The sequence below is a fragment of the Streptomyces poriticola genome (genome assembly GCF_036689765.1).
Classification (GTDB): domain Bacteria; phylum Actinomycetota; class Actinomycetes; order Streptomycetales; family Streptomycetaceae; genus Streptomyces; species Streptomyces poriticola.
In genome coordinates, this window is sequence record NZ_JBAGKH010000006.1 from 168,964 (window position 1) to 224,569 (window position 55,606).

53 protein-coding genes, 1 tRNA gene and 2 pseudogenes (2 of these 56 running past the window's edge) are annotated in these 55,606 nt (G+C 70.7%); 26 read left to right on the forward strand and 30 right to left on the reverse strand.

What is annotated here, in order from left to right; all coding sequences use genetic code 11:
* The 6 genes from V5O46_RS12570 to V5O46_RS12595 all read left to right on the forward strand — a co-directional run.
* Positions 1 to 354 carry the 3' end of a bifunctional SulP family inorganic anion transporter/carbonic anhydrase gene (locus tag V5O46_RS12570; protein ID WP_332884639.1) on the forward strand. Its footprint begins 2,124 nt before the window's first position, so the window shows 354 of its 2,478 coding nt (coding positions 2,125–2,478); the start codon falls outside the window, past its left edge; it ends in the stop codon at positions 352 to 354.
* 572 nt (positions 355 to 926) lie between these two features.
* Positions 927 to 2,882, forward strand: coding sequence for an acetate--CoA ligase (gene acs, locus V5O46_RS12575; protein ID WP_332884640.1), 1,956 nt, complete (start codon positions 927 to 929; stop codon positions 2,880 to 2,882).
* A gap of 373 nt (positions 2,883 to 3,255) precedes the next feature.
* Positions 3,256 to 4,686, forward strand: coding sequence for a Na+/H+ antiporter NhaA (nhaA, locus tag V5O46_RS12580; protein WP_332884641.1), 1,431 nt, complete (start codon positions 3,256 to 3,258; stop codon positions 4,684 to 4,686).
* Between the two features lie 110 nt (positions 4,687 to 4,796).
* Entirely contained in the window at positions 4,797 to 5,303 is a 507-nt protein-coding gene (locus V5O46_RS12585) for a phage holin family protein (RefSeq protein WP_332884642.1), read from the forward strand.
* Positions 5,300 to 6,310, forward strand: coding sequence for an alpha/beta fold hydrolase (locus tag V5O46_RS12590; RefSeq protein ID WP_332884643.1), 1,011 nt, complete (start codon positions 5,300 to 5,302; stop codon positions 6,308 to 6,310). The genes V5O46_RS12585 and V5O46_RS12590 overlap by 4 nt, the downstream gene beginning before the upstream one ends.
* 116 nt (positions 6,311 to 6,426) lie before the next feature.
* Positions 6,427 to 6,609 (forward strand): hypothetical protein, encoded by a 183-nt coding sequence (locus V5O46_RS12595; protein WP_332884644.1) that lies wholly within the window; start codon positions 6,427 to 6,429, stop codon positions 6,607 to 6,609.
* A 181-nt stretch (positions 6,610 to 6,790) separates the two neighbouring features.
* Here the strand turns inward: V5O46_RS12595 and V5O46_RS12600 are convergent, their stop codons facing one another.
* From V5O46_RS12600 to nth, 3 genes are all read right to left on the reverse strand, one after another.
* On the reverse strand, positions 6,791 to 7,990 hold the full coding sequence (locus V5O46_RS12600; RefSeq protein WP_332884645.1) for a MarP family serine protease: 1,200 nt from the start codon (positions 7,988 to 7,990) through the stop codon (positions 6,791 to 6,793).
* Between the two features lie 96 nt (positions 7,991 to 8,086).
* On the reverse strand, positions 8,087 to 8,860 hold the full coding sequence (locus V5O46_RS12605) for an NUDIX hydrolase (protein WP_332884646.1): 774 nt from the start codon (positions 8,858 to 8,860) through the stop codon (positions 8,087 to 8,089).
* Positions 8,861 to 8,912: 52 nt separating this feature from the next.
* A complete protein-coding gene (nth, locus tag V5O46_RS12610; RefSeq protein WP_332884647.1) occupies positions 8,913 to 10,016 on the reverse strand; it encodes an endonuclease III in 1,104 nt (367 codons plus the stop codon).
* A gap of 317 nt (positions 10,017 to 10,333) precedes the next feature.
* On the opposite strand from nth, the gene V5O46_RS12615 reads away from it, so the two are divergent.
* Entirely contained in the window at positions 10,334 to 11,008 is a 675-nt protein-coding gene (locus V5O46_RS12615) for a Crp/Fnr family transcriptional regulator (protein ID WP_332884648.1), read from the forward strand.
* A 79-nt stretch (positions 11,009 to 11,087) separates the two neighbouring features.
* Here V5O46_RS12615 and V5O46_RS12620 read toward each other — a convergent pair whose 3' ends face one another.
* From V5O46_RS12620 to V5O46_RS12645, 6 genes are all read right to left on the reverse strand, one after another.
* Positions 11,088 to 11,828 carry a hypothetical protein gene (locus V5O46_RS12620; protein WP_332884649.1) on the reverse strand — a complete coding sequence of 247 codons (741 nt, stop codon included), beginning with the start codon at positions 11,826 to 11,828 and terminating at the stop codon, positions 11,088 to 11,090.
* 134 nt (positions 11,829 to 11,962) lie between these two features.
* Complete coding sequence (locus V5O46_RS12625) at positions 11,963 to 12,793, reverse strand: MBL fold metallo-hydrolase (RefSeq protein WP_332884650.1); 831 nt, start codon at positions 12,791 to 12,793, stop codon at positions 11,963 to 11,965.
* Entirely contained in the window at positions 12,790 to 13,689 is a 900-nt protein-coding gene (locus tag V5O46_RS12630; protein WP_332884651.1) for an NUDIX hydrolase, read from the reverse strand. The genes V5O46_RS12625 and V5O46_RS12630 overlap by 4 nt, the downstream gene beginning before the upstream one ends.
* A gap of 207 nt (positions 13,690 to 13,896) precedes the next feature.
* A complete protein-coding gene (locus tag V5O46_RS12635; protein ID WP_332884652.1) occupies positions 13,897 to 14,037 on the reverse strand; it encodes a hypothetical protein in 141 nt (46 codons plus the stop codon).
* 145 nt (positions 14,038 to 14,182) lie between these two features.
* The gene (locus tag V5O46_RS12640; RefSeq protein ID WP_332884653.1) at positions 14,183 to 14,650 is read right to left on the reverse strand and encodes a RidA family protein; all 468 of its coding nucleotides are present in this window, start codon (positions 14,648 to 14,650) and stop codon (positions 14,183 to 14,185) included.
* The gene (locus tag V5O46_RS12645; protein WP_010986011.1) at positions 14,647 to 14,808 is read right to left on the reverse strand and encodes a DUF4177 domain-containing protein; all 162 of its coding nucleotides are present in this window, start codon (positions 14,806 to 14,808) and stop codon (positions 14,647 to 14,649) included. Before V5O46_RS12645 ends, V5O46_RS12640 begins: the two co-directional genes overlap by 4 nt.
* Positions 14,809 to 14,995: 187 nt before the next feature.
* On the opposite strand from V5O46_RS12645, the gene V5O46_RS12650 reads away from it, so the two are divergent.
* Complete coding sequence (locus tag V5O46_RS12650) at positions 14,996 to 15,973, forward strand: ArsA family ATPase (RefSeq protein WP_332884654.1); 978 nt, start codon at positions 14,996 to 14,998, stop codon at positions 15,971 to 15,973.
* Positions 15,970 to 17,493 carry an ArsA family ATPase gene (locus V5O46_RS12655; RefSeq protein ID WP_332884655.1) on the forward strand — a complete coding sequence of 508 codons (1,524 nt, stop codon included), beginning with the start codon at positions 15,970 to 15,972 and terminating at the stop codon, positions 17,491 to 17,493. Before V5O46_RS12650 ends, V5O46_RS12655 begins: the two co-directional genes overlap by 4 nt.
* Positions 17,494 to 17,577: 84 nt before the next feature.
* Here the strand turns inward: V5O46_RS12655 and wblA are convergent, their stop codons facing one another.
* On the reverse strand, positions 17,578 to 17,916 hold the full coding sequence (gene wblA, locus V5O46_RS12660; RefSeq protein ID WP_332884656.1) for a transcriptional regulator WblA: 339 nt from the start codon (positions 17,914 to 17,916) through the stop codon (positions 17,578 to 17,580).
* 461 nt (positions 17,917 to 18,377) lie between these two features.
* Here wblA and V5O46_RS12665 point away from each other — a divergent pair, with 461 nt between their 5' ends.
* The 3 genes from V5O46_RS12665 to V5O46_RS12675 all read left to right on the forward strand — a co-directional run bounded on the left by V5O46_RS12665 (position 18,378) and on the right by V5O46_RS12675 (position 21,916).
* On the forward strand, positions 18,378 to 20,765 hold the full coding sequence (locus V5O46_RS12665; protein WP_332884657.1) for a transglycosylase domain-containing protein: 2,388 nt from the start codon (positions 18,378 to 18,380) through the stop codon (positions 20,763 to 20,765).
* A gap of 208 nt (positions 20,766 to 20,973) precedes the next feature.
* On the forward strand, positions 20,974 to 21,474 hold the full coding sequence (locus V5O46_RS12670; protein WP_332884658.1) for a hypothetical protein: 501 nt from the start codon (positions 20,974 to 20,976) through the stop codon (positions 21,472 to 21,474).
* A gap of 175 nt (positions 21,475 to 21,649) precedes the next feature.
* Positions 21,650 to 21,916 (forward strand): LuxR C-terminal-related transcriptional regulator, encoded by a 267-nt coding sequence (locus V5O46_RS12675; protein ID WP_332884659.1) that lies wholly within the window; start codon positions 21,650 to 21,652, stop codon positions 21,914 to 21,916.
* Positions 21,917 to 21,980: 64 nt separating this feature from the next.
* On the opposite strand, the gene V5O46_RS12680 is transcribed toward V5O46_RS12675, so the two are convergent.
* The 4 genes from V5O46_RS12680 to V5O46_RS12695 form a co-directional block, all read right to left on the reverse strand.
* Positions 21,981 to 22,730, reverse strand: coding sequence for a hypothetical protein (locus V5O46_RS12680; protein ID WP_332884660.1), 750 nt, complete (start codon positions 22,728 to 22,730; stop codon positions 21,981 to 21,983).
* A 4-nt stretch (positions 22,731 to 22,734) separates the two neighbouring features.
* Complete coding sequence (locus V5O46_RS12685; protein WP_332884661.1) at positions 22,735 to 23,211, reverse strand: hypothetical protein; 477 nt, start codon at positions 23,209 to 23,211, stop codon at positions 22,735 to 22,737.
* A gap of 11 nt (positions 23,212 to 23,222) precedes the next feature.
* On the reverse strand, positions 23,223 to 25,463 hold the full coding sequence (locus V5O46_RS12690) for a glycoside hydrolase domain-containing protein (protein ID WP_332884662.1): 2,241 nt from the start codon (positions 25,461 to 25,463) through the stop codon (positions 23,223 to 23,225).
* A 1,030-nt stretch (positions 25,464 to 26,493) separates the two neighbouring features.
* The gene (locus tag V5O46_RS12695) at positions 26,494 to 26,958 is read right to left on the reverse strand and encodes a GatB/YqeY domain-containing protein (RefSeq protein WP_332884663.1); all 465 of its coding nucleotides are present in this window, start codon (positions 26,956 to 26,958) and stop codon (positions 26,494 to 26,496) included.
* A 139-nt stretch (positions 26,959 to 27,097) separates the two neighbouring features.
* Here V5O46_RS12695 and V5O46_RS12700 point away from each other — a divergent pair, with 139 nt between their 5' ends.
* The 3 genes from V5O46_RS12700 to V5O46_RS12710 all read left to right on the forward strand — a co-directional run bounded on the left by V5O46_RS12700 (position 27,098) and on the right by V5O46_RS12710 (position 29,075).
* Positions 27,098 to 28,024, forward strand: coding sequence for a metallophosphoesterase (locus V5O46_RS12700; RefSeq protein WP_332884664.1), 927 nt, complete (start codon positions 27,098 to 27,100; stop codon positions 28,022 to 28,024).
* 152 nt (positions 28,025 to 28,176) lie between these two features.
* Positions 28,177 to 28,935, forward strand: coding sequence for a Pr6Pr family membrane protein (locus V5O46_RS12705; RefSeq protein WP_332884665.1), 759 nt, complete (start codon positions 28,177 to 28,179; stop codon positions 28,933 to 28,935).
* 66 nt (positions 28,936 to 29,001) lie between these two features.
* Positions 29,002 to 29,075, forward strand: a tRNA-Pro gene (locus V5O46_RS12710).
* A gap of 406 nt (positions 29,076 to 29,481) precedes the next feature.
* Here V5O46_RS12710 and V5O46_RS12715 read toward each other — a convergent pair.
* Positions 29,482 to 29,655 (reverse strand): annotated as a pseudogene (locus V5O46_RS12715) (IS3-like element IS1206 family transposase); the annotation flags it as partial.
* Between V5O46_RS12715 and V5O46_RS12720 the strand changes: the two are divergent.
* Both V5O46_RS12720 and V5O46_RS12725 read left to right on the forward strand, forming a co-directional pair.
* The gene (locus V5O46_RS12720) at positions 29,596 to 29,868 is read left to right on the forward strand and encodes a hypothetical protein (RefSeq protein WP_332884666.1); all 273 of its coding nucleotides are present in this window, start codon (positions 29,596 to 29,598) and stop codon (positions 29,866 to 29,868) included. The pseudogene V5O46_RS12715 and the gene V5O46_RS12720 sit on opposite strands and share 60 nt — an antisense overlap.
* Positions 29,853 to 30,311 (forward strand): choice-of-anchor P family protein, encoded by a 459-nt coding sequence (locus V5O46_RS12725; RefSeq protein WP_332884667.1) that lies wholly within the window; start codon positions 29,853 to 29,855, stop codon positions 30,309 to 30,311. Before V5O46_RS12720 ends, V5O46_RS12725 begins: the two co-directional genes overlap by 16 nt.
* Here the strand turns inward: V5O46_RS12725 and V5O46_RS12730 are convergent.
* The 6 genes and pseudogenes from V5O46_RS12730 to V5O46_RS12755 all read right to left on the reverse strand — a co-directional run.
* A pseudogene (locus V5O46_RS12730) lies at positions 30,244 to 30,551 on the reverse strand (hypothetical protein); the annotation flags it as partial. The gene V5O46_RS12725 and the pseudogene V5O46_RS12730 sit on opposite strands and share 68 nt — an antisense overlap.
* Positions 30,552 to 31,041: 490 nt before the next feature.
* Entirely contained in the window at positions 31,042 to 32,040 is a 999-nt protein-coding gene (locus V5O46_RS12735; RefSeq protein WP_332884668.1) for a GNAT family N-acetyltransferase, read from the reverse strand.
* A 260-nt stretch (positions 32,041 to 32,300) separates the two neighbouring features.
* On the reverse strand, positions 32,301 to 33,851 hold the full coding sequence (locus V5O46_RS12740) for a flotillin family protein (protein WP_332884669.1): 1,551 nt from the start codon (positions 33,849 to 33,851) through the stop codon (positions 32,301 to 32,303).
* Positions 33,852 to 33,944: 93 nt separating this feature from the next.
* Positions 33,945 to 34,454 (reverse strand): hypothetical protein, encoded by a 510-nt coding sequence (locus tag V5O46_RS12745; protein WP_332884670.1) that lies wholly within the window; start codon positions 34,452 to 34,454, stop codon positions 33,945 to 33,947.
* 148 nt (positions 34,455 to 34,602) lie between these two features.
* Complete coding sequence (locus tag V5O46_RS12750) at positions 34,603 to 35,430, reverse strand: TIGR03943 family putative permease subunit (protein WP_332884671.1); 828 nt, start codon at positions 35,428 to 35,430, stop codon at positions 34,603 to 34,605.
* Positions 35,427 to 36,413, reverse strand: a complete 987-nt coding sequence (locus V5O46_RS12755) for a permease (RefSeq protein WP_332884672.1) — start codon at positions 36,411 to 36,413, stop codon at positions 35,427 to 35,429. Before V5O46_RS12755 ends, V5O46_RS12750 begins: the two co-directional genes overlap by 4 nt.
* Before the next feature lie 352 nt (positions 36,414 to 36,765).
* Between V5O46_RS12755 and V5O46_RS12760 the strand changes: the two genes are divergently transcribed.
* Entirely contained in the window at positions 36,766 to 38,664 is a 1,899-nt protein-coding gene (locus V5O46_RS12760) for an NAD-binding protein (protein ID WP_332884673.1), read from the forward strand.
* 264 nt (positions 38,665 to 38,928) lie between these two features.
* Here V5O46_RS12760 and V5O46_RS12765 read toward each other — a convergent pair whose 3' ends face one another.
* Positions 38,929 to 40,719 (reverse strand): S9 family peptidase, encoded by a 1,791-nt coding sequence (locus V5O46_RS12765; protein WP_332884674.1) that lies wholly within the window; start codon positions 40,717 to 40,719, stop codon positions 38,929 to 38,931.
* A 634-nt stretch (positions 40,720 to 41,353) separates the two neighbouring features.
* Between V5O46_RS12765 and V5O46_RS12770 the strand changes: the two genes are divergently transcribed.
* The 6 genes from V5O46_RS12770 to V5O46_RS12795 all read left to right on the forward strand — a co-directional run bounded on the left by V5O46_RS12770 (position 41,354) and on the right by V5O46_RS12795 (position 46,283).
* Positions 41,354 to 41,977 (forward strand): hypothetical protein, encoded by a 624-nt coding sequence (locus tag V5O46_RS12770; protein ID WP_332884675.1) that lies wholly within the window; start codon positions 41,354 to 41,356, stop codon positions 41,975 to 41,977.
* A complete protein-coding gene (locus V5O46_RS12775; protein ID WP_332884767.1) occupies positions 41,977 to 43,008 on the forward strand; it encodes a hypothetical protein in 1,032 nt (343 codons plus the stop codon). Before V5O46_RS12770 ends, V5O46_RS12775 begins: the two co-directional genes overlap by 1 nt.
* A gap of 104 nt (positions 43,009 to 43,112) precedes the next feature.
* Positions 43,113 to 43,340: a hypothetical protein gene (locus V5O46_RS12780; RefSeq protein WP_408648973.1), complete on the forward strand. Its 228-nt coding sequence runs from the start codon at positions 43,113 to 43,115 to the stop codon at positions 43,338 to 43,340.
* A 68-nt stretch (positions 43,341 to 43,408) separates the two neighbouring features.
* Positions 43,409 to 44,683 (forward strand): putative T7SS-secreted protein, encoded by a 1,275-nt coding sequence (locus V5O46_RS12785; protein WP_332884677.1) that lies wholly within the window; start codon positions 43,409 to 43,411, stop codon positions 44,681 to 44,683.
* A complete protein-coding gene (locus tag V5O46_RS12790; protein WP_332884678.1) occupies positions 44,683 to 45,372 on the forward strand; it encodes a hypothetical protein in 690 nt (229 codons plus the stop codon). The genes V5O46_RS12785 and V5O46_RS12790 overlap by 1 nt, the downstream gene beginning before the upstream one ends.
* Complete coding sequence (locus tag V5O46_RS12795) at positions 45,369 to 46,283, forward strand: hypothetical protein (RefSeq protein WP_332884679.1); 915 nt, start codon at positions 45,369 to 45,371, stop codon at positions 46,281 to 46,283. Before V5O46_RS12790 ends, V5O46_RS12795 begins: the two co-directional genes overlap by 4 nt.
* A gap of 68 nt (positions 46,284 to 46,351) precedes the next feature.
* Here V5O46_RS12795 and V5O46_RS31905 read toward each other — a convergent pair whose 3' ends face one another.
* On the reverse strand, positions 46,352 to 46,963 hold the full coding sequence (locus V5O46_RS31905) for an IS3 family transposase (RefSeq protein ID WP_408648984.1): 612 nt from the start codon (positions 46,961 to 46,963) through the stop codon (positions 46,352 to 46,354).
* Between V5O46_RS31905 and V5O46_RS12805 the strand changes: the two genes are divergently transcribed.
* On the forward strand, positions 46,871 to 47,689 hold the full coding sequence (locus V5O46_RS12805; RefSeq protein ID WP_332884680.1) for an SURF1 family protein: 819 nt from the start codon (positions 46,871 to 46,873) through the stop codon (positions 47,687 to 47,689). The genes V5O46_RS31905 and V5O46_RS12805 overlap by 93 nt on opposite strands.
* 46 nt (positions 47,690 to 47,735) lie before the next feature.
* Here V5O46_RS12805 and V5O46_RS12810 read toward each other — a convergent pair whose 3' ends face one another.
* The 7 genes from V5O46_RS12810 to V5O46_RS12840 form a co-directional block, all read right to left on the reverse strand.
* The gene (locus V5O46_RS12810; RefSeq protein WP_332884681.1) at positions 47,736 to 49,046 is read right to left on the reverse strand and encodes a hypothetical protein; all 1,311 of its coding nucleotides are present in this window, start codon (positions 49,044 to 49,046) and stop codon (positions 47,736 to 47,738) included.
* On the reverse strand, positions 49,043 to 49,750 hold the full coding sequence (locus V5O46_RS12815) for a SigE family RNA polymerase sigma factor (protein ID WP_408648974.1): 708 nt from the start codon (positions 49,748 to 49,750) through the stop codon (positions 49,043 to 49,045). Before V5O46_RS12815 ends, V5O46_RS12810 begins: the two co-directional genes overlap by 4 nt.
* 350 nt (positions 49,751 to 50,100) lie before the next feature.
* On the reverse strand, positions 50,101 to 51,192 hold the full coding sequence (locus V5O46_RS12820; RefSeq protein ID WP_332884683.1) for an aspartate-semialdehyde dehydrogenase: 1,092 nt from the start codon (positions 51,190 to 51,192) through the stop codon (positions 50,101 to 50,103).
* On the reverse strand, positions 51,192 to 52,469 hold the full coding sequence (locus V5O46_RS12825) for an aspartate kinase (protein ID WP_332884684.1): 1,278 nt from the start codon (positions 52,467 to 52,469) through the stop codon (positions 51,192 to 51,194). The genes V5O46_RS12820 and V5O46_RS12825 overlap by 1 nt, the downstream gene beginning before the upstream one ends.
* Positions 52,470 to 52,772: 303 nt before the next feature.
* Positions 52,773 to 53,858 carry a hypothetical protein gene (locus V5O46_RS12830; protein ID WP_332884685.1) on the reverse strand — a complete coding sequence of 362 codons (1,086 nt, stop codon included), beginning with the start codon at positions 53,856 to 53,858 and terminating at the stop codon, positions 52,773 to 52,775.
* A 286-nt stretch (positions 53,859 to 54,144) separates the two neighbouring features.
* Positions 54,145 to 54,330 (reverse strand): DUF397 domain-containing protein, encoded by a 186-nt coding sequence (locus V5O46_RS12835; protein WP_332884686.1) that lies wholly within the window; start codon positions 54,328 to 54,330, stop codon positions 54,145 to 54,147.
* Complete coding sequence (locus V5O46_RS12840; protein WP_332884768.1) at positions 54,323 to 55,078, reverse strand: helix-turn-helix domain-containing protein; 756 nt, start codon at positions 55,076 to 55,078, stop codon at positions 54,323 to 54,325. The genes V5O46_RS12835 and V5O46_RS12840 overlap by 8 nt, the downstream gene beginning before the upstream one ends.
* 141 nt (positions 55,079 to 55,219) lie before the next feature.
* On the opposite strand from V5O46_RS12840, the gene V5O46_RS12845 reads away from it, so the two are divergent.
* Positions 55,220 to 55,606, forward strand: the 5' portion of a protein-coding gene (locus V5O46_RS12845; RefSeq protein ID WP_332884687.1) for a hypothetical protein. It continues 42 nt past the right edge of the window; only the first 387 of its 429 coding nucleotides appear in the window; it begins with the start codon at positions 55,220 to 55,222; its stop codon lies beyond the right edge, outside the window.

Below are 55,606 nucleotides of genomic sequence, written 5' to 3' on the forward strand. Positions count from 1 at the left end.
CGGCCCGCCGACGCCGTGGAGCAGCTGTGCCTGACCAACGTGGTCCAGCAGCTGGAGCACCTGCGCGCCCACGACGCCGTGGCCCGGGCCCTGCGCGCGGGCGAGCTGGAGCTGCACGGGATGTACTTCCACGTGGGCGAGGCACAGGCCTATCTGCTCACCGGGATGGAGGGTGACGGGGTGTTCACGGTGGTCCGGGAGGGCGAGGAACCCTGGGAATCCGGGGAGACCGGGGGATCCGGGGAATCCAGAGAGACCGGGGGATCCGGGGAATCCGGGGAGACCGGGGAATCCAGGACGGCGGGGAGCCCGAGCAGCGCTACGGAGTCGGCCGAGCCGGCCCCGACCGAGTAGATGACCCCGGTCGGGTCGGCGCCGCGGAAAACACCGGTGGTCCCGATGGTCCCGGCAGTCCTGGCCGGCCCCGGCAGCGCCGACGAGGCCGGCCAACCCGCCGGGGCCAACCGACCCGCCTGAGCCGGCGGCTACCCCGCCTCAGCCTCCCGACCCGCCTCAGCCGACCGGCCCGGCTGAGCGGGCTTCCCAGCCGGGGCCAACCGACCCGCCTGAGCCGGCTGCCCCGCCTCAGCCTCCCGACCCGCCTGAGCCGACCGCCCGGCTCAGCATGCCGACCGCCCGAGGTGACGGACCAGGCCACTCGCCCCGGCCCGGTCGGCCGCGCGGATCTGTCCCCGGCAAGGCTGAACTCGTGCTGCCCGGCGTCCGTGGGTACGGATGACCGCAGTGGTGCCGGGCCATCGGACCCGCCCCCACCCCGTCCCCGACCCGACTCCACCCGACTCAACCCGACCCCACCCGAGCCAAACAGGTCTACACCAATCCGCCGTCGGCCCTTGTCATGGGGCCACCCGGTCTGATGAGCTGTGGCCTGGGACACAACGGACACCCCGAGAAAGGGAGATGTCGTGAGCAACGAGAGCCTGGCCAACCTCCTCAAGGAGGAGCGACGCTTCGCGCCGCCCGCTGACCTGGCCGCGAACGCCAACGTCACGGCAGAGGCGTACGAACAGGCCAAGGCTGACAGGCTCGGCTTCTGGGCCGAGCAGGCCCGCCGGCTCACCTGGGCGAAGGAGCCGACCGAGACGCTCGACTGGTCGGACCCGCCGTTCGCCAAGTGGTTCAAGGACGGCACGCTCAACGTCACCTACAACTGCGTGGACCGGCATGTGGAGGCGGGCCACGGCGACCGGGTCGCCATCCACTTCGAGGGCGAGCCCGGCGACAGCCGCTCCCTCACCTACGCCCAGCTCAAGGACGAGGTGAGCAAGGCCGCCAACGCCCTGCTGGAGCTGGGCGTGCGCAAGGGCGACCGGGTCGCCGTCTACATGCCGATGATCCCGGAGACCGCGGTCGCGATGCTGGCCTGCGCCCGGATCGGCGCAGCGCACTCGGTCGTGTTCGGCGGGTTCTCCTCGGACGCGCTCGCGACCCGTATCCAGGACGCCGACGCCAAGGTCGTCATCACCGCCGACGGCGGGTACCGGCGCGGCAAGCCGTCCGCGCTCAAGCCGGCCGTCGACGAGGCGGTCGAGCGCGCGACCGGCGTCGAGCACGTGCTCGTGGTCCGCCGCACCGGCCAGGACGTCGCCTGGAACGACACGCGCGACCAGTGGTGGCACGACCTCGTCGACCGCCAGCCGGCCGAGCACGCCCCGGAGGCGTTCGAGGCGGAGCACCCGCTGTTCATCCTGTACACGTCCGGTACGACGGGGAAGCCGAAGGGCATCCTGCACACCTCCGGCGGCTACCTCACCCAGGCGGCCTACACCCACTGGGCGGTCTTCGACCTCAAGCCGGAGACCGACGTGTACTGGTGCACCGCCGACGTCGGCTGGGTCACCGGGCACTCCTACATCGTGTACGGGCCGCTGGCCAACGGTGCCACGCAGGTGATGTACGAGGGCACCCCGGACACCCCGCACCAGGGCCGGTTCTGGGAGATCGTGCAGAAGTACAGGGTCTCGATCCTCTACACCGCGCCGACCGCGATCCGGACGTTCATGAAGTGGGGCGACGACATCCCCGCCAAGTTCGACCTGTCCTCGCTGCGGGTCCTCGGCTCGGTCGGCGAGCCGATCAACCCGGAGGCCTGGGTCTGGTACCGCAAGAACATCGGCGCGGACACCACGCCCGTCGTCGACACCTGGTGGCAGACCGAGACCGGCGCAATGATGATCACTCCGCTGCCGGGGGTGACCGAGACCAAGCCCGGCTCTGCGCAGCGCCCGCTGCCCGGCATCTCCGCGACCGTCGTCGACGACGAGGCCCGCGAGGTGCCCGACGGCGGTGGCGGCTATCTGGTCCTCACCGAGCCGTGGCCGTCGATGCTTCGCACCATCTGGGGCGACGACCAGCGGTTCATCGACACCTACTGGTCGCGGTTCGAGGGCAGGTACTTCGCCGGGGACGGCGCCAAGAAGGACGACGACGGCGACATCTGGCTGCTCGGCCGGGTCGACGACGTGATGCTGGTCTCCGGGCACAACATCTCCACAACGGAGGTCGAGTCCGCCCTGGTCTCCCACCCCTCGGTCGCCGAGGCGGCCGTGGTGGGCGCGGCGGACGAGACGACCGGACAGGCGATCGTCGCCTTCGTGATCCTGCGCGGCACGGCGGCGGAGAGCGAGGACCTGGTCGGCGAACTGCGCAACCACGTCGGTGCCACGCTCGGCCCGATCGCCAAGCCCAAGCGGATCCTTCCGGTGGCGGAGCTGCCGAAGACCCGCTCCGGCAAGATCATGCGACGGCTGCTGCGCGATGTGGCGGAGAACCGGCAGCTCGGCGACGTCACCACACTGACCGACTCGACGGTCATGGACTTCATCCAGGCCAAGCTTCCGGCGGCGCCGAGCGAGGACTGACCTCCGGCCGAAGGGCACCCGGCGGACACTCGCAGGGTGCCCTTCGCCACGCCCGGAACCAGCCCCGGAACCAGTAACCGGGATCAGCCGCAGAACAAGTCTGGACCAGCCCCGGAAACAGTCCGGACCAGGCACGGGCCAGCCCCACGTCCGGGGCCGCGCCCCGTCCCGGGACCATCCGCAGCGGGGCCCGGATCGGGTTCGGGATGAGTTAGGGTCGGGCTCGGCCGAACCCCGGGAAGATCATCCGACTACCTGCCCGCACATTAGGTAAGCTAAGGAACGCGTCAAAGACACAACAAGAACCTCATGGTGCGCCGGGAAGTCTGGTCGGCATGGAATTCGTGCTGCCCATCGACCGGAGGTCTCCCTCGTGACCGAGCCCCGCACCACCCGCAAGGCTTTCGGACGCCTGTCGCTGCCCGAGCGCAACTTCGTCGCCGAGGCGCTGCGCACCGAGACGGTCGGCGGTGTCCTGCTGCTGGTGGCCGCGGTCATCGCGCTGGTTTGGACCAATGTACCGGCACTCCACGACAGCTACGAGAGTGTCAGCCACTTCCACATCGGGCCCAAGGCCATCGGCCTGGACCTGTCCATAGCCCACTGGGCCGCCGACGGACTCCTGGCGATCTTCTTCTTCGTCGCCGGCATCGAGCTCAAGCGCGAACTGGTCGCCGGTGACCTGCGCGATCCCAAGGCCGCCGCGCTGCCCGTGGTCGCCGCGCTGTGCGGTATGGCCGTACCGGCGCTCGTCTACACCGTCACGGCCGCCTCCGGGGGCGGCTCGCTGGCGGGCTGGGCGGTGCCCACCGCCACCGACATCGCCTTCGCGCTGGCCGTGCTTGCGGTCATCGGCACATCACTGCCCAGCGCCCTGCGCGCCTTCCTGCTGACACTGGCCGTCGTCGACGACCTCTTCGCGATCCTGATCATCGCGGCCTTCTTCACCGACACCCTCAACTTCGCCGCACTCGGCGGCGCGATCGCCGGTCTGGCCCTCTTCTGGTTCCTGCTGCGCAAGGGCGTTCGGGGCTGGTACATCTACATCCCGCTCGCCCTGACGATCTGGGGGCTGATGTACAACAGCGGCATCCACGCCACGATCGCCGGTGTCGCGATGGGCCTGATGCTGCGCTGCCACCGCCACGACGACGAGGAGCACTCCCCCGGCGAGCACATCGAGCACCTGGTGCGCCCCATCTCAGCGGGCTTCGCCGTTCCGCTGTTCGCGCTGTTCAGCGCGGGTGTCGCGGTCGGAGGCGGAGCGCTTGCCGACGTCTTCACCAAGCCCGAGACGCTCGGCGTGGTGCTCGGACTGGTCCTCGGCAAGACCTTCGGCATCTTCGGCGGCACCTGGCTGACGGCCCGCTTCACCAAGGCCTCGCTCAGCGACGATCTGGCCTGGGGCGATGTGTTCGCGGTGGCCACCCTGGCCGGAATCGGCTTCACCGTGTCGCTGCTCATCGGCGAGCTGGCGTTCGAGGGCGACGCGACGATGACCGAGGAGATCAAGGCCTCCGTCCTGACCGGCTCCCTGATCGCGGCGGTCCTGGCGACGGTGCTGCTGAAGATACGGAACGCCAAGTACCGCAAGATGATCGAGGACGAGGAGCGCGACGAGGACCTCAGCGGGATACCCGACGTCTACGAGGAGGACGACCCGGCGTACCACCTGAGGATGGCCGCGATCCACGAGCGCAAGGCCGCCGAGCACCGGCGGCTGGCCCAGGAGAAGACCCAGGAGCGGCACGGACTTGCCGAAGTGCCCGGCGCGGCGGGCGAGGACGACAACGGTCCGGCATGATCTGACGAGACGGTACAAATGACGGAACCGTGCACGGCAGGCGGAGGCCGGCCCGGCACGGAACCGCACCGAACCGTACGCAGACAAGCCAGCAGAAGAGGGAGACCGCGATGAGCGCACCCGACGGCAGCCCGGTCGGCACCGAACGCAGCATCGGCCAGCTGTTCGCCTCGGCGACGGCCGAGATGTCGGAACTGGTGCACGATGAGATCGCGCTGGCAAAGGCCCAGCTCAAGCAGGACGTCAAGCGCGGGGTGACCGGCAGCGCGGCGTTCCTGGTGGGCGCGGTGCTGCTGCTGTTCTCCCTGCCGATGCTGAATTTCGCCCTGGCCTACGGCATCCGCACCTGGAGCGGCTGGAACCTCGCGGTCTGCTTCCTGCTGTCCTTCGCGGCGAACGTCCTGGTCGCCGGCCTCCTCGCACTGATCGGCTTCATCTTCCTGAAGAAGGCCAAGCAGAGCCACGGTCCGCAGAAGGTCGCCGCCTCGGTGAAGGAGACGGCGGGCGTGCTGCAGAAGGCCAAGCCGCACCCGCGACCGGAGCGGCCGGAGCTCGTGGAGCTGCCGCGGGACCGCGCGCCCGAAGCCGTCGAGGCTGTGGCACGCTCGTCCTCATGACGGGCTCCTCCACCCCATCGGGGCAACCCTTCCCAGGGCCTTCTTCCGCGGGGCAGTCCCCTTCGGGGCAATCCGCCTCGACGCAACCCGCCTCGGTCGTACGTCTCGACGTGCCCGGCGGTCGCGAGGTGACGCACCGGGACGTCGCCGCCAACGGTGCGCGCTTCCACATCGCCGAGCTGGGCGACGGGCCGCTGGTGCTGCTGTTGCACGGCTTCCCGCAGTTCTGGTGGACCTGGCGGCACCAGCTGGTGGCGCTCGCCGACGCGGGCTTCCGCGCCGTCGCCATGGATCTGCGGGGCGTCGGTGGCAGCGACCGCACCCCGCGCGGCTACGACCCGGCCGGGCTCGCCCTGGACGTCACCGGGGTGATCCGCTCCCTGGGCGAGCCGGACGCCGCGCTCCTCGGCCACGACCTGGGCGGCTATCTCGCCTGGACGGCCGCCGCGATGCGCCCCAAGCTCGTACGCCGGCTCGCGGTGGCGTCGATGCCCCATCCGCGGCGCTGGCGCTCGGCGATGCTCGCGGACGTCAAGCAGACGCGCGCCGGATCCCACATCTGGGGGTTCCAGCGGCCGTGGATCCCGGAACGCCGGCTGACCGCGGACGACGGCGCGCTGGTGGGAGAGCTGATCCGGGAGTGGTCGGGCCCGCGTCCACCGGAGGACGAGGCGGTGGAGGTGTACCGCCGCGCCATGTGCATCCCGTCCACGGCGCACTGCTCGATCGAGCCCTACCGCTGGCTGGTGCGCTCGCTCGCCCGTCCCGACGGTATCCAGTTCAACCGGCGGATGAAGCGACCCGTACGGGTGCCGACGCTGCATCTGCACGGCTCGCTCGACCCAGTGCTGCGCACCCGCAGCGCGGCCGGGTCCGGGCAGTACGTCGAGGCCCCGTACCGCTGGCGGCTGTTCGACGGTCTCGGCCACTTCCCGCACGAGGAGGACCCGGTCGCCTTCTCCGCGGAGCTGATCAACTGGCTGAAGGACCCGGAGCCCGACCGGTGACGGACAGGTGACCGACCGGAACGGTTGTCCTACGAACGGCCACTTGCCCGGCGCATAGGCCAATTGGCCGCCTCGGAAGCGGTTATCGACCTTCGGGCGGGGGCACACGTCGGGGTATGGGCTGGACGCACGACTACAACGACGTAGTACGCAATCGCCGCACCGCAAACGGTGTGAGCCCCCATCAGCGAGGCACCACCCCGCAACTGTCGGGCACGGACCTCCGGGTGGGCATTCCGCGCATTCTGCGCCGCCGGGCCCGCTGGGTCTCCGTACGCCTGCGTCACCCGCGGGGCTGACCCCGCTTCCGGCCCACTCCCCCACGTTCGGCCCAGCGGGCGCCCTTGCGGAGCCTGCAGGACACCGCGGCTGCCGCTGCCTTCAGGACACCGTGGTCACTGGTGCCCGTAGACCAACGGGGTCACTGGTGCCCGTAGACCAACGGGGTCACCGCTGCCGGCGACACTCGGCCGGCGCCGTCTAGAGCGCACAGCTGTCGCTGTCCACCTGCTGGTTCGCAGAGCGGCCCTTGGCGATGTCCTCCTGGATCTCGTCCGCGGTGAGCGCGTAGCCGGTCTCCGCGTCGTCGAGGGACTTGGCGAAGACCACCCCGTAGACCTGGCCGTCGGGCGTGAGCAGCGGGCCGCCCGAGTTGCCCTGGCGGACGGTCGCGTACAGGGAGTAGACGTCCCGGCGTACGGTGTCGCGGTGGTAGATGTCCGGGCCGTTGGCGGTTATCCGACCGCGCACGCGCGCGGAGCGCACGTCGTACGCGCCGTTCTCCGGGAAGCCCGCGACGATCGCGCTGTCCCCGGTGTCCGCGTCCTCGGTGGCGAACTCCAGCGCGGGCGCCCGCAGATCTGGCACGTCGAGGACGGCGATGTCGCGCTCCCAGTCGTAGAGGACGACGGTCGCGTCGTACTTCCGCCCCTCACCGCCGATCTGCACGGTGGGTTCGTCCACACCGCCCACCACATGGGCATTGGTCATCACACGGCGCTGGGCGAAGACGAAGCCGGTGCCCTCCAGCACCTTGCCGCATCCGGTGGCGGTCCCCATCACCTTGACGATGGAGCGCTGGGCGCGCGCGGCGACCGCGCTGCCGGCGAGCGCCGGGTCCGGGGGCTCCACCTCCTTGATCGGCTCGCTGGAGAACGGGCTGAAGACCTGCGGGAAGCCGTTCTGCGCGAGGACGGAGGTGAAGTCGTCGAACCAGGTGTCGGCCTGGTCCGGCAGCACCTCCTGCACCCCCAGCAGCACCCTGGAGTTGCGGACCTCCTTGCCCACCGTCGGCATCGTCGTCTGTGCCACTGCGGAGCCGAGCAGCCAGGCGACCAGCAGCATCGCCACCACATTGACGAGCGCACCGCCGGTGGCGTCCAGCGCGCGGGCGGGGGACCAGGTGATGTACCGGCGCAGCTTGTTGCCCAGATGGGTGGTGAGCGCCTGGCCGACGGAGGCGCAGACTATGACGACGACCACCGCGACGACCGCGGCCGTCGTGCTCACCTCCGCGTTGTCCGTGAGGGCGTCCCAGACGACGGGCAGGGTGTAGACGGCGACGAGGCCACCGCCCAGGAAGCCGATCACCGACAGGATGCCGACGACGAAGCCCTGGCGGTAACCGACGATCGCGAACCAGACGGCGGCGACCAGCAACAGGATGTCCAGCACGTTCACCGCTTCTAGCCTCGCCTCGTCAATCCGCTCGCCTCGGCCCGGCCGCAACGGGCCGGTGAGCCGCCCCCCGAAAGACACGGCACGGCGCCCACCTTGTCATGAGCGCCAGTCCAGCGGGACCTTTCTTCCCCGGTCCCAGGGCCGCTCCCAGCCCGCGAAGTGCAGCAACCGGTCGATGACTCCGGCCGTGAACCCCCACACCAGGGCCGATTCGACCAGGAATGCCGGACCCGTGTGGCCGCTGGGGTGGACGGCTGTGGCCCGGTTGGCGGGGTCCGTGAGATCCGCCACGGGGACGGTGAAGACCCGGGCGGTCTCGTTGGGATCGACGACGCCGACCGGACTGGGCTCGCGCCACCAGCCCAGCACCGGGGTGACGACAAAGCCGCTGACCGGGATGTAGAGCCGGGGCAGCACCCCGAAGAGCTGTACGCCCGCCGGGTCGAGCCCGGTCTCCTCCTGGGCCTCGCGCAGCGCGGCCCGCAGCGGGCCGTCCTCCTGCGGATCGCCGTCCTCCGGGTCGAGGGCGCCGCCGGGGAACGACGGCTGGCCGGCGTGGGAGCGCAGAGAGCCGGCGCGCTCCATGAGAAGCAGCTCTGGTCCGCGCCCGCCGCCGCGGGCCGCCTCGCCTGCGCCACCCACGCCGCCCGCTTCACCGGTGCCGACAGCCCCGCTCGCGCCGTCCCGGGGGCTTCCGCCGCCGAACAGGATGAGGACGGCGGACTGCCGCCCGGCGCCGTTGGCCGGCGGCAGAAAGCGGCTCAGCTGACCGGGCTGGACCGTCTCCGCAGCCCGCACGACGGGCTCCAGCCAGCCCGGAAGGCCCTCCCTGTCGAGCGCCACGCCCTGAATATGACTCGCACGCGTCATCGCCACCCCCGCTCTGCCGAGTCCAACGCCCGGCGACCCCGAGATCGTTCCGTCATCCGGCCCCCAGCGGCGGCGCCGGTCTGCCGCCCGCGTCCAGATAGGCCTGCGGCGGGTCGAGCCGCTGGCCGGGCAGCCCGCCCTTCTCGTATTTGAGCAGCTTCTTCGCCTTCTCCGGATCCGTCTCGCCCTCGCCGTACGCCGGGCAGAGCGGGGCGATCGGGCAGGCGCCGCAGGCGGGCTTGCGGGCGTGGCAGATGCGCCGGCCGTGCCAGATGACGTGGTGCGAGAGATCCGTCCAGTCACTCTTCGGGAAGAGCCCGCCGATCGCGGCCTCGATCTTGTCCGGGTCGGTCTCCTCCGTCCACTGCCAGCGGCGCACCAGGCGCTGGAAGTGTGTGTCGACGGTGATGCCGGGGCGGCCGAAGGCGTTGCCGAGGACGACGAAGGCGGTCTTGCGGCCGACGCCGGGCAGCCTGACGAGGTCGTCGAGACGGCCGGGGACCTCGCCGCCGAACTCGTCCGACAGGGCCTTGGACAGCCCTATCACCGACCTGGTCTTGGCCCGGAAGAAACCGCACGGACGGAGGATCTCCTCGACCTCCTCGGGGTTGGCGGCGGCCAGGTCCTGCGGTGTCGGGTACTTGGCGAACAGTGCCGGGGTGGTCTGGTTGACCCTCAGGTCGGTGGTCTGCGCGGACAGCACCGTGGCCACCAGCAGCTGGAAGGGGTTTCCGAAGTCCAGCTCCGGGTGGGCGTACGGGTAGACCTCGGCGAGTTCGCGGTTGATCCGGCGGGCACGGCGGACCAGAGCGGTGCGGGACTCGTCGCGGGGCGACCTCGCGGCCACGGCCTTGGCGGGCGCGACGCCCTTGACGGCGGCGGTGGCCTTCTTGGGGACGACGGCCGGTTTCTTGATCTTGGCGGTGGTCGCCTTCTTGGCGGTGGTCGCCTTCTTCGCCGCGGTCTTGTTGGCGACTGTGGTCTGCTCGGCGGCGGCCGTCTTACTCGCGGCCACCGTCCTGCCCGCGGTGGTCGCCTTCTTCGTGACCGCGGCCTTCTTGGCGGCGGCCGTCTTCTTCCTCGCCGCCGTTGCCTTCTTCGCCGCCGTCGGCTTACCGGCGGCGGTCTTCTTCCCGGAAGCCGTCCCTTTTGTCACTTTCGCCGTTTCCTTACCGCCATCGGGGCCTTGTTCGCCCACAGCGGAATCGCGATGTGCAACCACCCGTCCAGCCCCCTCGGCCTGCGCTCTCACCGGCGATTTGGACACCCGGCCAGCCTACGACCCACCACCGACATCCGCGCCGGACCCCGAAGATCGGCGCCCAATTGGACCCCTGCCGCGTACCCCGGGACATGTGTGCGGCATCCTTGTGACAGATCACACTGTTTGGAACGTCCGGCAAAATGGGCACCACGGTGCCCTGATAGACGGGGGATCAAGATCCCCTGAGCAGGTCGACAAGGAGAGAACTCGTGGACGACGTTCTGCGGCGCAACCCGCTCTTCGCGGCAATCGACGACGAGCAGGCCGCGGAGCTCCGCGCCTCCATGAGTGAGGTGACGCTCGCCCGCGGAGACTCGCTGTTCCACGAGGGGGACCCGGGTGACCGCCTCTACGTGGTCACCGAGGGCAAGGTCAAGCTGCACCGCACCTCCCCCGACGGACGCGAGAACATGCTGGCCGTCGTCGGCCCCGGCGAACTGATCGGCGAGCTGTCGCTGTTCGACCCGGGCCCGCGCACCGCGACGGCCACCGCGCTGACCGAGGTCAAGCTGCTCGGGCTCGGCCACGGCGACCTCCAGCCCTGGCTGAACGCCCGGCCCGAGGTGGCCACGGCACTGCTGCGCGCCGTCGCCCGCCGTCTGCGCAAGACCAACGACGCCATGTCCGACCTGGTCTTCTCGGATGTGCCGGGCCGTGTCGCGCGAGCCCTGCTGGACCTCTCCCGCCGCTTCGGCGTGCAGTCCGAGGAAGGCATCCACGTCGTACACGACCTGACCCAGGAGGAGCTGGCCCAGCTGGTCGGTGCCTCCCGCGAGACGGTCAACAAGGCCCTCGCCGACTTCGCCCAGCGCGGCTGGCTCCGGCTCGAGGCCCGCGCGGTGATCCTGCTGGACGTGGAGCGGCTGGCGAAGCGCTCGCGCTGACCTCACCGGCAGCCCGGCCGGCAGCCCGCTCCGCTCCGACGCCGCCACCCACCGCTCCGACGTCGTGCCGCCCGGCCGGTCACGGGCGGGGCGCGGTGCTCAGCGGGAATCCGCCGGAGCCGCCCCCGCGCTGGTCCGCCATGTCCGTCGGGTCCGCGTCGGCGCGGATCGCGTGGATCATCAGCGTCCCCGAGCCCGTGGGGGCGTCCTCGGCCGCGGTGATCCGGTACTCCACGATGCGGGTGCCGCGGGCCGGCAGGTCCCGCGCGCCGTCGGCGCCGGTCAGGGGCTGGTAGTCGGTGGCCACGACGAGTTCGACCGGCCGCCACACTCCGCCGCGGGCCTCGCGTCGTTCCACGGTCAGTTTCGGCGCCCGTTCGCCCGCGTAGTTCCACTCGACCTGGGCCGACAGCGCGATGCCGGCCAGTGGTTCGTCCGCGGTGCTGCAGAGTTTGACCAGGGCGGTCTGCGGTGGTCCGCCCGGGTGCACGGTCACCCCGTCCGGACGGCTGTCGGCGACGGTGATCCGGTGGCCGCTGGCCCTGTCGGCGTCGGTGAGCTCCGGGCAAGGCTCGTCCCGGAAGGCGGCCAGGCCGGGGGCGGGCGGCGGGCCGCTGCTCCCCGCCGTCGTGGCACCTTCGGCCGTCGTGGCGCCCTCGGGCGGTTCGGTCAGCACCGGGGCCCCGGACGCGGGTGCCTCCTTCGCACCGTCCGTCCGTGCGGCGGACGGCCCTCCGCACCCGGCCGTCAGGAAGATCACCGCCCCGGCGGCGGCTGCGGCCACCCGGGCCCGGCGTGGGACTCCGTCGTCTCCGTACATCTGCACCCCTCCTGGCGGATCACCGATCAGAGATCCGGACGCGTGGCATCCGCTCGGCGGTTGCAGTCTTCGCCAGGGGCGTGCGGACCACGGCCGGAGGTGTCCGGGCCGTCCCTACGACCTCCCGGACGGGCTTAGATGAGCCCGTGCCCCTCCAGGTACTCCAGCTGTGCCCGCACCGACAGCTCCGCCGCCGGCCACAGGGAGCGGTCCACGTCCGCGTACACATGGGCGACGACCTCGCCGGGGGTGCGGTATCCGTCCTCCACGGCCGTCTCCACCTGGGCGAGGCGGTTGGCGCGGTGGGCGAGGTAGTACTCGACGGCGCCCTGGGCGTCCTCCAGGACCGGGCCGTGGCCCGGCAGCACCGTGTGCACACCGTCGTCGACCGTGAGCGACCTGAGGCGCCGCAGGGAGTCCAGGTAGTCGCCGAGCCGGCCGTCGGGGTGGGCGACGACGGTCGTACCGCGCCCCAGGATCGTGTCGCCGGTCAGCACGGCCCGGTCGGCCGGGAGGTGGAAGCAGAGGGAGTCGGCGGTGTGGCCGGGGGTGGGGACGACCCTCAGCTCCAGACCGCCGGTGCGGACCACGTCCCCGGCGGCCAGCCCCTCGTCCCCCAGCCGGAGCGCCGGGTCCAGGGCCCGTACGTCGGTGCGGGTCAGCTCGGCGAAGCGGGCGGCGCCCTCGGCGTGGTCGGGGTGTCCGTGCGTCAGCAGGGTGAGGGCGACGCGCTTGCCGGCCCGGTCGGCCGTGTCGACGACGTGCCGCAGATGCTTCTCGTCCAGCGGGCCCGGGTCCACCACGACGGCAAGGTCGGAGCCGGGCTCGGAGAGAATCCAGGTGTTCGTCCCGTCCAGGGTCATCGCCGACGGGTTGGGCGCGAGCACGTTCACCGCGCGCGCGGTGGCGGGTCCGGTGAGGACTGCGCCGCGCGGCTGGCCGGGCAGGGTGTGTGCGTCCGTCATGCGGGGGCTCCCCCGGTCGGGTCGGTGGTCGGGGCGGCGGGGGTGGCCGGCACATGCCTGGTGAACTCGTCGTGCCCGGGCCAGGACAGGACGATCTCCCCGCCCGCCGGGCGGGCCTCGGCCAGTACGGGCGTCAGGTCCCGCCCCCGCGCTCCGGCCAGCGCCCCGGCCGCCGTGTCGTAGACGCTCAGCGCGCGCAGGGTGGCGATGGTCGGGGGCATCATCAGCAGCTCGCCCCGGTCGTAGCCGGCCGCCGCCTCGGCCGGGGTGGTCCACACCGTGCGGTCGGCCTCGGAGGAGGCGTTGCGGGTCCGCTGCCCCTCGGGGAGCGCGGCCACGAAGAACCAGGTGTCGTAGCGGCGGGCCTCGAACTCCGGGGTGATCCAGCGGGCCCAGGCACCCAGCAGGTCGGAACGGAGCACCAGCCCCCTGCGGTCCAGGAACTCCGCGAAGGACAGCTCACGGGCGACCAGTGCGGCCCGGTCGGCCTCCCAGGAGTCGCCGGTGGTGTCCCCGGCCACCGAACCGGCGGTCGGGCCGGCGAGCAGGACGCCCGACTCCTCGTAGGTCTCCCGCACGGCCGCGCAGACGATCGCCTGGGCACCGCTCTCGTCGACGCCGAGCCGATCGGCCCACCACGCGCGCGTGGGGCCCGCCCAGCCGATGTCCCGGTCGTCGTCGCGCGGGTCGACGCCGCCGCCCGGATAGGCGTACGCGCCCCCGGCGAACGCCATGGAGGTGCGGCGGCGCAGCATGTGGACGGCGGGGCCGGTGCCGGTGTCCTTCAGGAGCATGACCGTGGCCGCGCGCTTCGGGGTGACAGGCTTCAGGGTGCCTGCCGCCAGCGCGCGGATGCGGTCCGGCCACTCCGGTGGGTACCACTGCCCATTCGCCATGGCCGGAGGCTATCGGGTGACGGGCGGATGTTCGAGTGGCCGCTGGGCCGCGGCACTGTGCCCGCGCACGGCGCCGACGGTACCGCCCGCCGCCCCATCCCTCCGCTCCGTGTCCGCCTCACCCACACACTCCGCTCGTTGCCCGCCCACGGGCGGTCGTCCGGCCCGCCCCCGGCGGGCGGCAGGTGCAGGGGGCGGGCCGGACGATCAGTAGGCGGCGGTCTCCACGGGAACATCACGGGGACACTGCCGGGACGCCGGACGGACCGCACTCTCGAGGAACTCGTCGAAGAAGTCGTCGAGGACACCGGAGGGGCTCCACGAGAGCCCGCGGGGACAGCGGGCCATCGAAAACCCTCGCTGCCGGCGTGGGGCCCCACGAGAGACCGCGGGGACAGCGGAGGGAGTCCGCCAAGAGCCCTCGGGGACTCCACGGGGAGCCCGCCGACTCCCAGGAACTCCGCGGGAACCCGCCGGGGCTCCGCGGATCCCGTCAGCCCTGCGTCAGCTCCACCTGGATCTCGACCTCGACCGGAGCATCGAGCGGCAGCACCGCCACGCCGACCGCGCTGCGGGCGTGCACACCCTTGTCGCCGAGCACCTCGCCGAGGAGCTCGCTTGCGCCGTTGAGCACGCCGGGCTGCCCGGTGAAGTCGGACGCGGACGCCACGAAACCGACGACCTTCACCACGCGCGCGATGCGGTCGAGATCACCGGCAACGGACTTCACCGCCGCCAAGGCGTTGAGCGCGCAGGCCCGCGCCAGCTCCTTGGCCTCCTCCGCGGTGACCTCGCCGCCGACCTTGCCGGTGACCTGCAGCTTGCCCTCGACCATCGGCAGCTGGCCGGCGGTGTAGACGTACGGCCCGGACTGCACGGCCGGCTGGTACGCGGCCAGCGGCGGGACGACCTCCGGCAGGGTCAGACCGAGCTCGGCCAGCCTGGCCTCGACGGCGCTCACGCCTGCCTCTCCCGCTTCAGGTAGGCCACGAGCTGCTCGGGGTTGTTCGGCCCGGGCACGACCTGGACGAGCTCCCAGCCGTCCTCGCCCCAGGTGTCCAGAATCTGCTTCGTGGCATGGACGAGCAGCGGCACGGTTGCGTATTCCCACTTGGTCATGTGGGCGACTCTAGCCGCTGCTCCGGAGCCCTCACGAGCCACTGCTCCGGGGCGGGACCCGGACGGCCCGCGGACGGCCCGCGGACGGCCCGGAGCGGTCACCGGGTCCCCTCCGGGAGGGCGGTCGCGGACGCGTTGTCCACAGCCTCCCGCGTGGCCCGGGGGCGGACTGGTTACGCTCGAAGGCGTGAGCAGGCTCCAGGTCGTCAGCGGCAAGGGCGGAACCGGTAAGACGACGGTGGCCGCCTCCCTCGCCCTGGCCCTGGCCACGGAGGGGAAGCGGACGCTTCTCGTCGAGGTCGAGGGTCGGCAGGGCATCGCGCAGCTCTTCGAGACGGAAGCGCTGCCCTACGAGGAGCGGAAGATCGCCGTCGCTCCGGGCGGCGGGGAGGTGTACGCCCTCGCCATCGACGCCGAACGCGCCCTGCTGGACTACCTCCAGATGTTCTACAAGCTCGGCAGCGCCGGACGCGCCCTGCGCAAGCTCGGCGCCATCGACTTCGCGACCACCATCGCGCCGGGTGTCAGGGACGTCCTGCTGACCGGCAAGGCGTGCGAGGCGGTGCGCAGGAAGCAGCCCGACGGCCGGTTCGTGTACGACTACGTCGTCATGGACGCGCCGCCGACCGGCCGGATCACCCGGTTCCTGAACGTCAACGACGAGGTGGCCGGGCTGGCGAAGATCGGCCCGATACACAATCAGGCGCAGGCGGTGATGCGGGTGCTGAAGTCCCGCGAGACCGCGGTGCACCTGGTGACGCTGCTGGAGGAGATGCCGGTCCAGGAGACGGTGGACGGCATCGCCGAGCTGCGCTCCGCCCGGCTGCCGGTGGGACGGGTCGTCGTGAACATGGTGCGGCCGGAGGTCCTGGACGCCGGGGAGCTGGAACTCGTACGGGGCTTGCCGCGTTCGTCTGTTGCGCGCTCGCTGTCGGCCGCGGGGCTCGGCGGGGCGCGGCGCGGCGGGCATGCCGAGCGGCTGGTGGATCCGCTGCTGAGGCAGGCCGAGGAGTACGCCGAGCGGCATGCGCTGGAGCAGGAGCAGCGGGCCGCCCTGGGCGAGCTGGGCCTGCCGCTGCACGAGCTCCCGCTGCTCGCCGAGGGCATGGACCTGGCGGGTCTGTACGAGCTGGCCACCGATCTGCGGAAGCAGGGGATCGCATGAGTGGGGAAGCGGAGGCGGACCACAGGCACGGGGAGCGGACACCGGCGCGGGAGAGCGCGCGTCCGCTGGCCCCGGCCCGTGGGCTCGACGTCGACCCGCTGCTGCAGGACCCGAAGACCCGCATCGTGGTGTGCTGCGGCGCGGGCGGGGTCGGCAAGACGACCACGGCGGCGGCGCTGGGGCTGCGTGCCGCCGAGCGGGGCCGCAAGGTGGTGGTCCTCACCATCGACCCGGCCCGGCGGCTCGCCCAGTCGATGGGCATCGACTCGCTGGACAACACCCCGCGCCGGGTGAAGGGCATCGACGACTCGGCGGGCGGCGAGCTGCACGCGATGATGCTCGACATGAAGCGCACCTTCGACGAGATCGTCGAGGCGCACGCGGACCCCGAGCGGGCCGCCGCGATCCTGGGCAACCCCTTCTACCAGTCGCTCTCGGCGGGCTTCGCGGGCACGCAGGAGTACATGGCGATGGAGAAGCTGGGACAGCTGCGGTCCCGGGACGAGTGGGATCTGATCGTCGTCGACACTCCGCCGTCCCGTTCGGCGCTGGACTTCCTGGACGCCCCCAAGCGGCTGGGGTCCTTCCTGGACGGCAAGCTGATCAGGGTGCTGCTGGCCCCGGCGAAGGTGGGCGGCCGTGCGGGCATGAAGTTCCTGAACGTCGGGATGTCGATGATGACCGGCGTTCTGGGGAAGGTGCTCGGCGGGCAGTTCCTCAAGGACGTGCAGACGTTCGTGGCCGCGATGGACTCGATGTTCGGCGGGTTCCGCACCCGCGCGGATGCGACGTACCGGCTGCTCCAGGCGCCGGGGACGGCGTTTCTGGTGGTCGCGGCCCCGGAGCGGGACGCGCTGCGGGAGGCCGCGTACTTCGTGGAGCGGCTGGCGGCGGAGGACATGCCGCTGGCCGGTCTGGTGCTGAACCGGGTGCACGGCAGCGGCGCCGCCCGGCTGTCGGCCGAGCGGGCGCTCGCCGCCGCGGAAAATCTTGAGGATCCCCGCATTGTGGATCAGGACGGCGGGAAAGCTGGACTTCGTAACTCTCCCGACACGTACGGCAGTTCAGACTCCCCCGATTCCGAAGCACCGTCCGGCGCAGAGGCACTCGCGCAGTCCGGCAGAGCCGTCGGCGCCCTCGCCGGCGATGACGACCCCGCCGACCCGGCCGACCAGTCCCAGGCGGGGGCACAGCCGGGCACACGCCGCGGTACGACGGCCGCCGAGAGCGCCGACGACCGTCGGGCGTCGGACACGCCCGCCCCCGGCACACGGAGACCGGACACGCAGGAGCCCTCCGTGGACCAGCTCACCGCGGGCCTGCTGAGGCTGCACGCGGACCGGATGCACCTGCTCTCGCGCGAGCAGCGCACACGCGACCGATTCACGGCGCTGCACCCCGAGGTGGCGGTGGCCGAGGTGGCCGCGCTTCCCGGCGACGTGCACGACCTCGCGGGCCTGCGGGACATCGGGGATCGCCTCGCGACGGGCCGGCCGGAGCTGCCCGACACACAGGTGTGAGACCGGCGCGGGTGGCCGACGTGCGTGACCTGCGTGGGTGACGGAGGCGGCGCCTGACGGAGGAATGCGGGAGGCGGCAGGGCCTCAGCCGACGGCCGCGAAGTCCTCGTACACCTCGTCGTCGCCCAGGGGCACCACCCCGGCTCCGCGCTCGTACTCCGTGCGCGCCGTCTCCAGCAGCCGGCGCCAGGAGGTCACGGTGGGCCGCCTGCGCAGCAGTGCGCGGCGCTCGCGCTCCGTCATGCCTCCCCACACGCCGAACTCGACGCGGTTGTCCAGCGCGTCGGCCAGGCACTCGGTCCGCACCGGGCATCCGGTGCACACCGCCTTGGCCCTGTTCTGCGCTGCTCCCTGAACGAACAGTTCGTCCGGATCGGTAGTGCGGCAGGCGGCCTGCGCACTCCAGTCGGTTACCCAGCCCATACCGGCGCCGTCCTCTCCCGAATCGAGGCTCCCCCACGGCGGCAGCGGCATATTCACCGCCGCCAGTTGAGGACGTTACGGAAGGCGGGCACAGCGCAACACCCCCGTCGGGCCCAATTGTGGATGGCCCGAACGGACTATGGGTAAGCGGCAGATCACCCGGGGGAGTGAGCTGACGACATACGCGACGAACCCGGCATTCGGGTCGTTTCCATCGCGTCACATCGGACACCAAATGACACACAAGGCGGATTCGGGCGCGGATCACGCTCACTCCGACACGCGCCCGCGCACACCAACACGCCCCGGCCGCAAGCCGGTGTGAAAAAAACCTGAGCAGACCCGGAACGATTCGAGGTCGCCGGACGTATTGATACGTGGCCGCACCGCTGTGACAGTTGGGAGCAGCTTAGGCCAAGGCATATACGCGTGTCCGGCGAATGAGAACGTAGGCTGCCCTCATGCCAAAGAAGCGCTCGGGCGGTGGTCTGTCTCCTGCACAGCAGGCCGCCAAGTTCCTCGGTGTCAGTGTGCTCGCGGGAGCCGTGCTGGCCGGCATCGCGCTGCCCGCCGTGGGCGCGCTGGGGCTGGCCGCGAAGGGGTCGGTGGAGAGCTTCGACGAGCTCCCCGCCAATCTGAAGACGCCGCCGCTGAGCCAGCGCACCACGATCCTCGACGCAGAGGGCGACCTGATCGCCACGGTCTACTCGCGCGACCGCACGGTGGTCGGACTGAAGGACATCTCGCCGTACATGCAGAAGGCGATCGTCGCCATCGAGGACTCGCGCTTCTACCAGCACGGCGCGGTCGACCTGAAGGGCGTGCTGCGCGCCCTCAACAAGAACGCGCGCAGCGGCGAGGTCTCCGAGGGCGCGTCCACCCTCACCCAGCAGTACGTCAAGAACGTCTTCGTCGAGGAGGCCGGCGACGACCCGACCAAGGTCGCCCAGGCCACCCAGCAGACCCTCGGCCGCAAGATCCGCGAGCTGAAGTACGCGATCCAGGTCGAGGAGGAGCTGGGCAAGAAGAAGATCCTCGAGAACTACCTGAACATCACGTTCTTCGGCCAGCAGGCCTATGGTGTCGAGGCCGCCTCCCAGCGCTACTTCTCCAAGCGCGCCGAGGACCTCAACCTCCAGGAGGCCGCCCTCCTGGCCGGCATCGTCCAGTCCCCGAGCCGCTACGACCCGGTCAACGACGAGGCCGAGGCCAAGAAGCGGCGCAACATCGTGCTCCAGCGCATGGCCGAGGTAGGTGACGTCTCCCAGGCGGAGGCCGACCAGGCCAAGGAAGCCCCGCTCGGCCTGGACATCAGCCGCCCCAAGAACGGCTGCATCACCGCGGTCAAGGGGGCCAGCTTCTTCTGCAAGTACGTGGAGAAGGTCTTCCTCCGGGACCCGGTCTTCGGCAAGTCCCGCGAGGAGCGCGCCAAGATCTGGAACCAGGGCGGCCTGACCATCCGTACGACGCTCGACCCCCAGGCGCAGGAGTCGGTGCAGGCCTCCCTCAAGGACCACGTCGACCAGTCCGACTCGGTCGCCGCGGCGTCCACCCTGGTGGAGCCCGGCACCGGCAAGATCGTCGCGATGGGCCAGTCGAAGCCCTACGGCTACGGCAAGAACGAGACCGAGTACAACTACTCGGTCGACGCGGCCTACGGCGGCTCGAACTTCGGTTTCCCCACCGGTTCGACGTTCAAGCCGTTCGTCGCGGCGGCCGCGCTCGAGGAGGGGCGACCGCCCACCCAGGAGTACTCGTCGCCGTACGAGATGCCCTATCCGGAGCCCGTGCAGACGTGCAGCGGCAAGCCCTGGATGAACTCCGACGACGAGACCGTCCCGAACGAGAACAGGTCGGAGGTCGGTCCCTACCGGCTGAAGAAGGCGATGGCCCTGTCGGTCAACACCTACTTCGTGCAGATGGTCGCCGACATCGGACTGTGCCCGTTGGTGGAGATGACGGAGGCCCTGCATGTCGTGCAGGGCAACGGCGAGAAGCTTCCGGAAGTGCCCGCCGTCTCTCTCGGCTCCAAGGGCATCTCCCCGCTGACGATGGCGACTGCGTACGCCGCCTTCGCCGCCCGTGGCATGTACTGCACCCCGGTCGCCATCGAGTCGATCACTCAGAAGGTCGGCAGCCAGCGGAAGTCGCTGGAAGTGCCGAAGTCGACGTGCTCGCGCGCGATGAGCGAGAAGACCGCGGACACGGTGAACACCCTGCTGCAGGGCGTCGTCGACTCGGGTACGGGCCGGCAGGCCGGTCTCACGGACCGCGCCAGCGCCGGCAAGACGGGTACGACGGACGAGCGCAAGAACGCCTGGTTCGTCGGCTACACGCCGAACCTGTCGGGTGCGGTCTGGGTCGGCAGCGCCACTCAGCAGGTCAAGATGGTGAACATCAGCGTCGGCGGCGTCTACCACGCCAAGGTCTACGGTGGCTCGGTGCCCGGCCCCATCTGGCGTGACGCGATGACCGGGGCTCTCGTGGGCAAGGACGCCGGTTCCTTCAACCTCATCGACATCCCCGACGGCGAAGACCGCGACCGCGGCGAGGACGACGGTGACGGTGACGGCCGCGGTGACGGCGACAACGACGACGGCAGCAACGACGACGACGGCGGCGGCTTCATCGGTGGCCTGTTCGGCGGGGCCGACGGAGGCGTCGGCGGCGTCGGCGGCGTCGGGGACGCCAACGGGGGCATCGGCAACGGCGGCGTCACCAACGGCGGTGGCACCAACGGGGGCGTCGCCAACGGCGGTGGCACGGGTGGCACCGAGCCGGACCCGGGGTTCACGATCCCGGGGGGATTCGTCCAGGGCCCGGGGAACGGTCCGGGGGGACGCCGCTGAGCCCCGGGCGGCACCGCTGAGCCCCGGGCGGCGGCACCGCTGATCGTGCCACGGGACGGCAAGCATTCATTTCCAGCACCGCTGGGTCGGCCTGGCGCAATTGCGCCAACTCATCGAAATGGGCACCCCTACCGGCGAGGCCGTGAAATATTCACTCACGGCACAGCCACGAGGGTGCCCGTTTCTGTTTCCGCTCCCATGGAGGGCCATGAAAACCCGAACCCGTCTCGGTGTGACGCTCGGCATGCTGCTGAGCACCCTCGCACTCGCCGTGCCCAATTCGGCGTCGGCCGCCGCCCAGGCCTGTTACGACTTCGGGTGCGACGGTCACGACCCGAACATCCAGTCCTGGCAGTCCGGGCCGGTCTCCCCGTACGGCCCTTACCAGCTCGGCAACTCCTTCCTGTACGAGCTGCGGTGGGGGAAGACGGACGGCGACCAGTACAGCTGGGCCCGGCTGCACTACATCAGCGGCTCCGGCCAGAGCGACTGGAACGTGTACGTCCAGCGCTGCACCAAGGACCAGTCGACCTGCTACTGGCGGCTCGGCCTGAAGAAGGGCGGCGCCTCGGGCTGGACCGCCAAGATCCCGGGCGGGACGAACTACTACTGGACGCGTACGCCGATGTACTACAACCCCTCGACGCACATGATGCGGGCCTGCGTCGAGAACCCGTCGGGCAAGCAGAGCTGCACGCCCTGGTACTGATCCGGCCCGGGCCCTCACGGCGAGGGCCCGACCAGCCTCGGGCGGGATGACGCGACGGCGTCGTCCAGCCCTCCGTTTCGCCGGTCTTTGGCGCCGATTATTCGACTTCCCCGGGCAAACAAACCCCATCTAGAATACGGACCGAAGAGAGGCTGTATACCGTACAGGGGAAATCTTGACCGCCAACTCGACCGCCAAGTCGGAATCCCTTACCGACGCCGCCCATATCGACGCCAGTGACCGAAAAATCTTGAACCTCCTGTATGCAGGCCTCAATGATGCTGCGATCGCACGGCAACTCGCCGTAGGGCACCGCACGGTGCAACGCAGGGTTCAACGGCTCATGGAGCTGCTGCAGGCCAATGGGCGAGTGGCCCTCGGGGCACGGGCCCAGGAGCTGGGTCTGCTGCGCTCACCGCGCACGGCTCTCCCCACCCCGTAGCAGGGCGAGCGCTGCCGGTGACCGCGAAGCCGGGTGACGGGTCCGTCAGCCCTCGGCCGGTCCCTCAGCGGTAGCGGGCGGCCCGGGGGCGCCGGGAGGGCTCCGTCACATCGGGCACCACGCCGGCCCCCGCACCCGGGGTCCCGGACCAGCCACGGATCTTGGCCGCGACCCGTGCCAGACGCTCGTCGCCCGGCGGCACGTCGAGGTAGAACAGCCCCTCGTAGGGGCGGCGGTCATCACCGCCCCAGCGGACGACGCCCTCGGTGTCGGCGACGATGTCGCGGATGACCATCTGTTGTCCCGCGGTGAAACCGCCCGCCACGCCCGGCGGGTAGGAGCCCGGCCGGATGACCACGGCGGTACCGGAGGCCCGGGCCGATTCGGGGAGCCGGCTGTCCCGCACCGCCGACGGCGCCACCCAGCCTTCCACCGGGTTCGGCTCGCCGTGCGCACCGAGAGTGTCCACCTCGTAGTGGAAGCGGCGGACCACGTGGATCAGGACCGCGGCGGCGTCGCCCATCCGTACCGGGACGGCCAGACCGGTACCCACCACGGCGCAGGTGACGATGTCGCCGTCGGCGTCGGCGGCCTTCTGCATCTCCCATCCGTTGGCGGACGGACGCCCGGTGTAGAGACGCCGGTGACGGGCCGCGGCCCGGCGCAGCGCCTCCTTGAGCTCGTCGTTCCTGAGGGGCTGCGGTGCGGCGGCGGCAGAGGTCGGCAGGAGGACGGTGGTGGCGAGGCTCGCGGTGGCGGTGACACCGCCCGCGGCGACGAGAGCGGCCCTGCGCGTGATACCGGAGTTGTTCAACAACTCAGCCTTTCTTCCGTGTTGACGTGCGCTGCTTGTGGTGCAGGAGGAGGGAGACCACGCCACCGAGGAGCGCGAGAAGCAGCAGAACGGTGAGGGACGGGTTGATGTAGCCGGGGATGACGACGGTGTAGTCGCGACCGTCCGAGGCCTCGCAGACGAGCCGCAGCGGGATGAAGTCCCCTCTGCGGCCGACGAGGGCCGGCGTTCCTTCGGGACGCTGCCGCTCGCACTCCTCGGCCTGTTCCTGGCCGTCCAGGAACAGGACGTGGAGAAGCCCCCAGAGGTAGAGGGCGAGCGCCGCTCCGGCCGCTGCCAAGGAGACGTCCCGCCATGTCCGGAACGGAGTGGTCCGGCGGCGCGCCTGGCGGGTGAGCCGTGAGCCCAGGTAGACGGCGAGACCGACCACGGTCGGCACCCCTGTGAGCAGGACCGTGAACAGCACGGCGGCATCGTGGCCCTGCCAGGGGTCGGATGCCATGACCACGGCGGTCAGCCCCCTCGGACGGCGAGGTTGTACTTCTCGAAGATGTCGTAGAGCGGCATGCGCTCCTGTGCGTGTGCCACCGCTTCGTCGCCGAAGCCCTGGTACCGGCGCAGCACCTCGAAGATCTCCGTGGGGGTGTAGTCGAGGGCGGGACGGCGGATCGGGGTCTCGGCGTGATCCCCCTGCTTTCCGTCGGCCCCCCATATGTGCAGATGCGGCACGGTACTGAGGTTGAACACGTTGTCCTGGTTGACCTTCTGCCACATGGCCCAGCGATCGCCGTCCGCGGTCGCGTCGAGGATGGTGCCCTCGAGCAGTCCCGCGCGGATCGAGTTGTTGCGCGACAGGATGCAGGTGCGGCCCGAGATCTTGGCGATGCCGGTGCTGCTGTCGACCAGTCGCTCGACCTTGGGGAGGTCCTTGGCCCAGTCCGGGATGATGCCGGTGTGGTAGAGCGCCACGCCTGCGTCCTCGACCAGGTCCTTCTGGCTGTAGTGGCAGAACTCCCAGAAGGCCGAGGTCTGGATGAGCGCCTTGCGCATCCGGTACCTGCGGGCCGCGGAGGTGATCGTGGCGTCGTGGCTGATGATCGTTTCGAGGCACTCGCGCAGGGTGTAGATGCGCGGCCCGCCGGGCTTGCCGATCGACGCCATGTAGTCCTCGACCTCCTCCAGCAGGGAGGGCCACAGGCCGAGGTCGAAGCCGATGTCCAGCTTCTGGGTGGGAGCGGGGTAGAAGTCCCCCTGCCCGGTGTCCCGGCCGGAGGCGATGTTGTTGTCGATCTCGATCCGGCCGTCACCGGAGCCGACCACCTTGGTGACGATCTGGTCGAACGCCCAGTTCTCGGGCATCGGGTAGCCGAGGTTTCCGGAGAATCCGGAGGACATGTCCGACACGAAGCTGGCGTCCGCGTAGCCGGCGGCACCGATGCGGGAGCACGCGTTGCGCGGGCCGTACACCCCGATCCTGAAGGGGCTGCCCAGCGCGTTCATCTGCTCCCTGACGCTCTGGAAGTACGGCAGGATGTGCGAGGTGACCTCGTCGTCCACCGCATCGTAGTCGACGGCGAAGTAGATGCGCGTGCCCGGCTTGAACCCGTGCTCCTCGGCCTTGAACGCGGCGTTCAGACAGTCCGTGAGGCCCTGCTCGGGACTGTAGTAGTCCACGGACCGCGCCCAGGTCTGGTAGATCGGAAAGCAGCGCAGCCCGTACTCCTTGATGGTGGCGAGCTCGCCCGGCTGGATCTCCTTCTCGGGCAGGTCCGTGGTGGAGGGGTTGTAGAGGTACCGCCCGACGTACTTGTACCCGGCGGCCTTCAGGGCCTGCGCGCGGGCAGGGGTGATCTTCGTGACGCCGTCGCACGCCTCGCCCTGGCGGCTCTGGTCCCCGTACGAGACGAGCAGTGACGCCCACGTCTGGAAGTCCCCCTTGCCGGTCACGGGGAGCTTCAGGAACGACTGGAGCGTGCTGACGCTACTGGCCAGGGAGGATGTGAAGGAGCTCGAGAAGGCCACCGGCCGCTTGTTGAGGACCATCGCCCCGCTGAACAGCTGCACCCACACCCCGGAGGATCCGCTGGACACCGTGTGGCTCTTCAGGCCGGACTGCGTGCCCGGGCCGAAGACCCCGTTCGCGACGCCGTCGGCCATACCCAGCTCGTACTGAATGGCCAGGAGCATGGACTTGGCGACGTCACGGGAGTGGTGACCGTCGCAGGGAATGATGTAGTAGTCCTTGCGCAGGACGTAACGGCCGTTCAGCCACTGCTGGATGGACCGGATGGTGTCCGATCCGTTGTTGACGGTGACGTAGGCGTCCATGTTGAACAGGCCCTTGACCACCTTCGGCCACAGGGAGCTGCCGGGATAGGTACCGCTGACGCCCATGTTCTCGTTGAGCTTCGCGACCGCCGTCTTGACCCGGGAATTGTAGGTCCCGTCGATCTCGCCGCCGTCGTATCCCTTGCAGTAGAGGGCCGACTGGATGATCCGGCAGAAGTTCGCCGACGGGATCGTGGTCTCGTCGAGCTTGCCGTACTTCTCCCGCAGCGCCGCCAGTGTGGCCGGGCCGAAGTTGTTCGACAGCCCTGAGATGCCCATCTCGTACTGGAGGGCACGGGTAAGGGCATACATGACCACCCAACCCGTGCGGCCGTTCTCCTCCAGTTCGGAAATCCCGAGGGTGGCTCCATTCCCATAAGTGGTGTTGATGAATCTCTGGGCGCGAAGCACCATCTCGTCGGCCATCGAGTTCCTTCCATGAGGAGAGAGGCAGGATGGGTGGACATCTCGGCACACAACTGTCTTCCCGGGCGATCCGCAGTGCTGCTCCACCTCTTCAGACATCGGGACCGCTCATGCGTGCGTGCTGCTCCCGGCCCGTGGCCCACCTGCCCGTCCCCCGGAACGGTCGAATCCCACCCACCCCACGAGCGCCTTCCGAAGCCCTCGTGATCACTGGGAATCTAAATCATCCGAGCAGACATGAGAAGTCTTTATCCACGCGACGAGGGCACAGCGGCCGGGCGCCGGTGACCACGCGTAGTCACCCGAGCGTTCCGAATGCCCGAAATGGACAGAAACTCTCCGCGTTCCGCGTTGCCGCTATTTCCTCGCGGATCTCATGGGCGATATCCGGCCAATCGTTTTCCTCGCGAGCGGCACCCGTGGACTTTCAGCGTGACCGCGTCGGCGGCAGGCTGGGGGCCGGAGCGCACTCGACGCCTTTCGAATCCGGCGAATTCCAGCCACGCCGGGAGTGGCAATTCGGCCGTTCTGTTCGGCCGGGGTGCGGTGGAGGGCGCGCGGGCGCTCCCGCGTGAGCGCCCGCGCGCGGCCATCAGCGCCTACCCGTGTGAGGCCGCCAACCGTGCCCCCGCCCCACGGGAGCGACACCACGGGAGAGGCACCACGAGAAGGGCACCACGAGAGAGGCACCAACAGGAGAGGCACCACAGGAGAGGCACCAACAGGAGGGCACCACGAGAGAGGCACCACAGGAGAGGCACCACAGGAGGGGTCGTCTCGTCTGCATGACGCAGGGGACATGGGCGGCGGGCATGGCGCAGTCCGCCCGGCGCACGCCGCCAAGCAGCGCGGGCAGGCCGTCCGCGCGCGGCCCGTCAGCGCGCGCGGTCGGCCAGTCGGCCCAGCCCCCTCGAACCGGCGGCCCAATCGGCTCGGCGACCCACTCGGCCAGGTCAGGAGCTGAGGCCCCGGAGAGCGGGCCCACTGTGGCTCAACAGCCGGTGGCGCTCCGGGACGTCGGGCAGCTCACTCAGCCGGCCAGCAGCTTCTTGACCGCGGCGGCGACCCGCCCGCCCTCGGCCTGTCCGGCCACCTTCGGGTTCACGATCTTCATCACGGCGCCCATGGCCCGCGGGCCCTCGGCACCGGCGGCCTTCGCCTCCTCGACTGCCTGGGCGACGATCGCGTCCAGCTCGTCGTCGGACAGCTGCTTGGGCAGGTAGGCGGCGAGCACCTCGCCCTCCGCCTTCTCCCGCTCGGCCTGCTCGCCACGGCCGCCCTGGGCGAAGGCGTCGGCAGCCTCACGGCGCTTCTTCGCCTCGCGGGTGATCACCTTGAGGACCTCGTCGTCGGAGAGCTCGCGCTTCTCCTTCCCCGAGACCTCCTCCTTGGTGATCGCGGTGAGCGTCAGCCGGAGCGTCGAGGAGCGGAGCTCGTCGCGCTCCTTGATCGCGGCGTTGAGGTCATCCTGCAGCTTCGACTTGAGCGTGGTCATGTGAGTGATTGTCGCAGGTGCGGAAGCAGGAACGCCCACTGAATTAACGCCCGCCGACGCAAGAGGCGCCGCGGCCGGGCACCTTCGACCGGACCGGCCGCCGGGCCCGGCTCCCACCAGCGTCTGACACGATGGACGTATGCGCGCGCGATACGGAGTGCCCCTGTCCCTCGCGGCGGCTGGCGCCGCCGGTCTCGTCTACGCGGCGGGCTTCGAGACCCGGTCCTTCCGCCTCCGGCGGGTGACGGTCCCGGTCCTGCCGTCCGGGATGCGCCCGCTGCGCGTGCTGCAGGTCTCCGACATCCACCTGGTCAGCGGACAGCGCAAGAAGCAGCGCTGGCTGCGCTCGCTCGCGGGCCTCCGCCCGGACTTCGTGATCAACACGGGTGACAACCTCTCCGATCCGGACGGCGTCCCCGAGGTACTGGACGCCCTGGGTCCGCTGATGGAATTCCCGGGCGCGTACGTCTTCGGCTCCAACGACTACTACGGCCCGCGGCTGCGCAACCCCGCCCGGTACCTGCTGGAGAAGGCCCAGGGCCGCCACGGCCTGAACGGCAACCCGCCGGCCGTGGGCGTCGTCCACAACCCGTGGGAGGACCTGCGCGACGCCTTCGACGTCGCCGGCTGGCTCAACCTGACCAACACCCGCGGCACGCTCAAGATCGAGGGCACGTCGATCGAGCTCACCGGCCTCGACGACCCGCACATCAAGCGCGACCGGTACGCGCAGGTGGCGGGCGGCCCGTCGCCCGCGGCCGACTTCTCGATGGGGGTGGTGCACGCCCCGTACCTGCGCGTTCTGGACGCGTACACGGCGGACGCCTACCCCTTGATCCTGGCCGGCCACACCCACGGCGGCCAGCTCTGCATCCCCTTCCACGGCGCCCTGGTCACCAACTGCGACCTCGACACCGACCGTGTGAAGGGGCTGTCCACGCACACGGCGGAGGGCCGCACCTCCTACCTCCACGTCTCTGCGGGCTGCGGGACCAGCCGCTACACGCCGGTACGGTTCGCCTGCCCACCGGAGGCGACTCTGCTGACGCTGGTCGGACCGGAGTAGACGCCGACGGGACAGGAGCAGCGGCGAGCGAACCGGGGGGGCGGGCCACCGGCAGCCGTCCGGTCCGACAGCCGCCCGCCCGGTGAGCGGCGGCATCCCCCACACGGCTCACCCATATCGCCCCGTTCACCCCAAATATCTAGCTTGGGGGCATGACCGCCCCGATACCCAGGGACATCCCGGACCTCCCCGCGGTCCCTGGCACCCCCATGCTGCTGCCCTCATCGGTGCCCGCCAGAGCCGTGGTACCGCCGGTACGCCGCCCTGTCGCGGCCGTGGTCCGCCTGCTGGTGGCCCTGCTCGCACTGGCGGGCGTGGCCCTCGGGCTCCTGCTGGGCAGCCCGACCCGGATCCTGAGCTACTTCACCGTCCAGAGCAGCGCCCTGCTCGCCCTGGTGATGCTGGCCTCGGCCCGCCGGGCCTGGACCGCCCGCCGCCCCCTGCCCGGCGCCCTGACGGGTGCGGCCCTGCTGTACGTCGTCGTCGCCGGCCTGGTGTACCACCTGCTCCTCGCCGACGCGGCGACCCCGTACTCCCTGACCGCCGGGACCGGCGCGACGGCCGCCGGGCACTGGCACACCCTCACCCACCACATCCTGCACACCGCGGTCCCGGTCGCCGCGCTCCTGGACTGGCTGCTCCTGACCGCACCGGGCCGACTGCACCTGCGCCAGGCCGCCGCATGGCTCCTCTATCCCCTGGCCTACCTGGCCTTCTCTCTCACTCGCGGCGAGCTGCTCATCCCGCACAGCACGGCCCGCTACCTCTACCCCTTCCTCGACGTGGACCAGCACGGCTACAAGGGCGTCCTGGCCAACGCGCTCCTCCTGGGCCTGTCCATCTACGCCGCGGCGGTCCTCCTGGTGGCCCTCGACCACGCCCGCCCCAACCCCCTGCGCCGCCGCTGGTAAACCGGATTTCGTCTCCGGCCACCGGTGGGCTAAAGTAAACGACGTCGCCGCGACTGCGACGACACTCGGGGTGTGGCGCAGCTTGGCAGCGCGCTTCGTTCGGGACGAAGAGGTCGTGGGTTCAAATCCCGCCACCCCGACAGTGAAGTACCAGGTCAGGGGCCTGATCCGCTCAGCGGGTCGGGCCCCTGAGTGGTTCCGGGGGTCATTCTGGGAGCCATTTGGGAGCCGACTTCGGAATCGGAATACGACTCCCCTGGCGGCCGCTCTTCGAGATCAGAAGCTGGTCGGCTCACGCCGCCGGACGGTCGGCTGCTCCCCGTCGTCGGGCTCAGCGGGCGGCGGCACGGCATAGTCGTGGCCGCTGCCAGTCCAGCGCCCGACGACCCGCCACACCTCGTAGGGCAGGAGCCACTCCGAGGCGCACGGCAGGATCGTGCGTGGAAGGAGCATGTCCTCCTTCCACTCCCCGGGCAGATGCAGGCACAGGTCGCCGTCGGCATAGACATGCGGCAAGGCGGTGGGACGCGGGTGCAGGGCCAGAGGGTTGAAGGACTCGGCGAGTGCGTTGTCGGCCGAGCTGCCGATCGCGCTGATGGACTGACGGACGCCGGCTTGCGGGCAGGCGTCGGCGAAGGCCCGGCTGGTGTACTGGGCCCCGTGATCGGTGTGCATGACCGCCCCGGTGAGGCTGCCTCGGGTTTGTTCGGCGGCGGCCAGGACACCGCCCTCACCTACACCGGTGCCGACGGCGCGGTGAACGGATCACCGGCCAACCATTCGGCGCAGCTCACCAACAACTTCGGGACGCCGGTCAATGGCCGTGCCGTGCGGTTCGCCCTCGGCACGGGGGCCACCCAGCAGACGTGCACGGGAACGACGAGCTACACGGGACCGCTACCTGCGCCGTCGCCTCTGTGGACCAGCCGCTGACCGACTCCGCCACCGTCCCGCTGCGCGCGTCCTTCGCCGGTGACGCCGGCTACCTGGCCTCCGACACCTCTGCACAGCTGAAGCTCCAGTACGCGACGGGCCGCGCCTACGGCATCTCGGCGCACGTCGACCTCATCGGCGTACCGCTGCTGGAGATCGATCCGCAACCCGACACCGGAACCGTCCGCACAGCGGACGCGACCACGACCGGCACCCCGTGCTCGGCCGAGTACGACTCGGTCCTGCTGTCAGCGCAGAAACTGTGCCCCAAAGTCACCACGACACTCGCTCCCGGCAAGGTCACGGCGACCTCGACCGTGGCGCAGGCACGCATCGGGCTGCCCGGTGTGCCCCTCATCGAGGGGCACACCGGGCTCACCGCGGCCTCCAGCAGCCAGTGCGGCAAGGCCACCGGCAGCACCTCGTGGCACGACCGCGCATAAGCCGATCAAGCACAGCGACCGGCGAGCGCGGGGGCAGGCTCCGACGGGCGTCGAGCGCTGCTCCCCACCGGTCGGTCAGGCCGGCCTTGAGATGCTCGCGCTTGCCAGGGGTCACGTGGGCCTAGCGAGCCGGTCTGGCGATACGCAGCCAGCAGGCGTCGGACCGGCCTTGGGCGTTGCGCCACGGACCGGAACACCGGGCCAGGGCTCGCCGAGCAGCGGGACCGGACGGGCATCCTGCCGTTCGCCGAGACGGCGGGCATCCTCACGGTGAAGTCCCGGATCCACCAGACCGCAAACGCGGCAATCCACTCAACCAGCGCGGATCGGTGAAGAATTGACCGAATACTGCCTCCGTCGAGATTTCGTCGTGCACTGCTCAACGCGTGCCGCCCCACCCATCGCGCTTCTCGTCGGGCCCGTACTGGCTCCAGCCGTTCGAATACGGCTTCAGAGGCCATCCGCTTACCGCTCGGCAGGCTTGATCAGTCGAACATGGTTTCTGTTCGGATGACCCCTCGGGGGTCTGGGCATAACGGCAGGGCCTCCTGGTAGCTCGGGGTTGCGATCCCAACGAGCTGCACCAGGAGGCCCTGTGCCGCACGTTCTTGTGCGGGCCGGGTGGGTGACTGGGCCCTGAGACTGGTGCTCAGAGAACGAACAGGAACCGATGACGAAGCCTCAGGACGAGGCGCTCGCGTCACCACGCCTCATCCCGGCCGAGGCCGGCTCAGGGCGCCGACAGGATCAGGCGGCGGGCGAAGTTGCGGTAGCCGAGGCGGGTGAAGGCCGCGGCCATGGGGCGGTTGGGCAGATCGGTGTCGGCGCGGATCAGGTCGGCGCCGGCCTCCTCGGCGAGCAGGCGGGTGATCTCGGCCAGCAGGTCGTCGACATAGCCGTGGCCGCGGTGCTCGGGGAGCACCCCTAGGTAGCCGACGACGTGGGAGCCGGTGTTGCGGGAGGGCAGCGCAAAGCCGACGGGCTCGCCTCCGGGGGTCTCGGCGACGCGCCACCAGGCACGCTCGCCCTGCATGTCGTCCCGGTAGAAGGCGAGGTCGTCGCGGGCCTGTGCCTCGGCACCCCGGATCGCCGCCTCGGTGCGGGAGGTGACGTCCAGGGTGCCGTCCAGCGCCCGCCGGAAGAGGCCGGCGAAGACCTCGTCGTCCGGCTCGGGGCGGAAGCGGAGGCGTGGGGACGGTCGCGGGACGGTGCCCGTCCCGCCGGTCCACTCGTAGCGGAGGCGCTCCAGGGGGACGGTCAGACCCGCCTGCTCGGCCGCGGCACGGCGCCAGGTGAGGGCGGCCAAGGCCGCGGGGCGGTCGCGCCAGTCGGGGGGCAGCAGTACGTGGTACTCGGGGGGCGTCTGCTGCCCTTTCGCGGCGTACGCGGTGTGCGCGGCAGTAAGGAGACCGGCGGCGACTGCGGTGGCCCGCGCCGACCGTTCCTCGTCGGGCGCGGTGTCCGCGGGGTGCTGTACGTGGAGCGTGTTGAGCACACTGGGCGCGGTCGCGTGCGGCGGTCCCCACCACAGGGCCACGGCCCGCAGCTCGCCGTCGGTTTCCGCGATCCACGTCCACTCGGGGCGGTACTCGCCCTGCGCCAGGCCCTCCCGGAAGGTCTCGGCGTCGGCCCAGGCGCCGATCCGGCCGGGAGCGAGCAGCGGGAGCAGCCGGGCCAGGTCGCGATCCGGGGCGGCGGAGGCGGACAGCGGGCGGTAGCGGGCAGACATGGGGCCTTCCTGGGCTCGGTTTCGGGTCCCTCCGCGGTCTCGGGGCTTCCGGGCTCTCGGGGCTTCCGGAGTCTCGGGGCTTCCGGAGCTTCCAAGGCTTCCGGAGCTTCCGAGTATGGGGCGGTCGGGTGGTCGGGGTGATCCTCCACTGTGCGGTGGGCCGCTTGGAAGAGGTGCGGCTCGGGACGGTCTCCGCGGCGGGGCGGTGGAGTACCGCGGGAGACCGTCCGTAGCCGCACCCGTGGGTGGACCAGGGACCGTCAGTCGGTGATCTCCACCTTCCCGTTGAGCTGCGGGGCCGGGCCACCCTCGGCGGCCGGCTCCGGCCGGGCGGCGGGTGCCTGGTCCCGGCGGGTGACGTTCTTCAGCAGTTCCGCGAGGTCCATGCCGGTGGCGGAGTTGAGCAGCTCCATGCCCTGGGTGACGTTGTCCGCGACGGTGCGCGACAGGCGGCTCGCGCCGTCCGTGGAGATCACCGTCATCTTGTCCACGGCCGCGAGCGGCTCCGACGCCTTGGCCACCACCTGCGGCAGCACCTCGACCAGCATCTGGAGCACCGCCGCGTCGCCGTAGCGGCCGAAGGCGTCCGCCTTCTTCTCCATCGCCTCGGCCTCGGCCGCGCCCTTGGCGCCGATCGCCGCGGCCTCCGCCTCGCCCTCCAGCCGTACCGCCTCGGCGATCGCCGCACGCCGGGAGCGCTCGGCCTCACCCTGCTTGAGGCCCTCGATGGCCTCGGCCTCGGCCAGTGCGCCACGGCGCTGCTTCTCGCCCTCACCGGTCAGCCGGGCCCGCTCGGCCTCGGCCTGGGCGGCGGCGATCTCGGCCGCACGCTCGGCCTCGGCCTGCTTCACCCGGGCCACCCGGCGGGCCTCGGCCTCCTGCTCGGCCGCGTAGCGCTGGGCGTCGGCGGGCTTGCGGACCTCGGTGTCGAGCTGGCGGTCCTTCAGTGCGGCCTGGCGCTCGGCGACCTTCTCCTGCTCGGCGAGGATGTCCTGCTCCCGGGCGGCCTCGGCGAGCGGGCCGGCGGCGTTGGCGCGGGCCAGGGCCTGGTCGGTCTCGGCCTTGATCTCGGCCTGCTTCAGCTGGAGGGTGCGCTGCGCGACGGCGATCTCCTCCTCGGCCTTCAGCCGGGCCTGCTCGGCGGCGCGCCGCGCCACGGCCTCGGCTATGTCGGCCTCCTGCTTGGCTCGCGCGGCCTCCGGGCGGCCGAGGTCCTCCAGGTAGGAACCCTCGGTGGTGATGTCCTGGATCTGGAAGGCGTCCAGCACCAGGCCCTGGCCGGAGAGGCTGGCCTCCGCCTCCTCCGCCACCTGGCCGGCGAATGCGGCGCGGTCGCGGATCACGTCCTCCACGGACATCCGGCCGACGATCGCCCGCAGCGCGCCGGACAGCACCTCCTGGGTGAAGCCGACGATGCCGTCCTGCTGCATCAGGAAGCGCTGGGCCGCCGCCCTGATCGCGTCCTCCGTGCCGCCGACCTTGACGATCGCGACGCCCTCCAGGTTGGCCTTGACCCCGCGCAGCGTGACCGCGCCGCGTACGGCGACCGGGATGTGCCGCGAGGACAGGTCGAGGGTGAACCGCTGCTGCACGAACGGCACGACGAACACACCGCCGCCGACCACGACCTTCTGGCCGCTGTTGTCGGTGAACACCCGGCCGGTCTCCGGATCGGTGGACTTCTTGCCGCGCCGCCCGGTGATGATGAACGCCTCGCTCGGACCGGCCACCTTGTAGCGGGTGATGACCACCAGTGCGATCAGCAGCAGGAGTACGACGACTCCCACCACGGCGATGACGACAGGACTCATGAGCATGCCCCCGAATCACAGAGAACAGTAGGGAAGGTGGGAAAACAACGGGGGCCGGACCGGCGTCAGTGGTCCGCCCACAGGGCAGGTCCCTCAGCGGTCCACCGGGCGGACCACCACCGACGTCTCCGTCGGCGCCGCCTCCACCCACACCTCGGTCCCCCGTGCCACCGGTCGCGCGCTGCGCGCGGCGCACTTCAGTGGCTGCCCGGCGAGATGGAGCAGTACCTCGCCGAAACCGTCGGCGGGGATGGCCGTCACTACTTTGCCGGAAGTACCCAGGAGATGGTCCGTGGTGGGGGTGACCGCGGTCTGGTCCCGCAGCAGCGCGCGGCTGAGCCGGTACGTCAGCCAGGCCGCCCCCACCCCGGACAGCGCGCCTGCGCCGGCCGCCCCCGTCGGGCCGGCCCAGCCGCTCCCCAGGACGATGGCTCCGCCGAAGCCGGTCATCGCCACGAAACCCGCGATGACCGGCAGCGACAGCCACCCGTCGAGGACCCCGTCGAGCGCTCCCCCCAGTGCGCCGTCCAGCAGTCCGTCGAAGATCAGCGACAGGGCGAGCAGCACGACCCCCGTGATACCCAGCCCGAGAAACCAGGTCATGCGCGCCTCCCCCTCCCGCCCGTCGCCGAGCTCCGACGTGAGGAATCCTGGCATCCGGGGAATGGGCGCGTCATTGCCGTACTCCGGCAATCTTGACGCGTCTTTGATGCCGTCCTCGATCACCCGTGCGATGCCGACCGATGCGGGCTCAGGCGCCCCCTCCCGCGTCGTAGGGATCGCGCGGGGTAGGCACCGGCACGGCCTCGGCCACCTCCAGGAACGGGATCGGGCCGCCGTTGACCGGGTCCCGGCTCCGCCGCGGGGTGTAGGTGCCGGTGACGTCGAGCCAGGTGTCGGGGCGCAGCACCGGCGGCATGCGGCCGGTCAGTCCGACCTTGATGGGCTGGGCGTCGGCCGCACAGCAGTTGAGGGTCATCCGGACCAGGTACGGCGTGCCGGCCTCGTCCACGGCGAGGAAGCCGGTGAGCGTCACCGGCCGCCCCTGCAGGGTGCGGCCGTCGTCGTACGCGGCCCGCTCCGCGTAGTCGGCGAGCCCCAGCCGGAGCGAGCCCTGGCCGCCGTCGGGCAACGGCGGGAAACCCAGGGGGCGTTGCACGGCCGTCCCGGCGTGCAGCGCGCTGTAGGAGCCGAGGGCGGGCGGGGCGACCAGGACCAGGGCGAGCACGGGCAGGAGCAGCAGCCAGGAGACGCGGGGCTCGGGGTGCGCGTGGGCCCCCGGCTCGGGGTGCGCATGGGCCCCCGGCTCGGGGTGCGCATGGGCCCTCGGCTCGGGGTGCGCGTGGGCTCCCGGCTCGCTGTCTGCGGGCGACGCTCCGTCGGCCGCGGCGGTGACACGGCCGCGGCGGCGCTCGTACCACGCCGTGGCCAGCGCCGTAGCGATCAGCACCGCTCCGGCGATCACGACGAGCGGGCGGAGCCCGGCCTTGACGTAGCGCAGGGACAGGTCGGTGGCGCCCGCGTGCAGCAGCGCGGCACCGAGGACGAACAGGACCGCCGCCTGGGCCTGCCGGTTCACAGCAGCACCGCCCCCGTCAGCACCGACACGGCCACGGCCACGGCGAACGTGACCGGGGCGAAGCGCAACGCGAAGGCCCGGCCGAAGGTACCGGCCTGCATCGCGAACAGCTTCAGGTCCACCACCGGGCCCACCACCAGGAACGTCAGCCGTGCCGTCAGCGAGAACTGGGACAGCGACGCCGCCACGAACGCGTCGGCCTCCGAGCAGATCGACAGCAGCACCGCGAGTACCGCCAGGGCCAGCACGGACAGCACCGGGTCCCCGGCCGCCGCCCGCAGCCAGTGCGCGGGGACGATGGCCTTGAGGGTCGCCGCGGCCATCGCGCCGACCACCAGGAAACCGCCCGCGTGCACCACGTCGTGCCGTACCGAGCCCCAGAACGCCGCTCCCCGGCCGCGGCCCTCGTCGGAGGCGCGGGGCGGCGGGCGCAGCCAGTCGGTGCGGCCCAGCCGCTGCCACAGCCAGCCCATCGCGCAGGCCACCAGCAGGCCCGCCACGAACCGGGCCAGGACCATCATCGGCTCTCCGGGGAAGGCCACAGCGGTGGCCGTCAGCACGATCGGGTTGATCGCCGGGGCGGAGAGCAGGAAGGCGAGCGCCGCGGCCGGGGTTACGCCCCGCCGCATCAGCGCCCCGGCCACCGGCACCGACGCGCACTCGCAGCCGGGCAGCACCGCCCCCGCCGCCCCGGCCACCGGCACCGCCAGCCGAGGGCGGTGACCGGGCAGCGCGCGGGCGAAGAAGGACGGCGGCACGAACACCGCGATCGCCGCCGACAGCAGCACCCCGAGCACCAGGAACGGCAGCGCCTGCACCACGACCGCCACGAACACAGTGGTCCAGCTCTGCATCACCGGCGCGGACAGCAGGGCCCGCAGCGGGTCCTGCAGCATCACGGCCAGCACCAGCAACACGGTGACGAGCAGCGGGGAGTCGATGCGGCTGCGGTCCCGCTCCGGCACGGCCCGCGCAGCCCGCACGGCCCGCACGGCCCGCGTGCTCCGCGGTCCGGGCCTCGGCGCCCGCGGCTGCTTCGTCTCCTCCGCCTCCCGCGGCTCTCGTACGGCCCTCGCGTCCCGCGCTTCCCGAAGGTCCCGCGCTTCCCGTACGGCCCCCTCCTCCCGTACGACCCCTTCCTCCCGTACCTCCCGTACCGATCTGCCGACGGCCACCTGCGACGTCCCTCCCTGGCGTTGGGCCTCCTCCTCCATACGGGCCGGGCCGCGCCGCCGTTCACCGGCTGCTGGAACCACACGTCCTGGTGAGGCAGTCTTGTGCCACGTGGGGAGCGTTGTTCCGAATCAAGGTCTCGCGGGGGATCCCGCCGCGCACATGGTGGTGTGCGGCGACGACGGTCTCGCGCACCGGCTGGCCGCCGAACTGCGCGGTGTGTACGGCGAACAGGTCACCCTCGTCGTCCCGCCCTCCGGGCGCCGGGTCCGCCAGCCCGTGGTCGGCCGGGCCCGGGCCGCCTCGGCCGCACTGCTGGACCTGGTCAACGCGGCCGTCAACCGCTCGCCGTCAGGTGAACCCGGCGGTGCCGCACGGGAGGTGGAGGCCGCCGAGCCCACCGAGGACGTGCTCGCCGACGCGGGCGTGGAGCAGGCCGCCGCGCTGGCGCTGGTGTACGACGACGACGAGACCAACATCCGCGCCGCGCTCACCGCCCGCCGGCTCAACCCCCGGCTGCGGCTGGTGCTGCGCCTGTACAACCGCCGGCTCGGCCAGCATATCGAGGAACTCCTCGACCAGGCCGCCACGTTGGCCACCGGCGAGGCCCGCACACCCGGCTTCGACGCCTCGACCACCGTCCTGTCCGACGCCGACACGGCCGCACCCGCGCTGGTCGCCACCGCACTCGTCGGCACCAGCAAGGTCGTCGAGACCGACGGGCTGCTGCTGCGCGCCGTGGAGCGGCAGCCGCCGCGGCCCGGCGAGGTCGCCGACCCGGGGCTGTGCACGCTGGCGCTGCTCTCCGCGACCAGCAACGACCCGGCCGGCTCGGAGGGTTCGGAGGGCAGCGGCGAGCAGGGGCCGCAGCTCCTGCCCGACCAGTCGGCGGTGGCCGCGGCGACCGGGCGCGGCACCGTCGCGCTGGAGCACGTCGCGTACTCCGGGCCGCCCTTGCCCGCGAGCCGCACGCGGGTGCCGCCCTTCGGGTCGCTGTTCTCGCGGCGGCTGCGCTGGTCGCTGGCGGGACTGGTGGCCTGCGTCGCCGGGCTCGCCGTCGCGCTGACCGTGCTGAGCGGCGACCATCCGCTGCACGCCACGTACATCACCCTCCTCAACCTGTTCGCCATCAACGACCCGGCCCTCAACCAGCCCGCCGGGGAGCAGATACTCCAGCTCCTCACCGGGCTGCTGGGGCTGCTTCTGCTCCCGGTGCTGCTGGCGGCGGCGCTGGAGGCGCTCGGCACCTTCCGCAGCGCCTCGGCACTGCGGAAGCCACCCCGGGGGCTCAGCGGGCATGTGGTGCTGCTGGGGCTGGGCAAGATCGGCACCCGGGTGCTGACCCGGCTGCGGGAACTGCACATACCCGTGGTGTGTGTCGAGGCCGATCCCGACGCCCGCGGAATGTCGACCGCGCGCCGGCTGCGGGTGCCGGTGGTGCTGGGGGATGTCACCGAGGAGGGCGTACTGGAGTCCGCCAAGATCCACCGCGCGCACGCCCTGCTCGCCCTGACCAGCATCGACACCACCAATCTGGAGGCCGTGCTGTACGCCCGGTCGGTGCGGTCGGACCTGCGGGTGGTGCTGCGGCTGTTCGACGACGGCTTCTCCACCGCCGTGTACCGCACCCTGCGCGCCGCACACCCGGACGCCCTCACCCGCAGCCGCAGCGTGACCCATCTGGCGGCGCCCGCGTTCGCCGGGGCGATGATGGGGCGCCAGATCCTGGGCGCCATTCCGGTCGAGCGGCGGGTGCTGCTGTTCGCCGCCGTGAGGGTGGCCGGGCATCCGCAGCTGGAGGGCCGGACGGTCGGTGAGGCGTTCCGGGCCGGGGCGTGGCGGGTGCTGGCGCTGGACACGGCGGCCTTCGGGGTGGATCGGACGTACGAGGAGGTCACCGCCGCCGAGGGCGCGGGGCCGCCGCTGCCCTCGGGGCTGGTGTGGGACCTGCCCGACACGTATGTGCTGCGGGGCGAGGACCGGGTGGTGCTGGCCGCGACGCGGCGGGGGCTGGCGGAGCTGCTGGGACGGCGGCGCGGGCGGCAGCGGGCCGACGTGTGACGCCCGCCCGCTGCCCCGGCGGGCGGCGAGGCGGGCGGGCGGGCAAGGCTGTGCTCGTCGACGCCCGACGGGGTGCCGCACCGCCGGTGCGCGCTCCGCTGGAAGTTCCGCGATGTCTGATCGGCGTGAACGGGTGATCGGGTGATCGGAGTGATCGGAGTGATCGGCTGATCGGACCGCTGCGGCGCCGTAGCGGCCGATCGCGCAGTTCCCCGCGCCCTCTTCGGGGCGCCACCGCACCGCAGCCCGCTTCAGCCGGCCTGCTCAGCGCAGGTGCCGGGCCGCGAAGTCCAGTTCCAGTCCGACCTGCTTGATCCGCTCGTCCACGACGAGGGAACCGTGCCCCGCGTCGTAGCGGTAGACCTCGTGGACCGCGTCCCTCGCCTCCAGGCGCTTGACGAAGTTCTCGATCTGGCGGATGGGGCAGCGCGGGTCGTTGACCCCGGCCGAGATGTGGACGGGGGCCTTGACCTGGTCGACGTAGGTCAGCGGGGAGGACGCCTCGAAGCGGTCCGGAACCTCTTCGGGCGTGCCGCCGAGGAGGGTGCGGTCGAGGGCCTTCAGGCCCTCCATCTCGTCGTGGTACGCCGTGACGTAGTCGGCGACCGGGACGGCGGCGATGCCCAGCGTCCACAGGTCGGGCTGGGTGCCGAGGCCGAGCAGCGTGAGGTATCCGCCCCAGGAGCCGCCGGTGAGGATCAGCTGCTCGGGGTCGGCGAGGCCGGAGCCTACCGCCCACTCCCGGACGGCCGCGATGTCCTCGAGCTCGATGAGACCCACCCGGTGCTTGAGGGCGTCGGTCCAGGCCCGGCCGTATCCCGTGGAACCGCGGTAGTTGACCCGGACCACCGCGTATCCGTGGTCGACCCAGGCGGCCGGGCCGGCGGCGAAGGAGTCGCTGTCGTGCCAGGTCGGGCCGCCGTGGATGTCGAAGACCGTCGGCAGCGGGCCGGTCGCGCCGGCCGGCTTCTGGACCAGGGCGTGGATACGGCCGCCGGGCCCCTCCACCCACACGTCCCGCACCGGCACCGAACCGGGCGACTTCATACCGGGCGGGTCCAGGACGATGCCACCCGTGGTGGAACGGACCGCGGACGGCTCGGCGGCCGAGGACCACAGGTACTCCACGCTGCCGTCGGGGCGGGCGGTCGCACCGGAGACGGTGCCGGCCGGGGTGGGGACCTCCACCAGCTCGCGGTGGGCGAGGTCGTAGCGGAACATCTCGCTGCGGGCCTCGAAGCTGTGCACGATCAGCAGGCCGGTGCCGTCGGGGTACCACTCGGCGCTGACGTCGCCGGGCAGCTCCAGGGCGAGGTCCGTCTCCTCGCCGGTCGCCACGTCCCACACCAGCGGCTCCCAGCGGCCGCGCCGCTGGTGGCCGATGAGGAGCCGGGTGTCGCCGTCGACCGGTGCGAAGCCGAGCACCTCCAGGCCCAGCTCCTCGGTGCCGCCCTTGGTGTCGTCCAGCTCGGCGACGGTCGAGCCGTCGAGGCGCAGGACGCGCAGCGCCGAGTGCATGGCGTCGCCGTGCTCCGTGTGCTCGACGGCGATCAGCGAACCATCGTGGGAGAGGTCGCCGACGCCGGCCGACTCGCGGTGCCGGTAGATCTCCGCCGGGGCCTCGCCCGGGCGCGCGAGGTGGATCGTCGTGCCGTCCTCGTCCGTGGAGCGGCCCACGACCGCGGTGCGGCCGTCCCGGCCGAGGGCGAGACCTGCCGGGTAGGACGGGTCGAGCCCCGGCACGGCCAGCTCGTCCTCGCCGCCCGCGAAGGGCTGGCGACGCCAGACGCCGAACTCGTCGCCGTCCTTGTCGTCGAACCACCAGATCCACTCGCCGTCCGGCACGAGGGTGCCGTCCGTCGTGCCGTTGGGCCGGTCGGTGACCTGGCGCTGCTCGCCGGTCGACCGGTCCCAGGCGTACAGCTCGTACGTCCCCGTCGCGTTCGACACGAACAGGGAACGGTCGGGTGCGTCCTCCGCCCAGTCGGGAAGGGAGACCCGCGGCGCCCGGAACCGCTTCTCCCAGTCGGGCATGGCTGCTGCGTCAGTCGTCATGCCCCTATTCAACCTGATGGCGCGGCCTGCCAAGAACGGGATTCCGGCAACGCTAACCCCCGTGTTCTTTCCCACCTTTCGATCGATAGGCCGCAAGCGTAGAACGGGCCGGATTCCAAGCAATGCCCGAGCATATTCGCGCATTCGGCTGCGGCCGACAGTCGGTCACCCGCACAGTAGACGGGAACTCCCTTTCCGTCAGCGCACAGAAACGCAATCTTCACTCTCCGTTCTGGCGGAGGAAGAACTCCGGAAGATTCTGGTGCGGATTGTCGCGGCGACCATTTCACCGGGATCCCGGTCGCGCACGCTGCGAGTGGACACGCCGTGCACCTGTGCCTCCATGATGACGGCGTAGAGGGCCTGGTCGATCCGGCGCCCGGACGCTGGTCCCGTACACCACGAAGAGGGTCACCATCGAGAAGCGGGTCCAGACCCTTCGCACGGGTGCGTCGCGTCGTGACTGGGCGCCCGTTGTAGCGTGACAAGCCTGTCGTTGCGCCCTTCGCAGCGACTGTGTGACCGAGGCGCCCCTGGTGTCCCATGGGTACCACGGATAGCGTTGGCTTAGCTGATGTGAAGATCGTTGCAACGGGGGTTGATCGTGATCCGTCGTCCTTGGTCGCTTGCTGCCGTGGTGTCAGTAGCGGCGGTGTTGTCACTGTCGGCGTGCGGGGGAGGGGAGGACGAGGACTCCGGCGGTGGGGACAAGATCGCTGGGGCTGATACGGGGAAGAAGTCGCCGTCGCCGAGCGCCTCGGAGTCGGCGGATCCTGGGCGGCCGAAGATCGAGTTGCCGTCGGACATCACGTACAAGTTCGAGTGGAAGAAGACGGGCGATCCGGAGAAGGACGCCGTGCTGCGGGATGCGGAGCAGCGGATCAAAGCCGTGAGCATGGCGATCGCCGAGCAGGATCCGCTGCATGAGGCGTATCGCTTCTACTCCGAGGGCGGAGCCGCGGCGGGGAGCGAGAAGTTCATCCAGTCATTCGTCGATCACGAAGCGCGGATCGCGGGGGTCGCTCGCTACTTCCGCGAGATGGTGACGGTGAAGGACGACGGAACCGCGTCGCTCGTGTACTGCGAGGACCAGAGCAAAGGCTTCAACAAGTACATCAAGACAGGTAAGACCGACGACGTAACCGTCAGCAAGGACAGTTACGTGAACTACGCCAGCGTCCTGCGTAAGGGCACCAACGGAGTCTGGGTCACGCAGAGCCTGCAGTCGCAGCGGGGTAGCGAGAGGTGCCAGCCGTGATGATGTGCCTGCGCCGAGCGTCGGTTGCCTGCTGCTTCACGGCGCTGCTCGTCGCCTCTGCCTCGCCCGTCCACGCCGATCCGGACACTCCCGGATGGGGATTCGGTGGCGATGATGGGACGAATCAGCAGGCCGACACCGACGCCGATGGCACCGTCTCCGTAGAGGTCGGCGGTGTGGTCTTCGACCGTTCGAAGAACGGCGGCGGTGAACGCGCGGGCGCGCTCACGTCGAGTACGTCGTGGTCGCCCCCGCCGTGCTGGTACGCCCCGAAGTACACCCCGGAGCAGCTCCAGAAGTACCTGGAGTCGATCTGGAACGCCGAGTCCACCGGCCACGAGTGGGACACGGAGCAGCGCGAGAAGTACAACGCGGACGACGAGAAGAAGGGCTTCAACAAGGACAAGTCCGGCAAGGGCTACTGGTGGGGCGCGTACTACGACGACGGCTATCCGCCGGGCTGGGACGAGTGCGACACCGAGTATTTCTGGGTGGACGAGGGTGACCCGCCGCCGGCCGACGTCCCCAACGCCGTCACCCCGCAGGTCCTCGCCGAACTCGCGTACGCGGAGATCCAGGTGCCGGGCACCGAGGTGACGCTCGCGCCCGCAGAAGCCACGAAGGTCAACCTGCCGACGTGGGCGTGGCTGGACGCGGCCGAGTTCAAGCCGGTGTCGGTCACCGCGTCCGTGCCGGTGCTTGGGATCGAGGCGACTGCTACGGCTGAGCCGGTCTCGCTGGAGATCGACCCGGGGACGAAGGACGCCGAGGTGTATCCCGCGTCCGGGGTGTGCGAGATCAACGACGGCCGTATCGGAGAGCCGTACACCAAGGGCAAAGCGGACCGTACTCCTCCCTGCGGCGTGAAGTATCTGCGCTCCTCAGGCGATGACACCTTCCCCCTGCAGGCCACAGTCACTTGGACGATCGACTGGACGGGCAGCGGCGGCGCGGGTGGAGATCTCCCGGACGGCGAATTCGGCGCGGTCCAGGACGTCGTGGTCCAGGAGATCCAGGCCGTCAACCGCTGAGCGTCGACGAGGGCTTGAGAAACGGGGATGGCGTGAGTGATCTTTCGATCGACTACGAAGTGCTGAACAGAGTGAGGCACAACCTCGATCACATATCGGACCTGATGAAGAGGCCCGGCCGCGAGATGGAGCAGGTCACGGGGCACGCGATGGGGGTTCCCGAACTCGCCTCGCGAATGGACGACTTCGGGGACGAGTGGTCGTACGGGATCAAGCAGTTGACCAAGTTCTCGAAGCAGGCGTCGAAGGCCCTGCTCAAGGTCAAGCAGTCTTTCGAGGATCTGGATCAGGAGCTCGCCGAGGTGGGCAAGGGCAAGAGGGACGGGAAGTAGCCATGGCCGAGGCAAGACTGGAGGACTTCCCGGGTCTGGGGTTCGTACCGTGCCCTGGCGACCAGCCCGTGGCCGACGACGTGGCCAAGACCGTTCGCCGGACCGCGCGGGCGCTCGTCGAGATCTGCCAGGTCCTGCACGGCACCGGTGTCGGTGACTGGGAGGGTAAGGCCGCGGCGGTGTTCCGCGAGAAGTTCGACGACGACTTCCGGCCGCGTATGGATGAGGCCCGCGACTCCTTCCAGGACGCCGCGTCCGCCCTGGAGGACTGGGCGGACTACATGAAGGAGAAGCAGGGCGCGGCCGTGCGGCTGGAGAGGCAGGCCGCCGAACTCGATGAACAACTGGGTAGGGCCCACGAGAAGGCGGACAAGCTGGGCAAGGCCGACTCTGACAAGAAGGACACCCAGCAGCACAAGGACGAGGTCCAGGCTGCCAACCGGGCGGTGAACGCCAAGGAATTGGAACTGGATGAGCTGCGGCGCTCAGGGCGCACATTGGCAAGGAACTACCAAGGCCACGGCAAGGAGATCGCGAACCGTCTGAAGAAGGCCATGGACATCGCCCCGGACGAGCCCGGCGTCTGGGACAAGCTCGGGGACGCCATCTCGGACCTCGGGAAGGCGCTGGCGGATCTTCCTGGCCAGGTGGGCGAACTGCTCGCGGAAGTCGGTCACTGGATCAAGGAACACGCCGACTGGATCACCGTGATCGCCTCTGTCGTCGGTGTCGTCGCCATCTTCTGCCCGGTGCTCGCGCCGCTGGCCATCGGGTTGAGTGCCGTGGCGTTCATCGCGCACGCAGCGAAGTACCAGGCCGAGGGAGGCCTCTTTCCTCCGTGTGGAAAGAATGCGGGCAACTGGCTCACCCTGGGCGGTGATCTGCTGGGCATGGTGCCGGGTGTGGGCGCGGTGAAGACGGGCATTCAGGCCGGCGTCAAGGCAGGACGGGGAGCAGGCGGGCTGGCGAACGGCACCAAAGTCGGTATCAATACGGCCGCCAAGGTGGCGAAGAACGAGATGAAGGGAGCCGACCTGGTTGCGAACGTGATCGACAAGCCGGTGATGGCTGCCGCCAGCAAGCTCGGTCTTTCGCGAGGGGCCGCTCTGACCGCCACCGAGGTGACTCAGGCTGCCGCACAGACCGCCTGGACGGTACCGACCGCGCTCAATGCGTGGGAGACGAGCGATGGGCGAGCCGATGCGGCGACCTGGGGGACGGGGATCGGCAACATCACGACGGCTGCTCCGGCCGGTATGGGCGGCAAAGGAGCCACCATCGCAGGTGGGGTGTTTGCCCTCGGCAGCACGATCGGCTTGGGCGCCTGGGAGTTGACTGACTGATGGAAATAGAAGCTGTCGACGTACCAGACCTATGGTTCGAACTACCACCGGGATTCGTTGAGTTCAACCTCCATGACGACCCCGAGAGCCGCATCCTGCGGATGGTGGACACGGCGGACGCGCTGTTCACCTCTGCTACGCAGGAGCAGAAGCTCAGGTTCGTGGCCGCGGGCGAGTACATCCTCCAGACGATGATCTCCGCTGGCGCGCAGCATGTCTCAGGTTGCCTGCTGCGAATGCCGGGGGACAAGTTGTCCCAAGGCACGCTCTGCGTGATGATCGAGAGCCCTGAGTCCGGCGCACTCCGTCAGGACCGGCATGGGACGGCGAAAGCCACCGCCGCTCAGTGGCGGAGTGTGTTCCCCGACGCAGAGGTTGGGTTGGTCATGCTGCCGTACGGAATCTCCGCCCTGTGCATACGGGAACTCGATCTGCTGATTCCTGGCGTGCTCTTCGGCCTGGACTCACCGGTCCCCACCACCGTTCGCCAGGCTCAGTTCTGCGTCCCGCTCAAGACTGGCCCTGGAGCAGCCCTCTTCGTTTTCACGACGGAAGACATCAAACACTGGGCCGAGTATCTCGAAGTGCTCGGCGGCGTCATGAAATCCATCGCAGCGGAGGAGCCGTCCTGGCCAGACGGATCGGCGCCTGAAGGACCCCTTGCCTGTGTAGAAGGAGCCTCATCGTGATCAGCGTTGCGCAAGCAGAGGCCGGGGCACGCGGGCGGCGTGCAAAACATCCCGTGCTGCTGGCCATCGGGATCGGCTGTTACGCGCTCGCCGCGATCGTGGGAATGTCCCTCCTGCTGAACCATGCCGGATTCATGCTCCTGGCGTTCCTATGGCTTCTGCACAGCGTACTGCTCACCGTGCTGATCCGTCGTCTTGGGGCGAAAGAATCAAGTACCTACGCTGCCCTGTTCATCGTGCTCTTGTCAGCGATTTGCGCGCCCGTCCTCGACATTGCGCGCGACGACCTCTCCCTTCAACAGCATGGAGAGAAGGTCACGGCCACCGTGGCGAAAGAGCGAACCGTTCCTGCCGCGGGCCGAGAGGGACCCCATTCCCGTTACACCTTGGAAAAGCCCGACGGTACAAGGGTTCGAGGGCCAGAGCTGGACCGGACAGCCGATCCCTATGACGTTGGTCAAGTGCTGACTGTGATCGAGGACCCCGAAGGTGTCCTCGCCCCCCAGCCCGTGGGCGATGCGGACGCGACTGCGGAGCTCGTGGGAGCGGGGGCCCTCGCGCTTACCGCGGTCGGCGCTGTCGGCATGATGGCATGGTGGGGGTCGGAAAAGGCGATGCTTCGCGACGCCGTGAAGCGCGGGCAACCGTCCGTAGGGCAGAAGGTGTCCGGCACACTCAAGCGCACCAAGGTCTCCGTTGCCGATCAGGAGACGAAGCTGCGGGAGGCGCTGCGGACGTACCCGAAGGACCGGCGCGGGTACATCAAGGTCCACCCCGAGGAATTTCCCGGGATTCCGCACGCGCGGGCGGCTCGGATCGCCTGGGAGGAGGGCTTGCGCGCGGAGGCGCACGGCAACCGGGGTTCATGGCGCTTCGGGGAGACCGTGCTTGAAGAGGTCGCCCATGAGTGAAGGCGTGCATTGTCAGTAGGCCCACTGGATCGGCCAGATGGGACGCCTGCGTCGGACGTCAGAGCTTCTCACGTACACGTCCAGGACGAACGCCACGTACGCCCAGCCCGACCAGGTGCGGACATACGTCGTGTCCGCCACTCGCAACTGGTCCGGCCGCGAGGCGGTGAAATCGCGGTCGACCAGGTTTCCGGGCGGGCGGGGCGCCGACGGCTCGGGCACGTGGTGCGACGCCGCCGGCCGCGGATGACGCCCTCGATGCCCAGCTCGCGCATCAGCCGCTCGATGGTGCACCGGGCCACCCCGACGCCCCTGCGCCGCAGGCGCAGGTGATCCGCCGGGCCCCATAGGTGGCCCCGGACTCGGGCGTGGATCTCCTCGATCAGCGGCATGAGCTGCTCGTCGCGGAGCCGACGGGCGGACTTCGGGACGCTTCCTGCGGGCGAAGTACGTCGAGGGCGACAGGTCCGCCGGAATGTCAGTGGGGGGATGCAGACTGACTGGTATGGCGGATTTGGCGGTGGGCGGGTGTCGCCCCGCGTACCCCGCGGCGGGGGCTCCCGGTCGTGGCCCGTACCGTGGGGGGCGTGTACCGGTTTCTGCTGACACCCCGCTGGTGGGGGATCAACGTCTTTCTCGTGCTGTCGATCCCCTTCTGTATTTTCATGGGGTCGTGGCAGCTGGGCCGGTTCGAGGACCGGGTGGAGGATCACCGCAGCGCCGAGACGCAGGCCGAGGACGCCCGGCACGAGGCCGCCCGGCCGCTGGGGGAGCTGCTGCCGGTGGACAAGTCGACCGTCGGCAAGCAGGCCACGGTCACCGGGCGGTACGCGGAGCAGCTGCTGGTCCCGGACCGCGAGCTGGACGGCCGGCGCGGGTACTACGTGCTGACGCTGCTGCGCACCGACTCCGGCCAGGCGCTGCCCGTCGTGCGGGGTTGGCTGCCCGGAGAGCCCGACCCGGCGAAGGTCCCGGCCGCGCCGGGCGGTGAGGTCACGGTCACCGGGGCGCTGCACGCCTCGGAGAGCCCCGGCTCGGGCGGGGCCGGCTCCCGCAGCGGGCTGCCCGCCGGCCAGACCTCGGCGATCAGCACGGCCGCGCTGGTGAACCTGGTGCCGTACGACCTGTACGACGCCTGGATCACCCTCAACGAGGGCGAATCCGGGATGCAGGCCGCACCCGTGAGCGCGCCCGAGAACACCGGGCTGGACCTCAAGGCGTTCCAGAACCTCGGCTACACCGCCGAGTGGTTCGCCTTCGTCGGGTTCGTGATCTTCATGTGGTTCCGGCTGCTGCGCCGCGAGGTGGAGCTGGCCCGCGACGCCGAGCTGGGGCTGCTGCTGCCCGACGCGGAACAGGACGGACATCTGGAGCACGGCGAGCGGCGCAGCCCGTCGGGGGTGTAGCGGTGGGACCGGTCCCCGCGCCGGTGGCCGCCGGGCCGGGGTGCCGCTACTGCGCCGCCAGTACGCCCGTCCAGTGCACGGTGCCCGCGCAGGCGTCGGAGACCGTGGCCGTCGCCGAACCCGTGCCGCCCTCCGGGGTGTAGGTCACGGCGACGCTGCCGTCGACCAGACCGTCCTCGGTGACCAGCTGAGGGGCGGTACCGCCGTCGTCACCCTCGCCCGCCGTGGCGCCCTCGGTGGTGGTCGGCTCCTGTGTCGGCGACGGGTCGGGCGAGGGCCCGCCGGTGCTGCCGCCGGTCGTCCCGCCGGTACCGCCGCCCCCGGCGGTGGGGCAGGTCTCCGTCGGCACCCAGGCGAACTGCACCTCGTACGCGGCACCGGGCTCCAGCAGCAGCTGCGGCAGCTCGAGCGACGGGTCGGGCAGTCCGGCCGCCGCGTCCCCGGCCACGTGCCGGGCGGTGCCGATCTTGTTGGCGTCGGCCGCGCCCTTCGGCGACGCGGTCACCGCGCCGGGACCGGCGACCGTACACCCTGCCGAGGAAACGTTCGTGACGAGGAAGGAGCCGTAGACCACGCCGGTGGAGTCGGGCGCGGCGCTGGAGGCGACGGCGGGGCCGAGCTGGCCGGCCGCGCAGGCCGGGGCTCCGTCCGCGGAGCTGGCGGAGGGGTCGGCGCCGGCGGTCGCCCCGGAGTCCGGGCCGCCGGTCTTCTCGTCCTTCTCCTTCTCCTTCGCGTCGGCCCGGCCCTTGTCCTCGGCCCTGCCGGTGGAGCCGACGCTGTCGCTCTTGCCGCCGGCCGGGTCCTTGCCGGAGCTGACTCCGCCCTGCGCCTGGGAGGCGTGCCCGGCCACGCTCGGGTTGGCACCGGAGCCGCCGGAGTTGGAGACGTGCACCAGCGCCGGGACCGCGGTGCCGACGAACAGCACGGCGGCGGCCAGGCCGACGGCGGCCTGGCGCTTGCGGGCCCGCCGGGCGGGCACCGCGCGGCGCAGGTACTCCAGGGTGCCGTCCTGCGGCTGCACATCCCGCACCGCGTCGTGCAGGATCCGGCGCAGGGCCAGCTCGTCGGGGTCGAGCCCACCGAGCTCGTCGAGCCCGTCGGACCCGTCCAGCCCGGCGGGTCCGTCGAGCCTCCCGGGTCCGTCGAGCCCGGCGGGCCGCTGCGCGGCGGAGCCCTGCGCGTCCGGGCCCTGCGCGTCCGGGCCCTTGGGGTCGGGGCCGTGGTTCACTGTTCCGTTCCCAGCGTGCGAGTGGTTCACAGGGTGGTCCTCGAGGTGGTCCTCGAGGTGGTCCTCGGGGCGGTCCTCGTGACGGTCGTCGGCGGCGTCGTGCCGCCTCCCGCCGTGGCCGTCGCTCATGCCGGTGCCTCCATGGCCACCCTGAGCGCGGCGATGCCGCGGGAACCGTACGCCTTCACCGAGCCCAGCGATATGCCGAGCGTCTCGGCGACCTGGGCCTCGGTCATGTCGGCGAAGTAGCGCAGCACGAGCACTTCGCGCTGGCGGCGCTGGAGCCCCTTCATCGCCTTGATCAGGGAGTCGCGCTCCAGCTGGTCGTAGGCGCCCTCCTCGGCGCTGGCCATGTCGGGCATGGGCTTCGACAGCAGTTTCAGACCGAGGATGCGGCGGCGCAGTGCCGAACGGGAGAGGTTGACGACGGTCTGCCGCAGATACGCCAGGGTCTTCTCCGGGTCGCGGACGCGTTTGCGCGCCGAGTGGACGCGGATGAAGGCCTCCTGGACGACGTCCTCGCAGGAGGCGGTGTCGTCGAGCAGGAGGGCGGCGAGACCGAGCAGCGACCGGTAGTGGGTGCGGTAGGTCTCGGTGAGGTGGTCGACGGTGGTGCCCGCCGCGGCGGCCTCCTCGGCGCCTTCACGCTGGCCGGGCAGGCGGGCGGGCTGCGCTGCGGGCATGTTCGCGATCACCGGCATGCCACCGGCCGCGCCGGCCGGCCGGAGTCGGACGGCCCGACGGGGCGGCCGAAGGGCGGCCGAGCGGCGCCCCGCCGCTGGGGGTACCCCCTGTTCGAAGAGCCTGGGGGAGAATTCGAGTACCTCTGCCACGCCAGTTGGACACGCGTGCCCCCACGAGGGTTGTACGTGCCGGGCGGCACGTTCGCTCTCGCGTCAGGCAGCACAACTGACGGTGCCCCAAATGCCCTCATGCGTCCCGCTCTTCCCCTGAATTCCAGTTGGCCGGACGTCCCCACGTCCTGCCCTCGGCGTCCCCACGCCCCGGACTGGGTGACGGCAAAGACGCTCCCCGTCATCCGCGCGGTTGCGGGAGCGGGGAGGAAATCGTCCGATGCCGAGGGGAGCCTGTTCAAGTGGTCCGGACCATCTTTTGGATCACAGGAACCACACTGATACTACGAACCTCAACCACTGTGGCAGAGCGGTTTTCCGAGGACGGGTCAGCCGTCGTACTCGGCCGCCACCAGCTCCGCGATCTGCGCCGTGTTGAGCGCGGCGCCCTTGCGGAGGTTGTCCCCGCACACGAAGAGTTCGAGCGCCGTCGGGTCGTCCAGCGCCCGGCGCACCCGCCCGACCCACGTGGGATCGGTGCCGACCGCGTCCGCGGGCGTCGGGAACTCCCCGGCCGCCGGATCGTCGAACAGTACGACGCCCGGCGCGGTGGCCAGGATCTCCCGGGCCTTGTCGACGGTGACCACGCCCTCGAAGCGGGCGTGCACGGTCAGGGAGTGCGTGGTGACCACCGGCACCCGTACGCACGTCACCGCCACCGGCAGCTGCGGCAGCCCGAGGATCTTGCGGGACTCGTCCCGCACCTTCATCTCCTCCGAGGACCAGCCGTCCTCGCGCAGCGACCCGGCCCACGGTACGACGTTCAGCGCGACCGGCTCCGGGAACGGCCCGGTGTCGTCGCCGACGGCCCGCCGCACGTCACCGGGGTGCGTCCCCAGCTCCGTACCGGCCACCAGGGACAGCTGTCTGCGCAGCGTGTCCACTCCGGCCAGGCCCGCACCGCTCACCGCCTGGTACGAGGAGACGACCAGCTCGCGCAGCCCGAACTCGGCGTGCAGCGCACCCAGCGCGACGATCATGGACAGCGTCGTGCAGTTCGGGTTGGCGATGATCCCGCGCGGCCGCATCCGCACCGCGTGCGGATTGACCTCGGGCACCACCAGCGGCACGTCCGGGTCCATCCGGAAGGCGCCCGAGTTGTCGACCACCACCACACCCTTGGCGGCGGCGACCGGTGCCCACTGGGCGGACACCTCGTCCGGTACGTCGAACATGGCGATGTCGACGCCGTCGAAGGCCTCCTCGCTCAGCGCCACCACCTCGACCTCCTCGCCGCGCACGGCCAGCTTGCGGCCGGCCGAGCGCGGCGAGGCGATCAGGCGGATGTCACCCCAGATGTCCGCGTGCTGGGACAGGATCTGGAGCATGACGGTGCCGACGGCCCCGGTCGCTCCGACGACCGCGAGCGTCGGACGCCCCGTCCTTCCCGGTCCCGCCGGGGGCCGTACGGTTTCGGCCATCAGCGGCCGGTGCCTCCGTAGACCACGGCCTCGTCGCTGTCGGAGTCCAGACCGAAGGCGGTGTGCACGGCGCGCACGGCCTCGTTGACGTCGTCCTTGCGGGTGACCACCGAGATGCGGATCTCGGAGGTCGAGATCAGCTCGATGTTCACCCCGGCGTCGGACAGCGCGGTGAAGAAGTCGGCGGTGACGCCCGGGTTGGTCTTCATCCCGGCGCCGACCAGCGAGATCTTGCCGATCTGGTCGTCGTAGCGGAGCGAGTCGAAGCCGATGGAGGCCTTGTTCTTCTCCAGCGCGTCGATGGCCTTGCGGCCCTCGGTCTTGGGCAGCGTGAACGAGATGTCCGTCAGACCCGTGGAGGCCGCGGAGACGTTCTGCACCACCATGTCGATGTTGATCTCGGCGTTCGCGATCGACCGGAAGATGGCGGCCGCCTCGCCCGGCTTGTCCGGCACCCCGACGACCGTGACCTTGGCCTCGGAGGTGTCGTGCGCGACTCCGGAGATGATGGCCTGCTCCACCTGCTTGTCCCCTTGGTTGATCGGCTCGCTGCTGACCCACGTGCCCTGCAGTCCGCTGAAGCTGGACCGGACGTGGATCGGGATGTTGTACCGGCGGGCGTACTCCACGCAGCGGTGGAGCAGCACCTTGGACCCGGAGGCGGCCAGTTCGAGCATGTCCTCGAACGAGATCCAGTCGATCTTCTTGGCCTTCTTCACCACGCGCGGGTCGGCGGTGAAGACGCCGTCGACATCGGTGTAGATCTCGCAGACGTCCGCGTCGAGGGCGGCGGCGAGCGCCACGGCGGTGGTGTCGGAGCCGCCCCGGCCCAGCGTGGTGATGTCCTTGCTGTCCTGGCTGACGCCCTGGAAGCCGGCCACGATGGCGATGTTGCCCTCGTCCACGGAGGTGCGGATACGGCCCGGCGTCACGTCGATGATCCGGGCTTTGTTGTGGACCGAGTCGGTGATGACACCCGCCTGGCTGCCGGTGAACGACTGGGCCTCGTGACCCAGGTTCTTGATCGCCATGGCCAGCAGGGCCATGGAGATCCGCTCTCCTGCGGTCAGCAGCATGTCGAGCTCACGGCCGGCAGGGATCGGGGAAACCTGCTCGGCGAGATCGATCAGCTCGTCCGTCGTGTCGCCCATCGCGGAGACCACGGCGACCACCTGGTTGCCGTTCTTCTTCGCTTCCACGATTCGCTTGGCGACGCGCTTGATGCCCTCGGCATCGGCTACGGAGGAGCCTCCGTACTTCTGCACGACAAGGCCCACGTGCGCTCCTCGCTCATTCCGTCTCTTTCCGCACGTACGTAGCTGTACTGCGGTCGGCTCAGTCTATCGAGCGTCCGGAATCCGCCCCTGCGATATCGCATGGTGAGACCCCGGCGCGCCCAGGCTGGCTCATGCCCAGACATACGCGGCCCACTCGGAAAAGTGCCCTGCATCACATCTTCACAATCGGCGCCGCTCAGTCCGCGAGGTCCTCGACGGACATCTGCGGCCGGTGCTCGGTCCCGGGGGTCACGGCGTCGCCTCCTCGACACCATGGTGCCCCGACCGGCGCCTCCTGCGTGCTCACAGCGCCCTCTCGGCCTTCGAGCGCAGGCCCCCGGCCGCCCGGACCTCCGCCGCGCGGCGGGCGACGTCCACGAACTCGTACACGGGCTCCGGGTCGGCCAGGAACGTGTCCGGCACGTAGCCCGCGTCCAGTTCGCCGGCCGCCTCCGCCGCCAGGTCGGCCTCGTACTCGGCGCGGCAGTCCGGGCACATGCCGTCCTCGAGCTTCGTCGTGCGCTCGTCCGCGTCGCAGGTGATGCAGCACATCACCGCGGCGGTCACGCGGGCCCGTCGCCTTGCGGGCTTCTGGCGGATCTTCGCCTTCTTCGGGGGCATCTTCGTCTCCAGTCGGTTGCGTGCGAGTCCGCCGGGGTTGTTCACGGCGGACGGGAGCCCTTCGGTCAGGGCCCGGGTGATCTCGTTCGGGGTCGAGCCGCGCGACAGCCACTCCCGGGCCAGCGACTCGAGGGAGCGGCAGTCGGACTCGGACAGCGGCATCCGGGGATCGGCCTCGCGCAGGTCGGCGAGGGTCAGGTAGGCGGCGCTCTGCTCCGGTTCCGGCTGCGACTCCGGATGCGGGTGCGGCTCCGGCTCCGGGTACGGCTGCGACTCCGGATGCGGGTGCGGCTCCGGCTCCGGGTACGGCTCCGGATGCGGGGTGGGTTCTTCGGCGGGCGACTGCGACTGCGGCTGCGGCTGCGACTGCGGCTCGTCGGTGCGGGCGAGGCCCGCCGCGTGGTCCTCGGTGACGATCCGCCCCTTGCGGGCCCGCGCGAACTCCCTCCACCACTCCGCGGACCTGGGCGTTCGCGACCAGTACGTGCGCGTCACCCACCTCATCGAGTTGTCCTCGACGGTGATGTGCTCCCGGATGTGCCGCACGTGACCGGCGGCGTCCAGGCCGCGCAGCGAGGTGCGGACGGCCTGTTGGCCGTAGCGCGGGTGTACGGCGGCGAGCGCCTTGTAGCCCATCGCGTGGCCGTCGTCGAGGTGGTCGATGAAGACGGCGATCTCGCGGTCACGAGGGCTCAGGTGTGCGAAGTCCGCGTCTGCGTGCAGATTTTCGTCACCCGCGGAACGCTTGCCGTACCCCGTTTTGGCCATGGGGTGGGACGGGGAGGGGAGGGCAGGACTAGGGTGGGCGCAAGCCACGGTCGAAGTCTCCGTTCGATCCGTAGGTCAGGCCCCGGAGTTGGTGTTGGCGCACCGCCGGGGCCGACTCATGTGCAGGTCGTTTGCCGCGAACCTAGGGCCGCTTTACGCAGCGGCGCAAGCCGATCACGGAACGTCACCCGTTCGAGGTAGCGCGCCTCAACTCACCTACAAGCTTGGTTGGTTGGGTATTTCAACCAGCCCAGAAAACCCAGGGGAAGGGCTCGAGGCCCGAGGCTCAAGCCTCGGGCTGAACTGCGGCGATGAATGCCGCCCAGGCGGGGGCGGAGACGTGGAGTTCGGAGCCTCCGGGGGTCGTCTTGGAGTCGCGGATGTGGACGGTGGGGGCGAGGGCGACCTCGACGCAGTTGGCACCCTCGGGATCGCTGTAGCTGGACTTGAACCACTTCAGCCGGTCAACCATGGTGATCTGCCATTCGCTCGATGAACCGGACCGACTCAGCAGGGCTGAGGGCCTGGGCACGAATCATGCTAAGCCGCTCGGTCACGCGCCGAACCACGGTCGGCTCGGCCGACAGGTCACTGATGAACTGGCATTCGGTATAAGCAAACCGCTCATGGTCGCTGGTCTCCATCAACACCAGGGGCCCCATGACCGCGATGGGGATGGACCGTTCGAAGGGCAGCACCTGCAGGACGACGTTTCTCAGTTCTGCGGCCTTCAGCAGGCAGCGGAGTTGTTCGTCGTCCACCAGCGGAGAACGCAGAGCCGCCTCGTAGACAGTGAAGGCGAACGCCACCGGTGGCTTGCGATCCGTGAGAATGGCCTGCCGCTCCACCCTGCCCGCGATCCGCTCTTCGACCGTCCCTTCGTCAAGAGGCGGAACATAGCCCTCGATCAAGGCCTGCATGTACCCCTTCGCCTGCAGCAACCCGGGAATCAGTCCGGCCTCGTAGGACCAGTAACTGATCGCCTCCCGCTCGCGCTCCATGAAGTCCAGGGCACACTTCGGAAACTTCTCCCGCTGCAAGTAGTCCTTCGCCGCGCTCAGCAGCCCCTCCGCCCGGCACAGTTCGTCCGCCACGTCCAGGACTCTCGGCGTCGGCATCCGTACGCCCTGCTCCATCGACTTGATGGTGTCCGGCGAGTAGTTCGCGGCCTCGGCGAGCTGCTCCCTGCTGACGTTGGCCTTGGTGCGCCAGCGTTTCATCTGGTTGCCGCCGTAGCGCCAGGCGGCGGGGGGCTGGGAGTTGGTCTGGCCCGACACGGCACGCACCTCCGATGGATACACCCCGGCGTGTATCACCTCAGTCGCTACCGAGCGTAGCGACCCGCGCGCCAACGTGTGAGTATGACGAACGCAATTCACCAGCCCGGCTGGATTCCGACGGCCGGCCACCAACTGCACGTCGTCGGCGTGCACTTCGACGCCGTACGGATCGATGGCGTGCGCGGCGAGGTGGTCACCGAGTGGCTGGTCGACGCGAGCGGCGACGACGCCGGGCCGATCGTGGGCGAGGCGAGCGGGAGGCGGTGGTGGGTGTACTTCCTGCTGCCGCCCGGCACGGTACGGCGCTACGAGTGGCCGCTGGGCGTGCAGCGGCTCGGCGGCCGGGGCGAGCGTGCCGTCACGTACCTCGGGGTGCCGGCGCTCCACGGGAACACCTGGCCGCTGCGCTGGTACAGCGTGCCGACCGCGACCGCGCCGCACGTCGCGCCCGGGGCGCTGGCGCGGGCG

What these genes read in the sequence shown, in the direction of transcription:
- V5O46_RS12810 (WP_332884681.1), bottom strand. Translation starts at nt 49,046, where the DNA reads ATGAGCGACGGCCACGGCGGGAGGCGGCACGACGCCGCCGACGACCGT.
- V5O46_RS12705 (WP_332884665.1), top strand. Translation starts at nt 28,177, where the DNA reads ATGACCGCCCCGATACCCAGGGACATCCCGGACCTCCCCGCGGTCCCT.
- V5O46_RS12775 (WP_332884767.1), top strand. Translation starts at nt 41,977, where the DNA reads ATGATGTGCCTGCGCCGAGCGTCGGTTGCCTGCTGCTTCACGGCGCTG.
- V5O46_RS12655 (WP_332884655.1), top strand. Translation starts at nt 15,970, where the DNA reads ATGAGTGGGGAAGCGGAGGCGGACCACAGGCACGGGGAGCGGACACCG.
- V5O46_RS12590 (WP_332884643.1), top strand. Translation starts at nt 5,300, where the DNA reads ATGACGGGCTCCTCCACCCCATCGGGGCAACCCTTCCCAGGGCCTTCT.
- V5O46_RS12740 (WP_332884669.1), bottom strand. Translation starts at nt 33,851, where the DNA reads ATGAGTCCTGTCGTCATCGCCGTGGTGGGAGTCGTCGTACTCCTGCTG.
- V5O46_RS12790 (WP_332884678.1), top strand. Translation starts at nt 44,683, where the DNA reads ATGGAAATAGAAGCTGTCGACGTACCAGACCTATGGTTCGAACTACCA.
- V5O46_RS12820 (WP_332884683.1), bottom strand. Translation starts at nt 51,192, where the DNA reads ATGGCCGAAACCGTACGGCCCCCGGCGGGACCGGGAAGGACGGGGCGT.
- V5O46_RS12690 (WP_332884662.1), bottom strand. Translation starts at nt 25,463, where the DNA reads ATGGCCGACGAGATGGTGCTTCGCGCCCAGAGATTCATCAACACCACT.
- V5O46_RS12625 (WP_332884650.1), bottom strand. Translation starts at nt 12,793, where the DNA reads ATGACGGACGCACACACCCTGCCCGGCCAGCCGCGCGGCGCAGTCCTC.
- V5O46_RS12780 (WP_408648973.1), top strand. Translation starts at nt 43,113, where the DNA reads ATGAAGAGGCCCGGCCGCGAGATGGAGCAGGTCACGGGGCACGCGATG.
- V5O46_RS12735 (WP_332884668.1), bottom strand. Translation starts at nt 32,040, where the DNA reads ATGTCTGCCCGCTACCGCCCGCTGTCCGCCTCCGCCGCCCCGGATCGC.
- V5O46_RS12700 (WP_332884664.1), top strand. Translation starts at nt 27,098, where the DNA reads ATGCGCGCGCGATACGGAGTGCCCCTGTCCCTCGCGGCGGCTGGCGCC.
- V5O46_RS12665 (WP_332884657.1), top strand. Translation starts at nt 18,378, where the DNA reads ATGCCAAAGAAGCGCTCGGGCGGTGGTCTGTCTCCTGCACAGCAGGCC.
- V5O46_RS12630 (WP_332884651.1), bottom strand. Translation starts at nt 13,689, where the DNA reads ATGGCGAATGGGCAGTGGTACCCACCGGAGTGGCCGGACCGCATCCGC.
- V5O46_RS12620 (WP_332884649.1), bottom strand. Translation starts at nt 11,828, where the DNA reads ATGTACGGAGACGACGGAGTCCCACGCCGGGCCCGGGTGGCCGCAGCC.
- V5O46_RS12760 (WP_332884673.1), top strand. Translation starts at nt 36,766, where the DNA reads ATGGTGGTGTGCGGCGACGACGGTCTCGCGCACCGGCTGGCCGCCGAA.
- V5O46_RS12765 (WP_332884674.1), bottom strand. Translation starts at nt 40,719, where the DNA reads ATGACGACTGACGCAGCAGCCATGCCCGACTGGGAGAAGCGGTTCCGG.
- V5O46_RS12830 (WP_332884685.1), bottom strand. Translation starts at nt 53,858, where the DNA reads ATGGCCAAAACGGGGTACGGCAAGCGTTCCGCGGGTGACGAAAATCTG.
- V5O46_RS12645 (WP_010986011.1), bottom strand. Translation starts at nt 14,808, where the DNA reads ATGACCAAGTGGGAATACGCAACCGTGCCGCTGCTCGTCCATGCCACG.
- V5O46_RS12605 (WP_332884646.1), bottom strand. Translation starts at nt 8,860, where the DNA reads ATGACGCGTGCGAGTCATATTCAGGGCGTGGCGCTCGACAGGGAGGGC.
- V5O46_RS12840 (WP_332884768.1), bottom strand. Translation starts at nt 55,078, where the DNA reads ATGAAACGCTGGCGCACCAAGGCCAACGTCAGCAGGGAGCAGCTCGCC.
- V5O46_RS12685 (WP_332884661.1), bottom strand. Translation starts at nt 23,211, where the DNA reads ATGGCATCCGACCCCTGGCAGGGCCACGATGCCGCCGTGCTGTTCACG.
- V5O46_RS12745 (WP_332884670.1), bottom strand. Translation starts at nt 34,454, where the DNA reads ATGACCTGGTTTCTCGGGCTGGGTATCACGGGGGTCGTGCTGCTCGCC.
- V5O46_RS12695 (WP_332884663.1), bottom strand. Translation starts at nt 26,958, where the DNA reads ATGACCACGCTCAAGTCGAAGCTGCAGGATGACCTCAACGCCGCGATC.
- V5O46_RS12595 (WP_332884644.1), top strand. Translation starts at nt 6,427, where the DNA reads ATGGGCTGGACGCACGACTACAACGACGTAGTACGCAATCGCCGCACC.
- V5O46_RS12585 (WP_332884642.1), top strand. Translation starts at nt 4,797, where the DNA reads ATGAGCGCACCCGACGGCAGCCCGGTCGGCACCGAACGCAGCATCGGC.
- wblA (WP_332884656.1), bottom strand. Translation starts at nt 17,916, where the DNA reads ATGGGCTGGGTAACCGACTGGAGTGCGCAGGCCGCCTGCCGCACTACC.
- V5O46_RS12670 (WP_332884658.1), top strand. Translation starts at nt 20,974, where the DNA reads ATGAAAACCCGAACCCGTCTCGGTGTGACGCTCGGCATGCTGCTGAGC.
- V5O46_RS12635 (WP_332884652.1), bottom strand. Translation starts at nt 14,037, where the DNA reads ATGGCCCGCTGTCCCCGCGGGCTCTCGTGGAGCCCCTCCGGTGTCCTC.
- V5O46_RS12835 (WP_332884686.1), bottom strand. Translation starts at nt 54,330, where the DNA reads ATGGTTGACCGGCTGAAGTGGTTCAAGTCCAGCTACAGCGATCCCGAG.